This window comes from Pseudomonas sp. DWP3-1-3b3 (genome assembly GCF_049896305.1).
Lineage (GTDB): Bacteria > Pseudomonadota > Gammaproteobacteria > Pseudomonadales > Pseudomonadaceae > Aquipseudomonas > Aquipseudomonas azotoformans_A.
In genome coordinates, this window is record NZ_JAFCUA010000019.1 from 1 (window position 1) to 57,449 (window position 57,449).

Genomic DNA, 57,449 nt, shown 5'->3' on the forward strand with positions numbered 1-57,449 from the left:
GCTTATGAAAAATCAGAGCGAATACCAGCCGAATTTAAGGTTGCAGGGTTCCCCTGCAACATAGAATCTCCCACAGTTGGAACGATATACACCCAGTAAATATAAGCGGCCGTGCCCCCAAGCTCGACAAGCACCACATCTATACCCGATTATTCAACTCCGCCCGCCGCCCGTGCCATGAATCAGGAGCCCTGTACCTTGAGTTCGCAGAAAACCGTGACCGTCACCCCGCCCAACGTCCCCCTCAATGGCAAGGTCGCGCCCCCCGGCTCCAAATCCATTACCAACCGCGCCCTCCTGCTCGCCGCCCTGGCCAAGGGCACCAGCCGCCTCAGCGGCGCGCTCAAGAGCGACGACACCCGTCACATGTCCGTGGCCCTGCGCCAGATGGGCGTGACCATCGACGAACCCGACGACACCACCTTCGTCGTCACCGGCCAAGGCAAACTGCAACTGCCGCCACAGCCACTGTTCCTCGGCAACGCCGGCACCGCCATGCGTTTCCTCACCGCTGCCGTCGCCACCGTCGAAGGCACCGTGGTGCTGGACGGCGACGACTACATGCAAAAACGCCCAATCGGCCCGCTGCTGGCAACCCTCGGCCAGAATGGCATCCCGGTCGACAGCCCCACCGGTTGCCCACCCGTGACCGTACACGGCGTCGGCAAGATCAAGGCCAAGCGTTTCGAAATCGACGGCGGCCTGTCCAGCCAATACGTATCGGCCCTGTTGATGCTCGCCGCCTGCGGCGAAGCGCCGATTGAAGTGGCGCTGACCGGCAAGGACATCGGTGCCCGTGGCTACGTGGACCTGACCCTGGACTGCATGCGCGCCTTCGGTGCCCAGGTTGAAGCGGTCGACGACACCACCTGGCGCGTGGCCCCCACCGGCTACACCGCCCACGACTACCTGATCGAACCCGACGCCTCCGCCGCCACCTACCTGTGGGCCGCGGAGGTGTTGACCGGTGGCCGCATCGACATCGGCGTGGCCGCGCAGGACTTCACCCAGCCGGACGCCAAGGCCCAGGCCGTGATCGCGCAATTCCCGAACATGCAGGCCACGGTGGTCGGCTCGCAGATGCAGGACGCCATCCCGACCCTGGCGGTGCTCGCGGCGTTCAACAACACCCCGGTGCGTTTCACCGAACTGGCCAACCTGCGGGTCAAGGAATGTGACCGCGTACAGGCCCTGCACGACGGCCTCAACGAGATCCGCCCTGGCCTGGCGACCATCGAAGGCGACGACCTGCTGGTGGCCAGCGACCCGGCCCTGGCCGGCACCACCTGCAACGCGCTGATCGACACCCACGCCGACCACCGCATCGCCATGTGCTTTGCCCTGGCCGGGCTGAAAGTCTCGGGGATACGCATCCAGGACCCGGACTGCGTGGCCAAGACCTATCCTGACTACTGGAAGGCCCTGGGCAGTCTTGGGGTTCAGTTGAGCTACTGAGGGCTCGGCGTCGGAATGGGGAGGCAAAGCACATGACCATCCGCCAACCCTGCCCACCCGGCGCCTGCGTCTGCGACCGCGAACAACTGCTGCAAGCGCCGGGCGCCGACCTGCGTATCCTCAACCTCACGCGGCAAGAAGAAAAGAAACTGCTCGACCGCCTTGAACACCTCAAGAGCCTGCAAGACCTGGAGCGCATGCAACAGCTGATGTACCAGCAATTGGGCATCCGCGTGCACATCGCGCCGGGTCACACCGAGGTCAAGAGCATGCGCGGCATCCAGATCGTCATCGACGAGCTGCCGGGCCTGTGTCGCAAGACCCGCCAATCGATCCCGGCCGCGATCCGTCGAGGCCTGGAGAATCAGCCGGAAATCGCTTACCGCCTGTTGGACGCCCACGATTTGTTTCGCGAAGGTTGAATCAACCGGCGACTGTTTGCGTTTCGAACAGTCCCTCGCCCAAGGCCCTGGCCTTTTCCAGATGCGCCTGCGCCCCGCCGCTTTCCGAATCCAGCAACAGCGCTGACGTGACCACCTGTGCGCCGCAGTAATCGAAGATTCCGTAGTCAATTTGCGTACGCATGGCCTTGGCATAACCGTGTCGATCAAACGCGTCGTCATCGGCAGCGCCCAGCGCCAGCAGATGGACCTGCAAGTGGCGCAATTTCTTCACCACCGGGGTATCGGGGCCGTAATCGATGGCCCAGCCGTTGATGAACACGCGGTCGATCCAGCCTTTGAGCAGGCCGGGCATGGACCACCAGTAGATCGGGAATGCCAGCACCAGCGCGTCGGCACGGTCGATACGGGCCTGTTCAGCCAGTACGTCGGCTGGCGGCGTGGCGCGCGTGCGGTGTACCCGATGGTCGGCGGCGTTGTAGCGCGGGTCGAACTCTTCGGCGGCGAGGTCGGCGATTTCGAAGGTGTGGCCCGACGCAGCGAGGCCGGCGGCGACCTGGGCGGCCACGCTGTGGGTGAGGGATTGTGGGTCGTGATGAGCAACAACGATGAGTGCGTGCATGACATTGACTCCCTGAGAGGTTACGCTGGGCTTAAGTTACGATTAGTAAGTTACTTTTGGTATATAAGCATGTCAAGCACAGCGTCCCCTGCTCCTCGTCGTCGCCTGTCCCGCGAAGACCGCCTGCGCCAACTGCTGGACGTGGCCTGGCAACTGGTGCGCGATGAAGGCACCGAAGCCCTGACCCTCGGCCGCCTGGCGGAGTTGGCGGGCGTGACCAAGCCGGTGGTGTATGACCATTTCGTCACCCGCGCCGGGTTGCTGGCCGCGTTGTATGAGGACTTCGATGCGCGTCAAGACCAGGTCTTTGCCAGCGCCATCGCGGCCAGCAGCGCAACCCTTGACGACCGGGCCTGGGTGATCGCCTCTTCCTATGTGGATTGCGTGCTGTTGCAGGGTCGGGAAATCCCGGGGGTGATTGCAGCCCTCAGCAGTTCGCCGGAGCTGGAAGCCCTCAAGCGCCAGTACGAGGCGATCTTCCTCGACAAATGCCGTGACGCGCTGTCGCCCTTTGGCCGCATATCCCAGGCGGGACTGCGCGGCATGCTGGGGGCGGCGGAGGCACTGTCCCAGGCCGCAGCCAGTGGCGAGATCAGTCGCGAAGAGGCACAGCAGGAGTTGCTGGCGACCATCCTGGCGATGGTCAATCGCGGCCGCGTTTAAATAATTTCTGACGGGTGAGGAATAAACCGGCGCGGCGGGTGTTTACCTGAGTACGGCGAGTGAATACAGCACAACGCCAGTACTCAAACCTATAAATACCAGGAGTTCGTCATGCTGAAAAAATTCTCCCTCGCGGCTGCCGTCGTCATCGCCTGCGCCTCCTCCATGGCCTTCGCCGCCCCGGCCAAAGTGGCCGACAGCGCCAAGGGTAAAGTGCTGGTGGACAGCAAAGGCATGACCCTCTACACCTTCGCCAAAGACAGCGCCGGCAAATCCGTGTGCAACGGCCAGTGCCTGGCCAACTGGCCGGCGTTCACCGCCTCGGCGGCAGCGAAGGATGCGGACGGCTACACCGTGATCACCCGCGACGACGGCAGCAAGCAATGGGCCTACAAGGGCCAGGCGCTGTACACCTGGGTCAAGGACAGCAAGCCGGGCGACATCACCGGTGACGGCGTTGGCGGTAACTGGAACCTGGCCAAGCCATAAGATCAGTGCGGGGCTGTCGTTCAGCCCCGTTTCTGTATGAACAACTGCACTTTGCGCGCCAGTTGATCAAGATGCCGATCCCGTTGCTTCTCGGCATCCACCATGGCGCGCTTGCCGTGTTTTTGCAGCAGGTAGGTATGAATCTGCCGCACCTCCAATGAGCGGTAGATCGCCGCCACATCCAGCACGCCCATCAAACCCTCCGTTCCGTAGTCCCGCGTATTCATCAGGACCTGGGTGCCGCGCGCGCCGCGCACTTGGAAGCCCATGCCTTCGAACGCCGGCACTTTCTCAATTGAACACGCCAACTCCGCATGGGGATAACGACTCAGTACGTCACCCATCATTGCGCGAGCCACACCCTGGCGCCGGTAGCCGACCTGCACCGCCATGAACGCGATACCGCAGGCTTCGGGATCGTCCTTCACCGGCAGGTACAGGCAAAAGCCGATCAGCTTGTCCTCTTCCATCGCCACCACCAACTCGACGGCAATGCCCTTGGCACCATTCAGCGCCTCCAGGTACAGGTGCACCTCAAAGCCAATGGCGTACTGATAGATGTTGTACAGCAGGTTGCTCGGCGGCAGCGCCACGCTGCTGATGTCGGTGAGGTTGTCGACCACCATCTGCAGGATCTGAGCATTGATGGGCTCGGGGCACGGCGTGGTATAGCGGGTAAGGCTGAACATGCAAATTCCTGGGTTTAGCGTCAAGGCAGCGGCGATTGTACCTGTTGCAGTGCGCACACCTCACGCAAACATCCGCGCAACCAGCGATGGGCCAGGTCGGCATCCAGCCTGGGGTGCCAGAGCATCGACACGCTGAAGGTGGGCAATGCCAACGGCAATGCAAAGCTGTGCAGGCCCGCGCGTTGGTGGGTCGTGTAGCGTTCAGGCACGCTGGCGATCAGGTCGGTATTGCGGGCCAAGGCGATGGCGGTGGCGAAACCGGCGACTACGGTATTGATCTGTCGCGTGAGGCCCTGAGCTTGAAGTAAGTCATCGATCTGGCCCCGGTCCTGGCCGCGCCGGGAAACGTAGACGTGCTGGCCTGCGGCGTAACGTTCAACGCTGACGTCACCCAGGCTGAGAGGATGGCCACTGCGCACCACGCCGACCAGGCGATCGCGAAACAGCGCCTGGGTCAGCACTTCCGGGCTGACGGCGGGGTCGACCACGCCGGTTTCCAGGTCGACGCTGCCCTCACGCAGCAAGGTGCTGTCCTTGTCGGTTTTGTTGATGAAGCGCAAGCGCACACCAGGCGCGTCCTCCGCGATGCGGGCCAGCAGCGCCGGGCCAAAGTTTTCGACGAACTCTTCGCTGGTGCGCAGGGTGAAGGTACGCGCCACCTGGGCCATGTCCAACGATTGCACTGGGCGCAGCACCGCATTGGCCTCCTGCACCAATCGGCTGACCTGCTCACGCAACGCCACCGCCCTGGGCGTGGGCACCAGGCCGCGACCGGCGCGCACCAGCAAGGGATCGCCGGTGGTTTCGCGCAAGCGGGCCAGGGCACGGCTCATGGCCGAAGGGCTCAGGCGCAGGCGTTTGGCCGCCGCCGCGACACTGCCTTCGGCGAGCAGCACATCCAGGGTGATCAGCAGGTTGAGATCGGGCATCCGCGCTCCTTATAAGGCGTTGCATGCATCTATTAATTGCAACTCATGCGTCTTCCGCCATGTTAGGCGACGCCGTAGATTTGTGACAGTTGCCTTTACTCAAGGATTTTCCATGTCGACCTCTTCACGCGGCAGCCTCATCAGCCTGTCCCTGTCCACGCTGCTCGCCTCGCTGGGCACCAGCATCGCCAATGTCAGCCTGCCCAGCCTGGCGCAGGCGTTTGATGCCTCATTCCACGCCGTGCAGTGGGTGGTACTGGCTTACCTGTTGGCGATCACGGCAGTGATTGTGAATGCAGGACGCCTGGGCGACCGGTTCGGACGGCGGCGGTTGTTGCTCGCCGGGTTGCTGTTGTTCGCCGTGGCGTGCGGACTGTGCGGCATCGCGCCGTCTCTGGCATGGCTGGTTGCAGCACGCGTCCTGCAAGGATTGGGTGCGGCCGTGATGATGGCGATGGCCCTGGGCATGGTCGGTGACACCGTCACTAAAGAGCGTACCGGCCGCGTGATGGGTTTGCTGGGCACGATGTCGGCCGTCGGTACCGCGATGGGCCCCAGTGTCGGCGGTGTATTGCTGAGTGTGTGGGGCTGGCGCGCGATTTTCCTGATTGGCGTGCCGTTGGGAGGGATGGCCATCGCCCTTGCCTACCGCTATTTGCCGGCAGATCGGCCCCACGTAGCATCCCCCGCCGACTCGAGTTCCTGGACATCACTAAACGATGCGTCATTGCGCACCGGCCTGATCATGAGTGCCCTGGTGGCCGCCGTGATCATGGCCACTTTTGTGGTGGGGCCGTTCTATTTGTCCCGAGGCCTGGGGCTCGATCCCGAGTGGATGGGCCTGGCCATGGCGGTCGGGCCCTGCGTCGCGGCCATCAGCGGTGTTCCGGCCGGCAGGCTCACCGACCGCCTCGGCAGCCAACGCATGACCCTGTCCGGCCTGGGCCTGATGGCCTGTGGCGCGCTGCTGCTGACCTTCGCTTCAGGCCTGTTCGCCTATCTGGGCGCACTGGTGATCCTGACCACCGGCTACAGCCTGTTCCAGGCCGCCAACAACACCGCCGTGATGACTGATGTAGAGCCCGCGCGGCGCGGCACGGTCTCGGGCCTGCTGAACCTGTCACGCAACCTCGGGCTGATTGTCGGCGCCTGGGCATTGGGGGCGGTATTTGCCTGGACCAGCCCGGATGTCACCCGTGCCCTCCCCCAATCCATTGCCTTTGGCCTGCATGCAACGTTCGGCGTCGCACTGGCCATGATCCTGCTGGCATGCGTGATGGCATGGCGCCGCTTTAACGCCTTCAACCCTCTGCAGAACACCCATTGAGGCAAAAAAACAAAAAAGGCGTTGCACCAGACCGGGTTACATCGCGCATCATGGGCACTTTCAAGCTCAAGGGTAACGTCCATGCGCGTTCTGTCATTGATGATGGGTCTTACGACGCTGGCCGCCACTACGGTGTTCTGCGCCAGCGCGATGGCGAATGAAGAAAGTCAGTTGGTACAACAGATCAACCAATACCGCAGCCAGGTGCAACGCTGCGGCGACCAGGGTTCCCAGGAACTGCCGCCATTGGCCAGCGATACGCGGCTGGTGCTGCCAGCCACCAACGTTGGCGACCTGCAGCAGGCGCTGGCGCGGGCTGCGTACCCGATGGTCAACGTGCAGGCCATCAGCCTGTCCGGGCCCAAGGATGCCCAGGCGGCCATGAAGGCCGTGCGCGAAAGTTTCTGCCGCGTGGTGCTGGACCCGCAATTTGTCGATATCGGCGTGAGTAACAGCGGCCAGGACTGGCGCATCGTGCTCGCTCGACCACTGCTCACCAGTGGCCTGGGCGATTGGCAGACCGAAGGCAAGCAACTGCTCAACCTGATCAACACCGCGCGTTCACAACCGCGCCAGTGCGGCACCCAGGCGTTCACGGCCACCACGCCCTTGTCCTGGAATGACGACCTGGCCGGCGCCGCCAACAGCCACACGCGCAACATGGCCAACGGCAACTTCTTTGATCACCTCGACCACGACGGCCGCACCCCTGGGGATCGCGCCGAACTGGCCGGGTATATCGCGAAGAACATCGGCGAAAACATCGCCGCCGGGCTGGATACGCCACGCAAGGTTGTCGACGGTTGGCTCGCCAGTCCCGGCCATTGCGCCAACCTGATGAACCCGCAATTTCGTGAGTTGGGCGCGGCGTATGCCATGGACCCGAAGAGCGATGCAGGGATTTACTGGACGGGGGTTTTCGGCGCGCAATAAGGCTCTTTGCAGTTCTATCCAAACGGATGATGCATCAAATTGCTATCACCGCGATAATCCCGCTGAACTGCCAGCGGGCATTCCGGTCTGTTGCTTGTTGGGCCGTCCCTTCCAGGCAGTGAAAAGACCGTGGCAAACAAGGTGTTATCGCAATGATGAATTGGCTGCAAAGCAGCAGCGACATGGCTGAGCAGGTTCGCCAGCATGATTGGGCGAGTACGCCGCTGGGGCCGCTGGAACAGTGGCCGGATGTGCTCAAGACCACCGTCGCATTGTGCTTTGCCTCAAGCTTCCCTCAGTCCATTGCCTGGGGGCCGCAACTGACCATGCTGTACAACGATGCCTTTATCCCTATTCTCGGGGACAAACCCTATGCGCTGGGCCGTCCGTTCAATGAGGTGTGGCGCGAGGTCTGGGCCGAAGTCAGCCCGATTGCCCAGGCCGCCTTTGAAGGGCACGCCACCTATATCGAGAACTACCCGCTGTTGATCGAGCGCGGCGCCGGTCTCGAACAGGCGTACTTCACCTTTTGCTACAGCCCCATCCGCGACCCTCTGGGCAAGGTGGTGGGGATGCTGGATACCGTCACCGAAACCACCGCCACCGTGTTCCTCAACCGCCGCCTGGCGGTGTTGGACGCGGTGGGCAGCGCCGTGGCCAATGCCACCGACGCCGAAAGCATCATGTCCACCACCACACGCTTGCTGGCCGAGCATCTGCAAGTGTCCAATTGCGCCTACGCCGACATGGACGCCGACGAAGACGGCTTTACCATTCGCGGCAACTGGGCGGCGCCGGGCTCACCGAGCATCGTCGGGCGCTACAGCCTGGCGTCGTTCGGCGCGCGGGCCGTGCAGCAGCTGCGTGCCGGAGAACCGCTGGTGGTGCAGGACAACCGCGCCGAGTTCGCGCCGGAGGATGCCGCCAGTTACCAAGCCCTGGGCGCGCTGGCGACCGTGTGCTTCCCGCTGATCAAGGACGGCCGCTTGACCGCGTTGATGGCGGTGCACCACAAGACGGCGCGAGTCTGGTCGCCCTATGACCTGGCGCTGGTGAAGGAAGTCACCGAACGCTCCTGGGCGCACATCGAGCGAGTCCGCGCTGACGCTGCCGTACGCGAGGGCCTGGCGGCGTTCACCGAGCTGAATGCCACCCTGGAACAACGGGTGCAGGAGCGCACTCTTGCCCTCACCCAGACGGAAGCGGCGTTGCGCCAGTCCCAGAAGCTCGAAGCCATCGGCCAACTGACCGGCGGCGTGGCCCATGACTTCAACAACCTGTTGACCATCATCCGCTCGTCGGTGGACTTCCTGCGCCAACCGGGGTTGTCCGAGGAGCGGCGCCAACGCTATATGAGCGCCGTTTCCGACACCGTCGAGCGCGCCAGCAAACTCACCAGCCAACTGCTTGCTTTCGCCCGACGCCAACCGCTCAACCCGGAAGTCTTCGATGCAGGCCTGCGGGTCAAGAACATCGGCGAAATGCTCGAAAGCGTCACCGGCGCGCGCATCCATGTGCAGGTGCAATTGCCTGAGCGACCTTGCCATGTGCGCGTCGACGCCAGCCAGTTTGAAACCGCGTTGATCAATATCGCCCTGAACGCTCGGGACGCCATGGACGGGCAAGGCACCCTCACCTTGCGCGTGGCCACGGTGGACACCCTGCCGCGCATCCGGGGCGATGAAGAGAGCCGCCAGCCCTTTGTGAGCATCGCCCTGGCCGACACCGGCAGCGGCATTCCCGGCGACACAGTCGAACGCATTTTCGAACCGTTCTTTACCACCAAGGCCGTGGGCAAAGGGACTGGGCTGGGGCTGTCCCAGGTGTTCGGCTTTGCCAAGCAGTCCGGTGGCAACGTCGATGTGGCGAGCGAACTGGGACAAGGAACTGTATTTACCTTGTACCTGCCGGAGGTGGCGGCGCCGGTAATAGCCCAAGAACAAAGCTTGCAAGATCCCTTGCCAGTTCAGGACACAGCGCTGCGCCATATCCTGATCGTGGAAGACAACCTTGAAGTGGGCCGCTTCGCCAACCAGATCTTGCAGGACCTGGGTTACCGCACCACTTGGGCCACCGATGCGGAACAGGCGCTCGCATTGGCCGGCGCGGATGCCCTGGCGTTTGACGGGGTGTTTTCCGATGTGGTGATGCCCGGCATGACCGGCGTGGCCATGGCCAAGGTGCTGCGCCAACGGCGCCCGGATTTGCCGGTGGTGCTCACCTCCGGCTACAGCGAGGAACTGGCCGAGAGTGGTTATGAAGGGTTCGAGTTCCTGCCCAAGCCCTACTCCGCCGACCAGGTCGCACGGGCACTCGCCAGAGCGATGCCCTGAGTCCTACTCCGCCACCGCCACCTGATTACGCCCCTGGGCCTTGGCGCGATACAGCGCTTCGTCAGCGGTGTTCATCAGGCCGTGCAGGTCTTGGTCCTGAGTATGGGTGGACGCCACGCCGAGGCTGGCGGTCAAGCCATGCACCGGCTCGGAGGCCAGGCCCGAGATGGCTTTGATCAACTGCTCGGCAATGTCCCGTGCGGTTTCCAGTGACGTATTGGGCAACAACACCGCAAATTCCTCGCCGCCCAGGCGCCCATACACGTCGGCCTGACGGAACGAGGCACTGATCACCCCACCAATCTGGCGCAGCACCTGGTCACCGGCCTGGTGACCGTAGGTGTCGTTGATTTCCTTGAAGTGGTCCATGTCCATCATCAACGCACACAACGGCTGATGATTGTGACGGCATTGTGCGTACAACACCTGGGCATGTTCGAAGAAGGCGCGGCGGTTCATCAGGCCGGTGAGTTCGTCGGTCTGTGCGGCACGGGTGGAAATGTTGTGGGCACGCTCCATCTGGCGAGTCAGGCGGAAGGCCTTTTCCAAGGCATCCGACAGCTTGCGCGTGGCACTCACCACAAAAGTGGAAAACACCAGGACCGCAATGGCCACGCCCACTTGCATCGAAGACGGCTGGAACAGCAGCCACAGCGTGCACGGCAACAGCACCACGGCCATGGAGGCCAGCGTCATATAGCGATAAGCCGAGTAACAGGAGACTGCGCTGACTGACATGCCCACGGTAAACAGCATCACCAGCACCTGGGAAAGCCGGTCATCGGTGGGCATGACCGCCAACGCGCCGATTCCCCAGGTTCCGGCAGACAGCATCAATGTGACCCAGTAGCGGCGCTCCCAACGATCCGGCGTGCGCTCGGCATTGGGACAGCGAAACCATTCCATGAACATTTTGATGCGAAACAGGGAAGTCGCCGCCAATACCACCAGCCAGACCAGGATGACCTGATGGTCAAACCGCTCCCAGCACAGCCAGCAGAGCATCACCGCAGCCAGATAACTGCCAAAAATCGCGGCAAATGACTGCCGGAACAGCTGGTGCAAACGGTCGGTTCGCACCTGCTCCTCTATAAAGCAATCCTGGTCCTGCCCACGCCCAAGGCCATTCATGAAATTCGCCTGATTCGACTGCCACGACAAAGGCGCCATTGTGGCACCCTGCCAGTAGTGCGGACAACAGAATCCAGCACGGTAGAGCCTTTAAAACGGTTCCGGGCGCAGAATCAGCACGCCCAGCGGCGGCAGATTCAACGACAGCGACACCGCCTGCCCATGGTGCGGCTCATCCTGGGTAAATACCTCGCCTCCATTACCGTAATTGGAGCCTGCGTACATCTCGGCGTCACTGTTGATCACCTCGCTCCAGCGCCCGCTGAACGGCACGCCGACTTTATAGCCCTCGCGCGGCACCGGGGTGAAGTTGGCCACCACCAGCACCGGCTTGCCGTCCTTGCTCCAGCGCAGCCAGGCGTAGACGCTGTTGATCGCATCGTCGCCGATCAACCACTGGAAGCCTTGGGGCGCGTCATCCTGTTCGTGCAGGGCCGGTTCTTCGCGATACAAGCGATTGAGGTCGCCCACCAGCTTCTGCACGCCTTTGTGCTCAGCGTACTGCAGCAGGTACCAATCCAGTTGCTGGTCATGGTTCCACTCGCGCCATTGGCCGAATTCGCAGCCCATGAACAACAGTTTTTTGCCGGGGTGCATCCACATGAACGCCAGGTAAGCCCGCAGGTTGGCGAACTTCTGCCAACGGTCTCCGGGCATCTTGTCGATCAGAGAATGCTTGCCGTGCACCACTTCATCGTGGGAGATCGGCAGGATGAATCGCTCGGACCAGGCGTAGACCAGGCCAAAACTCAGCTCGTTGTGGTGATGGGCGCGATACACCGGGTCCTGCTGGATGTAATGCAGGGAATCGTGCATCCAGCCCATGTTCCATTTGTAGTTGAACCCCAGGCCGCCCTGTTGGGTCGGCTGGCTGACGCCGGGCCAGGCGGTGGATTCTTCGGCGATCACCAAGGCGCCAGGCGCCTCGATGGCGACCACATCGTTGAGGTGACGCAGGAAATCGATGGCTTCGAGGTTTTCCCGGCCGCCATGGCGATTCGGCACCCATTCGCCGGCCTTGCGTGAATAGTCGCGGTAGAGCATCGAGGCCACGGCATCCACGCGCAGACCGTCGATGTGGAAGTGTTTGAGCCAGTGCAAGGCCGAGGCCAGCATGAAGCCATGCACTTCGGTGCGGCCCAGGTTGTAGATCAGCGTGTCCCAATCCTGATGGAAACCTTCCAACGGGTTGGCGTACTCGTACAGCGCCGTGCCGTCGAATTGCGCCAGGCCGTGGGTGTCGGTGGGGAAATGCGCCGGCACCCAGTCGAGGATCACGCCGATATCCGCCTGGTGCAGCGCGTTGACGAAATAGGCAAAATCCTGCGGCGAACCGAAGCGTACCGTGGGTGCGAATTGTGACAAGGCCTGATAGCCCCACGAGCCGCCGAACGGGTGTTCCATGATCGGCATCAGTTCAATGTGGGTGAAACCCAGCTGCTGCACGTAAGGAATCAGACGCTCGGCCAGTTCGCGCCAATTGTACTGACGCGCCACTTCGCCCGCCTCGTCCAGCTCGGCCTGCCAGGAACCCACGTGCAGTTCATAGATCGACAGCGGCGCGGTGGTCTTCTGCTTCTCGACCCGCGACTGCATCCATTCGTGGTCCTGCCAGTCTACCTGCAAGGGTTCGGCAACCTTCGAAGCCGTGTCGGGCGGCAATTGAGTGGCCAGCGCCACGGGGTCGGCCTTGAGCGGCAGGATCCCATTGGCGCCGAGCACTTCGTACTTGTAGGCCGCACCCGGCTGCAGGCGTGGGATAAAGATCTCCCACACGCCGGAAGGATGGCGCAGGCGCATCGGATGCCGGCGCCCGTCCCAGATATTGAAATCGCCCACCACCGACACGCGTCGCGCATTCGGTGCCCATACGGCAAAGCGCACACCTTGCACGCCGTCGACGCTGGTCACCTGGGCGCCCAAGCAGCTGCCGAGGTCGCGGTGATTGCCTTCGGCGAACAGGTACAGGTCCATTTCACCCAGCAACAGTTGCTGGAAGCTGTAGGGGTCTTCGGTGATCTGCTCGCCCCCGGCCCACTGGATTTTCAGCAGGTACGCCTGGCGCGTCTGGAAGTGCCCGACAAACAGGCCCGGCACCTGGGTCGCGTCGAGGCTGCCGATCTGTTCTCCGCTGTCGCGCGCCAGCACCTGGACGCTCAAGGCTTCGGGCAGGAACGCACGGATAAACTGGCCGCCGTGTTCATCATCGTGTGGTCCGAGAATCGAGAACGGGTCGTGGTGTTCGGCGCGTACCAGCGCTTCGACGTCCTTGGACGCCGGCAATGCAGTCAATTTCGGTTGCAGCGGTTCTTTATGTGTAAAGCTCATGACGTCTCCCCACCGCGTGCAGTTTTAGATATGGGTGCTTCCTTGATAGAAGCAGTCCCGCTCAGTAAACCGTGCAACCCTTGCAAGGGCACCGGCAACCAAGTCGGACGGTTCTCTGCTTCGTAGGCCACTTCGTACGCGGCCTTCTCCAGGCTGAACAACGCCAGCGCAGCGTCCTGGCCTTTGGCATCCTGCCAGTCATGCGCCAGTGTAGACGTAGCTGACTGATAAGCCTGGATAAATGCCTGGCGTGCTTCTTTCAGATAACGATCGGTTACACGTTTACGGGATGCCGCCGCTTCGGGCGAGTGATCCACCCCTTGCACATTCAAGGCCATGGCCGCCGCGTAATCGAACGAGCGCAACACGCCGCTCACATCTTTATACGGGCTGTGCTTGCCCCGTCGTTCGTGCAAGGGCCGCGCCGGTTCGCCTTCAAAATCGATCAAGTAGGCATCGCCTTTCACCACCAGCACCTGGCCCAAATGCAAGTCACCATGCACCCGAATGCGCAACCCGCCCGCCGTGGCTTTTGCCAAGGCCTGTACATGACTGGCGATGGCTTTTTTCTGCGCCAGCAAATCACTGACCAGCGCTTGATCGGCCGGGTTCAATTGGCTTTGATGAAGTTTGAGCAACTGCAATGCGCGGTCCAGCTGCGCGCCGACGTCCTTGGCCCAGGCCTGGGTGTCCTTGGCGCTGGTAACCTCCGGCTTGAAGTCTTTGTTGGTGGTCTTGGCGCCGAGCACCAAGTGCATTTCGCCCAAGCGCTGGCCGAGCAGACCGGCAAAGTCCGCCAGCTCGCCAAGGGCGTTGTAATGCTGCTCCTGCTCGGAGATGGCTTCAGCCAGCTCGTCGCGGATCGCCCGTTCCAGGTTGTTCTGGGTCCAGCTCCAGGCGTCACCCTGATTGCTCAGATAGCCCTGGGCAATCATCAGCAGGTTGTCCTGCCCTTCGGCGTCGTGGCGCACCATCGAGCCCAGCAGTGGCGAGATGTTGGGGTAGCCGGCTTCAGTCAGGTAGGCGCTCATTTCCAGTTCCGGGTGCACGCCGGAAGCGACTTTGCGGATCAGTTTGAGCACCAGGCTTTCACCCACCACCACCGAGCTGTTGGACTGCTCGGCGGACAGGTAGCGCACCTCAGCCTCATCCGTCAGTTGCAGCTTGACCAAGTGCGGTGTGGCCGCAAAGCGCAGCTCGCCCTCGTTGGTGTTGAGCACGGTGCCCGCCTGCAAACCCTGGATGACGGCGCGGATAAAGTGTTCGAGGCTGAAGGCATCGGTCACCAAGCCTACCTGACGCACCCGTCTGACGCGGGCCAACGCCAGCTGTTGCGGCAAGGCACTGGTGAACTGGTCTTCACCGAGAAAACCCAACGGCAGCTGATACCGGCTGACCTGACCACCCGCTGTCACTTCAAGCTCGCTGAGCAACACCGGATGCTGGGGATCGCCAAAGCGTGCGCCGTAGGCAATGCGCACGCTGTCGATGGCAGTGTCCTTGCCGGCAAACCAGCGACGCTTGGGCAGCCAGGCTGGAAGCACCGTCTGCTCCAGGGAACCGCGGCACGGCTCGTCCAGCAATTCTTCCATGCGCTTTTTCAATACCAACGTGGTGAAGTCCGGCATGCTCTGGGCCGGTTCCACGTGCCAGCTCGGCATCTGATTTTCCGGCGCCAACACAAACCAATAAAAGCCATAAGGCGCCAGGGTCAGCAGGAAATTAAGCTGGCCGATGGGCGGGAAGGCATTACCGCCGAGCATCTCCACCGGCACCATGCCCGCAAACGCCGACAGGTCCAGCTCGGCCGCCTGGGCGCTGCGCGACACGTTGGCCACGCAGAGGATGATTTCGTTGCGCCCATCTTCGCCGGTGAATTCACGGGTATAAGCCAGGATGCGGCGGTTGCTCGGCGAGAGCATTTTCAAGCTGCCACGGCCGAACGCCTTGGATTGCTTACGCACCGCCAGCATGCGCCGGGTCCAGTTCAGCAGCGAATGCGGGTCTTGGGCCTGAGTCTCGACATTCACCGACTGGTAGCCGTATTGCGGGTCCATGATCGGCGGCAGTACCAGGCTGGCCGGGTCGGCGCGGGAAAAACCGCCGTTGCGGTCGATGGACCATTGCATCGGCGTACGCACGCCATCGCGGTCGCCGAGGTAGATGTTATCGCCCATGCCAATCTCATCGCCGTAGTACAGGGTCGGCGTGCCCGGCATCGACAGCAACAGGCTGTTGAGCAACTCCACACGACGACGATCACGCTCCATCAACGGCGCAAGACGGCGACGAATGCCCAGGTTGATCCGCGCGCGACGGTCAGCGGCGTAGTAGTTCCACAGGTAGTCGCGCTCCTTGTCGGTGACCATTTCCAGGGTCAGTTCATCGTGGTTGCGCAGGAAGATCGCCCATTGGCAGTTGGCCGGAATCTCCGGGGTCTGCCGTAGGATATCGGTGATCGGGAAGCGGTCTTCCTGGGCCAGGGCCATGTACATGCGCGGCATCAGCGGGAAGTGAAAGGCCATGTGGCACTCATCGCCGTCGTCGCCCTTTTTGTCACCAAAGTAGAGTTGGGTGTCTTCCGGCCACTGGTTGGCTTCGGCCAACAGCATGCGGTCCGGGTAATGCGCGTCGATCTCGGCGCGGATCTGCTTGAGCACGTCGTGGGTTTCAGGCAGGTTTTCGTTGTGGGTGCCGTCGCGCTCGATCAGGTATGGGATGGCGTCGAGGCGCAGGCCGTCGATGCCCATGTCCAGCCAGTAGCGCATCACCGACAACACGGCTTTCATCACCTGGGGGTTGTCGAAGTTGAGGTCGGGCTGGTGGGAATAGAAACGGTGCCAGAAGTATTGGCCGGCGACCGGGTCCCAGGTCCAGTTGGACTTCTCGGTATCGAGGAAGATGATGCGCGTGCCGTCGTATTTCTGGTCGTCATCCGACCATACGTAGAAGTCCCGCGCCGCCGAGCCGGGCTTGGCCTTGCGGGCGCGCTGGAACCACGGGTGCTGGTCGGAGGTGTGGTTGATCACCAACTCGGTGATCACCCGCAGCCCGCGCTTGTGCGCCTCGGCAATAAAGCGCTTGGCGTCGGCCAGGGTCCCGTAGTCGCTGTGCACACCACGGTATTCGGCAATGTCATAGCCGTCGTCGCGACGTGGCGAGGGGTAGAACGGCAATAGCCAGATGGTGTTCACGCCCAGGTCCGCGATGTAGTCGAGCTTGGCGATCAGGCCGGGAAAATCACCGATACCGTCGTTGTTGGAGTCGAAATAGGATTTGACGTGAACCTGGTAGATCACCGCGTCCTTGTACCAGAGCGGGTCCTTGATGAAGGTGGCAGCGTTGGGTTTCTTCGCCATTGGAAACTCCTGGAAAATGCATCGCAAGGTTCAAGACGATGGGGTGATGCGCCAGATGCCAAACGGCATCTGCGGCTCCAGCCGTGTCCACTGGGTCTTGCCGTACCAGGTCCAGCGGTGGCCGTTCATCAGGTCTTCACCTTGGGTCTGGGCATCGTCCGGCAGTCCCAATTCCCACAGTGGCAACTCAAAGTTGGCTTCCTGGGCGTTATAAGGATCCAGGTTCACCGCCACAAGAATGAAGTTGCTGCCATCCTCGCTGCGCTTGCCGAAATACAGGATGTTGTCGTTCCAGGCGTTGTACAGCTTGAGCCCTAGATGTGTTTGCAGTGCCGGGTTCTGCCGGCGGATGCGGTTGAGCTGGGCGATCTCGGCAATGATGTTGCCGGGGGCGGTGAAGTCCCGTGGGCGGATCTCGTATTTCTCCGAGTCCAGGTATTCCTCTTTGCCCGGCACCGGCGCCGACTCGCAGAGTTCGAAGCCGGAATACATGCCCCACAGGCCCGAGCCCATGGTGGCCAGCGCGGCACGGATCAAGAAGCCAGGGCGGCCGGAGTCGTGCAGGAAGGCCGGGTTGATGTCCGGTGTATTGACGAAGAAATTCGGCCGGTAGCATTCGCGCCACGGCGACTCGTTCAGCTGGGTCAGGTATTCGCTCAACTCAGCCTTGGTATTGCGCCAGGTGAAATAGGTGTAGCTCTGGGAATAGCCGACCTTGCCCAGGCGCGCCATCATTGCCGGTGTGGTGAAGGCCTCAGCCAGGAAGATCACGTCCGGGTACTTGGACCGCACGTCGCTGATCAGCCATTGCCAGAACGGCAGCGGCTTGGTGTGGGGGTTGTCGACGCGAAAGGTCTTCACGCCCTCTTCCACCCAACCCACGACGATGTCGCGCAACTCGGTCCACAGGCTGGGGATGGCGTCCGCCGCATAGAAGTCCACGTTGACGATGTCCTGGTACTTCTTCGGCGGGTTCTCCGCGTATTTGATCGTGCCGTCCGGGCGCCAGTTGAACCAGCCCGGATGCTCCTTGAGCCATGGATGGTCCTGGGAACATTGGATGGCGAAGTCCAGGGCGATTTCCAGGCCATGCTCGGCAGCCGCCTGGACCAGGCGGCGGAAATCATCGCGGCTGCCCAGTTGCGGGTGGATGGCCTCATGGCCGCCGTCTTCGCTGCCGATGGCATAGGGGCTGCCCGGATCATCGGGGCCGGCGCTCAGGGAGTTGTTCTTGCCTTTGCGGTGGCTGCGGCCGATGGGATGGATCGGCGGGAAGTACAGCACGTCAAAACCCATGTCATGGATCATCGACAGGCGTGAATGCACGTCATTAAAGGTGCCGTGACGCGCCGGATCGTCAGTGATCGAGCGCGGGAACAGCTCATACCAACTGGCAAACAGCGCCGCCTCGCGCTCCACATCAATCGGGTAGACGGTGCTGATGCTCAGGTAGGCGCGGTGATCGGCCTGGGTCATCAGGTGTGCACTGTCTTCGTGCAAAAACAGCGCAACCTGCTCGGTTTCCAGCAGGCCGGAGAGTTCGTGGTGCAACAGCATCAGGCGGTCACGCAGCTCATTGTCACTGCGTTCGGCGGCCTGCAGCACCAGGCTGCGGCCTTCCTGCAGTTCCAGGCTGACCGGCACACCCGCCTCATGCTTCTTGCGCAGCTCATAGCAAAAGCTGGCGAAGGTATCGATCCAGGCTTCGATGCAGTATTCGTGAGGGCCTTGCTGGGCCACGCTAAACGCGCCTTCCCAGCCGTTGTTGCCCACGTCGGTCATGACCACGCTGTGCCAGCTTTCGTCTTGCAGCGGGCGCCAGCGGATCAGCACGGCGAGCTTGTCATGGCCGTCGGCAAACACTTTGCTGGTGACATTGACCCGTTGGCCGACCACGGCCTTGACGGCAAATTCGCCGCCATCAATCACGGGGGTGGTGCTTTCGATTGCGATCCTGGGCAGCAACAGTGCCTGGGACAGTGGTAACAAGGAGTCTGTTTCAGCAGTCATCGAGCATCTTCCCCTTACGCCCTGTGGACGCTCTTTGCTTGATCCGAATTCTGAGGCGACCGGGCTCTCCCTGAGCGAGGCCGTAATAGGTCCGAGCCTGGGCCCCCGTTAAAAGTTCAGCTGGATGTGCCGCCATCGGGCGGGGAATCAATTCGCCTCGGCGGCTGTCCACCGATAGAGCAAAGCACAAAGGAGGCCACACCGATGAATATCCCGATCCCGGCGGAAACGCCGGACCCGAATATCGACAAACCCACCCTGCCGCCGACCGAACCGGAACCGATTCCGGAAAAAGAACCACCTGAAAACGAGCCGCCACCGGTGGAAGAACCGCCGACGACCATGCCGCCCGTGATCGTCAGTCCTTCTCAAAACGCTTGACGATCTTTGGCATCACGCTGAACACCGCCAGCGCCAGCAAGGTACTCAGCACCGCTGTCGATTCCCGGCCCAACCCGGCCGAGACCCCAATCGCAGCGGTCATCCACAAGCCGGCGGCGGTGGTCAGGCCTTTGACGTGACCCTCTTCATCATCCTTGCCCTTGATAATCGTACCGGCGCCCAAGAAGCCGATCCCGGCAATCACGCCCTGCACCACCCGGCTCATGGCGTCCGCCTGATTACCGGACATTTGCGGCACCATCACAAACAAGGCAGCGCCCAGCGCCACCAGCATATGGGTGCGCACCCCGGCGGCCTTGCCCTTACTCTCTCGCTCAAAGCCGAGAATGCCGCCCAGGATCGCGGCGATCAGCAGGCGCACGGTGATCTGGGTGAGCTGCTTGGCGTCGCCAATGTCGGCGAATTCAGCTTGCAGGGTTTGCCACACTTCATGCCACCACGCGTCCATGGATGCTGTCCTTTGTCATTATTGGTAATGGATGGACAGCAGCGACCGCCAGTCAGTTGCCTGGAACCCCCACACATCGCTGGGCCCTAACCTTACATCGCCCACAGATAAGGAGAACCGCATGCCCATTCGTATCGAAAACCAACTGTGCTACTTCATGCTCGATGACAACGGACAGGAACAGAGCGTGCCAGCGACCCGGGTCAATATTGTTACCGACCTCGACAAGTCGATGTCCTACGTGGAGTTGGCCGCCGAGCGGATCTATATCACCGAGGCCGAGGCCGACGCCCTGACGGTGGCCGGTGCCCACGATGGGCGCCAGCATGTGAAGGCCGAAGAACCTGGTTCGCTGATTTAATTGATCTGTGTCAGCGTCCTTGAAATAACGCTGCACCCCTGGCGCCATGGGGTGCAGCACATTGTCGCAGCGGGCATTCACCGGCCCATCTGATCCGCTTTTTATCGCCATACCTGAGTCTGTTATGCAAACAGCGCCACGCGCATAGTTCATCCGCCTGATGGAGGCTGATGAGCGAACGACCATGAGCGAACACATCCCAACCGTGGAAATTTTTGAGCCCACACACCCAAAGAAGGTGAAGGCCAAATCCAGCGACAACTTGATTCATACCCGCAGTTTCACCGGCCTGTTCCGTACCTTGCGCGTGAGCGGTGCAGCCTTCCTGTTCCTGGCGTTTTTCGGCACGGTGTGGCTGAACTGGGATGATCGGCAGGCCGTGCTGTGGGACCTGGCTGAAAGCAAATTCCATATCTTTGGCGCGACCTTCTGGCCGCAGGATTTCATCCTGTTGTCGGCGCTGTTGATCATCTGCGCCTTCGGCCTGTTTGCGATCACGGTGTTTGCCGGCCGCGTGTGGTGCGGCTACACCTGTCCGCAAAGCTCGTATACCTGGCTGTTCATGTGGTGTGAAAAAGTCACCGAAGGCGAGCGCAACCAGCGTATCAAGCTGCAAGCGGCGCCCTGGAGCCTGAACAAACTGGCGCGACGCTCGGCCAAGCACACCTTGTGGCTGGGCATCAGTGTGCTGACAGGACTGACCTTTGTCGGCTATTTCACGCCGATCCGCCCCTTGGCGGCTGAACTGCTGACCTGGCAGATGGGCGGCGTCAGTTTGTTCTGGGTGCTGTTTTTTACCGGCGCCACCTACATCAACGCCGGCTGGCTGCGCGAAGCGGTGTGCATGCACATGTGCCCGTATGCGCGGTTCCAGAGCGTGATGTTCGACAAGGACACCCTGACCATTTCCTACGACGTGGCCCGCGGCGAAAACCGTGGCCCGCGCAAACGTGACGTCAAACCCGCCGACGTCGGCCTGGGCGACTGCATCGACTGCCAGCTGTGCGTGCAGGTCTGCCCCACCGGGATCGACATCCGCAACGGCCTGCAAATGGAGTGCATCGGCTGCGCAGCGTGCATCGACGCCTGCGATTCGATCATGGACAAAATGGGCTATCCGCGTGGCCTGGTGAGCTACACCAGCGAACATCAACTGCAAGGCGGCAAGACGCACCTGCTAAGGCCGCGCCTGATCGGCTACAGTGCCGTGCTGCTGGTGATGATTGCTGCGCTGGTAGTGGCGCTGGTGGAACGGCCGATGGTGTCGCTGGATGTGACCAAGGATCGTGGCATGTTCCGTGAAAACGCCCAGGGTCTGATCGAAAACATCTACAGCCTCAAGGTGATCAACAAGACCCAGCAACGCCAGGACTATCGCCTGGAACTGGTGGACGCCGACGGCTTCCAGTTGCAAGGCAAGACCGAGATCAGCCTTGCGCCGGGGGAAATCAGCGATGTGCCGGTGTCGGTGGCATTGCTGGCGGATAAACCGGCGAGCAGTTCGCAGACCTTGCGTTTCAAAGTCTCGGACGTGGATGAGCCGGGGATCTACAGCATTGCCGACAGCCGCTTTGTGGCGCCGTTGAATCGATAAAAACACTCACACTGACTGAGCCCCCATGAAACGCTACGAAAAATTCGCCGACGACATTGCAGAACTGATCCGCTCCGGCGTCCTCGGCCCCGGCCAGCGGGTGCCCTCGGTGCGCTATGCCAGCCAGACCTACGGCGTCAGCCCGTCCACGGTATTCCAGGCCTACTACCTGCTGGAGCGCCGTGGCCTGATCCGCGCGCGGCCGCGTTCGGGTTACTTCGTCAACACCCATGCGCCCAGTCCGTTTTCCGAGCCGGTGGTGAGCGAGCAGGTGCACGAGTCCACCGAAGTGGACGTGAGCGAACTGGTGTTCTCGGTACTCGACTCGATCAAAGACCCGAACACCGTACCGTTCGGCTCGGCGTTCCCCAGCCCCATGCTGTTCCCGCTGCCACGCCTGGCCCGCTCCCTGGCCAGCGCCAGCCGCGAAATGGACCCGCGCCTGGTGGTCACCGACATGTCGCCGGGCAACCCGCAACTGCGCCGGCAGATCGCCCTGCGCTACATGGTCGGCGGCCTGATGCTGCCCATGGAAGAACTGCTGATCACCAACGGCGCCTTGGAGGCCTTGAACCTGTGCCTGCAAGCCGTCACCGAACCGGGTGACCTGGTGGCCATCGAAGCCCCGGCGTTCTACGCCTGCCTGCAAGTGCTGGAGCGCTTGAAACTCAAGGCCGTGGAAATCCCCGTGCACCCACGCGACGGCATCGACCTCAACGCCCTCGCGCAAACCCTGGAGCGCTACCCGATCAAGGCCTGCTGGACCATGACCAGCTTCCAGAACCCCATGGGCGCGACCCTGCCGGAAGCCAAGAAACAGGCGCTGGTGGAGCTGTTGCGCGGCCATCAGGTGCCGCTGATCGAAGACGATGTGTACGCCGAACTGTATTACGGCCAACAGGCACCGAAACCCGCCAAGGCGTTCGATACCGAAGGCCTGGTGATGCATTGCGGCTCCTTCGCCAAAAGCCTGGCCCCCGGCTATCGCGTGGGTTGGGTGGCGGCCGGACGTTTTGCGCAGAAGGTTGAACGCCTGAAGCTGATGACCTCGCTCTGCCCGTCAATGCCGGCCCAGGCGGCGATTGCCGATTACTTGCAGCACGGCGGCTATGACCGGCACCTGCGCAAATTGCGCTATGCCCTGGAAGAGCAGCAAAGCGCCATGCTGGCCGCTATCGCCCGCTATTTCCCGGCACAGACGCGGGTCAGCCAACCGGCCGGTGGGTATTTCCTGTGGCTGGAACTGCCGGAGCAGACGGATTCGTTGAAGTTGTTCCAGATGGCGTTAGCGCAAGGCATCAGCATCGCGCCGGGGCCGATCTTCTCGGCCACCCAGCGCTTTCGGAACTGCATTCGCTTGAACTACGGCAGCCCGTGGACCGAGGCATCGGAAAAGGCCATGGAAACATTGGGGCGCATTGTTCGGTCGTTTTGAGCCGGAACCCCACTCCACCAGGCACCACACAAGAAAGCGCATGCACCACGCCTGGACATGCGCCTTGCCGAATTCCGCCTGGAGGTTCTCATGCACATGCCCGCCGTCTCTATTCCTACACAGCTACCTGTTCCACCCCACTACATGCGTGTGGCCGAACAGCAACAGGTGCGCGAGATGACACGCCCCATGGGCCGTCCCGCTGGCGATCATCGATCGGCAGACAGGATCATCGAGCAAAGCCCTGTTCTGCAGCACTTCCTCGATAACCGCGATCATGACCACTTACTGGATGAGCTGAAGATGCAGGTCGGTGACTGGACCACCGCCAACCCGGAACCGGATGCCAGGGCCAATGCGGCCTACGACCTGAACAAGGTGTTACGTTTTCTGGACAACCTGGACGACCGCCACTTGAATGCCAGCCATAGCCGTAACGGACAGGTCGACGGGGTCGCCAGTGATGGGTACAGCATCCTCGATAATTCGGAAGCCAGCCTGCTCCATGCATTTTCCCGCAAAGGGTACGACGTGCTGCGCCATCTACGGACCTGAAAAGCGAGTGCTTAACGCCCACCGCCCAGATCGAGGAACGTCCCGGTCGCGTACGACGCCTTATCCGACAGCAGCCAGACAATCGCCTCTGCCACCTCATCCGGGCGCCCGCCACGGGCCATGGGAATACCGGATTCGAGCTTACTGACGCGATCCGGATCGCCACTCAAGGCATGGAAGTCAGTGAAAATATAGCCAGGGCGCACCGCATTGACGCGAATGCCTTCACCCGCCACCTCCTTCGACAACCCAATGGTGAAGGTGTCGAGTGCGCCTTTGGACGCGGCATAGTCGACATACTCACCCGGCGACCCCAGGCGCGCGGCCACTGACGACACATTGACGATACTGCCGCCCTGCCCGCCATGCTTGGGCGACATGCGCAGCACCGCATGCTTGGCACACAGGATCGGGCCGAGCACGTTGGTCTTGATGATTTTCAGGATGCGGAATTCGGACATCTCGTCAACGCGGGATTTGTGCCCCACCGTGCCCGCATTGTTGACCAGTGCGGTGACACGACCCAGTTCGGCGTCCACCCGGTGGAACAGCGCGATCACTTCGTCCTCGATACTCACATCCGCCCGCACGGCAATGGCCTGGGCGCCCAGTGCACGCACCTGTTCGAGCACACGGTGGGCCGCCTCTTCGTCGGACTGGTAGTTGATGCAGATGCGATAGCCCTGGCGAGCAGCCAGCAAGGCCGTCTCGGCGCCAATCCCACGACTGCCCCCGGTGATGATGACGACTTTGTCCATGCGTGCGGTCTCCTGATTCAACCTGATGTTTAGGGTTGGATCCAAGAATACCTGTCACGCACGGCTTTTGTCAGGCGCAACGGCCTCTTCGGCGCGTTGGATATCCGCCATGAAGCCCTCCGCCGGCAACGGGTGGCCCAGCAGGTAACCCTGGAGGGAATTGCACCCAAGCCGTGTCAGGAAATTCTGCTGCACATCCGTCTCGACACCTTCGGCAACGATCCGTAATCCCAAGGCCTGGCCAAGGGCGACGATGGCCGAGACGATGGCTGCGTCGTCGCTGTCGTGTTCCAGATCGCGCACAAAGCCCCGGTCGATCTTCAGCTCGTTGGCCGGCAGGCGCTTGAGGTACATCAGGCTGGAGTAGCCGGTGCCGAAGTCGTCGATGGACAAGTCGACGCCCATGTCCGACAGCTGCTGCAACACCGTCATGCTCGCGTCGGCGTCGCTCATGGCCGTGGTTTCGGTGATTTCCAGGGTCAGGCTGTTGGCCGGCAATTGGTGCCGCTCCAGCGCCGCCGCCACACTCTTGACCAGCCCGGCGTGGCAGAACTGCAAGGCCGACAGGTTCACGGCAATGCGCCAGTCTTCATAACCCTGAACGTACCACAGGCTCATCTGGCGGCAGGCTTCGTTGAGTACCCATTCGCCGATGGGAATGATCAACCCGGTTTTTTCCGCCAGTTCGATAAACGTCGCCGGCAGCAACAGCCCCTGTTGGGGGTGCTCCCAGCGCAGCAGGGCTTCGGCCCCGACCGGAATACCGCTGACCGCGTCGAACTTGGGTTGGTAGTAGAGCCGGAATTGCTCCTGCTCCACCGCATTGCGCAAGTCTTGCAGCAGCTGCAATTGCTTGCGCGCATTGGTGTTCATCGACACATCGAAGAAGCTGTAGCCGTTCTTGCCCATGCCCTTGGCGTGGTACATCGCGGCGTCGGCGTTCATCAACAGTTCCTGAGGGTTGTTGCCATTCCCCGGGAACATTGCAATGCCGACACTGGCGGAGATCTTCAGCTCATGCTCGGCCACCTGGAAGGCGCGGTTGATCAGGATCACCTGGCGTTCGGCAAGGCCCAGGGCATCGTCCGGCTGGGTCAGTTGCACCAGCAACACAAACTCGTCGCCGCCGATGCGCGCCAAGGTGTCCTGGCTGCGCAAGTCTTCGCGCAGGCGCAGGCCGACTTCGCGCAGCAATTGGTCACCCATATGGTGACCAAACGCATCGTTGACGGGCTTGAAGCCATCGAGGTCGATAAACATCAGCGCGAAACAGCCGCCCTGCTCTTTTACGGCCTGCATGGCTTGCTGAATGCGGTCCGCAAGCAACGTACGGTTGGGCAGGCCGGTGAGCATGTCATGCAGGGCCAGATGGGTCAGTTCCTGGTTGGCTTGGGTGAGGGAGTCGGCCAGCACCGCCGTACGTGCTTCCAGGCGTGCGTCGAGCAACGAGGTGAGCAAGGCGATAGCAAGTACCGCCAGGGTCGTGACCAATACCAGGTTATCCAGGCCCTTGCCGCTCAAGCCGTTCAGTGCGGCGCCGCAGAAACTCTCATCGGCAAAACGTGCTGCGGCCATGCCGGTGTAATGCATGCCGACGATGGCAAAGCCCATCACCACCGCCGCGCCACCCCGTAAAAGGCGTACGTACGGTGTGTTACGGCGCAGATTGTGGGCGATCCACAGCGCAGCGCCAGACGCGACCACCGCGATCAGCAGCGACGCGCCAAACAAGGTGGGGTCATAGTCGATGCCTGGGGTCATACGCATGGCGGCCATGCCGGTGTAATGCATGCACGCGATGCCAGTGCCCATGACCAGCGCGCCAAACCCCAGTTGCCAGGCGGGCAAACGCGGCTGGCTGATCAGCCACAAGGCAAAGCCGCTGGACAACACCGCGATCAATAACGAAAACGCCGTGATGCCCAGATCGAAGCCCAGGGCAAACGGCAAGCGCAGCGCCAGCATGCCGATGAAGTGCATCGACCACACCCCCACGCCCATCGCCATGGCGCCGCCGGCGATCCATAAATAAACGGCGCGGCCTTTGGCGGTAGCGATGCGACCGGACAGATCCAGTGCAGTGTAGGAAGCCAGGATCGCGACAAACAGCGAGATCACGACCAGCGAGGGTGAATAACTACCGATGAGCATGGGACTTCTCGTGCGCAGCGGGCCTGAGAAGCCCGTGCCAGGTGGCAAAGCGGGCGATTGTAGCGAGAATAATTCTTGAGCAGTTGATTAATTATCAGAGGGCCATTAGTGGCATTTTGACGTCAATCAACTGGCTGCACACCCCGCCAAAATCAGTCCTTCTCGGCAATCGGTGTCTGCCCGTCCCAACCACCGCCCAATGCCGCGATCAATTGCACACTGGCCACCAGGCGCGTCTGCAAAAGGGTCAACACCGTGCGCTCGTTGCTCAGTGCGGTCGCTTGCGTGGTGACCACATCCAGGTAGGCGATCAGACCCGCCTTGTACTGGTTCTGGGTCAGGCGCAACGACTCACGGGCGGCGTCGAGTGCTTCATTGCTGACCACCGCCTCGTCTTCCAGCACTTTGAGCTGCACCATGTAGTTTTCCACTTCACGGAACCCATCCAGCACGGTCTGGCGGTACTTGGCGACGGTCTCGTCGTAGCTGGCCACGGTGCGGTCGACTTCCGCCGAACGCTGGCCGCCGTCAAACAGGGTCATGGCCAGTTTTGGCCCCACCGACCAGAATCGGTTCGGCAGGCTGATCCAGTCGGCATAGGTGCTGCTGGAGTAACCACCGGCCAGGCTCAGGCTCAGGTCCGGGTAGTAGGCGGCCTTGGCCACGCCGATATTGGCGTTGGCGGCGATCACTGAGCGTTCGGCCGAGGCGATGTCCGGGCGGCGCTCCAGCAGTTGCGACGGCAGGCTCACGGGAATCTGCGGCAATGCCGGGATGTCCTTGCTCACCGCCAGGTTGAAGTTGGCCGGCGCCTCGCCGATCAACACGGCAATCGCGTTTTCCAGCTGGGCGCGCTGCCAGATGAGGTCGATCAGGCTGGCCTGGGTGGTCTTGAGCTGGGTTTGTGCCTGGGCTACCGCGTCCTTGCCGGAAACCCCGGCGCGGTACTGGTTTTCGGTCATTTGCAGGGAGCGCTGATAGGTCTCCAGCGTGGCTTGCAGCAAGCGCGTCTGTTCATCCATGACGCGCAGCTGGAGGTAACTTTGCACCAGTTCGGACTGCTGGCTCAGACGCATCGCCGCCAGGTCCGCCGAGCTGGCTTCAGCGCTGGCTTCGTTGGCTTCGAGGCCCCGGCGCAATTTGCCCCAGATATCCGCTTCCCAACTCACGCCCAACTGGGCATTGAGGGTGTCGCGAATACCGCTGCTGGAACTGCTCAGGCTGGCGTTACTGCTACCGGTGCCCTGGCTCGCGCGGGTTTTTCCGGCGCTCAGGTCAACGGTGGGGTAAAACGCGCCACGGGAGCTGCGCACCAGCGCCTGGGCCTGGCGAAAGCGCGCTTCGGCCTGGGCCACGGTTTGGTTGGACGTGTTCAGGCGCACCACCAGGTCATTGAGCTGGCGGTCGCCGTACAGCTCCCACCAGGCGCCACGGGCCAGGGAATCGCTGGGGGTGGCCTGGCGCCAGCCCTGGGCTTCCTTGAATTGCGCCGGTTCGATGACTTCAGGGCGCTTGTAGTCGGGGCCGACGGCGCAGGCGCTGAGCAGCACGCCGCACAGCACCAGGCTCGCCACACGGGAGCCGCGAAACAGGGCCAGTCGGGCAAAGGTTGAATCGGTCATAGCGCAGTGTCCAGGGCAGCATCGGTACGCACGCCGCGCCATTTGTTGAAGCGATGGCGCGCGCGGTCGAGATAGAGGTAGACCACCGGGGTGGTGTAAAGGGTCAGGACCTGGCTGAACACCAGGCCGCCGATAATCGTCAAGCCCAAGGGACGGCGCATTTCCGCACCATCGCCCGCGCCCAGCAGCAACGGCAAGGCGCCGAGAATGGCGGCCAGGGTGGTCATCAGGATCGGGCGCAAACGCAACAGGCAGGCGCTGCGGATCGATTCCAACGGGCCCAGGCCATCGTGGCGTTCCAGCTGCAAGGCCAGGTCGATCATCAGGATCGCGTTTTTCTTCACCACGCCGATCAGCAGGAACAGCCCCAGCAAGGAAATCAGGCTGAACTCGCCCCCGGTCAGGTAGATCGCGAGCATCGCGCCGACACCGGCCGACGGCAAGGTCGAGAGGATAGTCAGCGGGTGAATGTAGCTCTCATACAGAATGCCCAGCACCAAGTAAACCGCCACCAGCGCGCCGAGGATCATGAACGGCTGTCCCTTCTGCGTGGCGGCGAAGGCATCCGCAGTACCGGCCATCTTGGCGATCACGTCTTCCGGCAAGCCAACCTTGGCAATCGCCCGTTCGATGGCGGCCGTGCCCTGCTCCACCGTCACGCCGGGCGCCATGTCGAAGGCGATGTTTTCCGAGGCGAACTGGCCTTCGTGGCTGACGCGGTCGTCGGCCAGGCTGTTTTCATAATGGGCAATGGTCGACAACGGCACTCGCGCACCATCGGCCGTGATCACCTGCATCTGGTTGAGGGTGATCGGGTCCTGGGCGTATTTGGGATTGACCTCCATCACCACCTGGTACTGGTTAAGGCTGTCGTAGATGGTGGAAATCTGCCGCTGGCTGTAGGCGTTGTTGAGTACCGCCGTGACCATGTCCATGTCGATACCCAGGCGCTTGGCCTGGTCGCGGTCGACAATCAGCGTGACCTGCGCCGCGCCCCGACCTTCGCGGGCGTCGATGGCGGTGAGTTCCGGCAGCTCGCGCAAGGCCGCCACCACTTTCGGGTACCACAGGCGCAAGGCCGCCAGGTCGCCGCTTTGCAGGATGTAGGAATACTGCGCGCTGGTCTGGTCGCGGCTGCCGCCGAATTGCAGGTCCTGGTCAGCCATCAGGAACAACCGCCCGCCGGGCACCAGCGGCACGTCCTTGCGCAGGCGCTCGATCACCGCCTGGGCGGAAATCTTGCGCTCGCTGATGGGTTTAAGGCGCACCAGCATCACCGCATTGTTGGTGCCGTTGTTGCCGCCGATAAAGCCGGCCACGCTGAGTACCGCAGGGTCCTTGAGTACTGCCTTGCGGAAGGTTTCCATTTTCGGCTGCATCACGCTGAACGACAGGCCGTCATCACCGCGTACAAAACCGATCAACTGGCCGGTGTCTTGCTGGGGCATGAAGGTCTTCGGCACCACCACGTACAGCGCGACGTTCATGCCGATGGTCAGCAACAGGCTGAGCAAGGTCAGGCGCCGATGGCGCAGTACCCAGTCCAGGCTGGTGGCGTAGCCGGCGACCATGCGGTCGTTGACCTTCTGGCTCCAGCGCTGCAACCCGGTCATCTCGCCCTTCACATGCGGCTTGAGCCAGCGCGCACAGAGCATCGGAGTCAGGGTCAGCGAAACGATCAGCGACACAATGATCGCCGCCGACAAGGTGATGGAAAACTCGCGGAACAGGTTGGTGACGATCCCGCCCATGAACAGGATCGACAGGAACACCGCCACCAGCGACACGTTCATCGACAGCAAGGTAAAGCCGACTTCCTTGGCCCCCAGGTACGCCGCCTTCATCGGCGGCACGCCTTTGTCGATATGCCGGGAAATGTTCTCCAGCACCACGATGGCATCGTCCACCACCAGGCCGGTGGCCAGGATCAACGCCATCAACGAGAAGTTGTTCAGCGAGAACCCATACAGGTACATCACCGCAAAGGTGCCCACCAGCGACACCGGCACCGCCAGCGTAGGAATGAGTGAAGCGCGGAAGTTACCCAGGAACAGGTACACCACCAGGATCACCAGGCCTACGGCAATCAACAAGGTCATCTCGGCTTCATGCAACGTGGCGGTGATCACCGGCGAGCGGTCCATGGCCAGGCTCAGCTTGACGCTGGACGGCAGCACCGCCTGCAACGCCGGCAGCTGCGCCTTGATCTGCCGGACCGTCTCGATGATGTTGGCGCCAGACTGGCGGTTGATCACCAGTAGCACCGCGGGTTCGTTATTGAAGAAACCGCTGTTGTAGCGGTCTTCCACGCCGTCACTGATCTTGGCCACATCGCCCAGGCGCAGGGCCGCGCCGTTCTGATAGCGGATCAGCAGCGGCTCGTAGTCCTTGGCTTTTTCCAACTGATCGTTGGCCTGGATCTGCCAGTTGCGCTGGCTGTCTTCCAGGGAACCCTTGGGCCGACGCTGATTGGCGTTGGCGATGGTGTTGCGCACATCGTCGAGGGCCACGCCGTACTGGTCAAGGGCCTTGGGTTCGAGCTCGATGCGCACGGCGGGCAAGGAACTGCCGCCGATCTGCACTTCACCGACGCCGGGCACCTGGGACAGGCTCTGCGACAGAATGGTCGAGGCCAAATCGTACAGCTGGCCCTTCTGCAAGACGTCCGAGGTCAGCGACAGCACCATGATCGGCGCCTGGGACGGGTTGATCTTCTTGTAGGTCGGCATGCTGCGCATACCACTGGGCAGCAGGTTGCGTGAGGCATTGATCGCCGCCTGCACTTCCCGCGCCGCGCCGTTGATATCGCGGTCGGAGTCAAACGCCAGGATCACCCGCGTAGAGCCCTGGCTCGACGAGCTGCTCATGGTGGTGATGCCGGCAATCGCGCCGAACGAGCGCTCCAGCGGCGTCGCCACCGTGGATGCCATCACCTCAGGGCTGGCGCCGGGCAAGCTGGCCGACACCACGATCACCGGGAAGTCGATCTGCGGCAGCGGCGACACCGGCAACAGGTTGAAACTCACGCCGCCGAGCAACAGGATCGCCAGGCTCAGCAGCATGGTCGCGACTGGCCGACGGATGAAAGGTCCGGACAGGTTCATGACTCAACCGGCTCCAGGCTTTGCGGCTCTTTGCGCCAGCGGCGGCCCAGGCGATCGAAGTACAGGTAGATGACCGGCGTGGTGAACAGGGTCAACACCTGGCTCACCAGCAGGCCACCGACCATCACCAGGCCCAGGGGTTGGCGCAGTTCCGCGCCGGAACCGGTGGCCAGCATCAGCGGCACCGCGCCGAACAGTGCGGCCAGGGTGGTCATCAGGATCGGCCGGAAGCGCAGCAGCGCCGCCTGGTAGATCGCGGTCTGCGGGTCGAGGCCCTGGTTGCGTTCGGCGTCGAGGGCGAAGTCGATCATCATGATCGCGTTCTTCTTGACGATACCGATCAGCAAGATGATGCCGATGATCGCGATCATGCCCAGGTCATTGCCGCTGAGCAGCAACGCCAACAACGCTCCGACGGCTGCCGACGGCAAGGTCGAAAGAATGGTGATCGGGTGGATATAGCTCTCATAGAGCACACCCAGCACGATGTACATGGTGACCACCGCCGCCAGGATCAGCAGCAAGGTACTCGACAACGAGGCCTCGAAGGCCTGGGCCGCGCCCTGGAACTGAGTCTGCACGCCCACCGGCATGCCGATGTCTTTCTGGGTCTGGTTGATCAGCTCCACACCTTTGCCCAGCGCCACGCCGGGGGCCAGGTTGAACGACATCATCACCGCCGGGAACTGGCCGATGTGCGCAATCGCTAGTTGCGCCTGGCGCTGTTCCACACGGGCCAGGCTGGACAAGCGCACCTGCCCGCCGTCGGTGGTTTTCACGTGGATCTGGTTCAGCGCGTCCGGGCCGAGGGTTTCGCCGGACTGGGCCTGTAATACCACGCGGTACTGGCTGGCCTGAGTGTAGATAGTGGAAATCTGCCGCTGGCCGAAGGCGTCGTAGAGTGCGTCAGTGATGGTCGACACACTGACGCCCAGGCGCGACGCCGCGTCGCGGTCGATCACCAGGTACACCTGCAGGCCCTTGTCCTGCAGGTCGCTGGCGACATCGGTGAGTTCGGGCAATTGGCTCAACGCGTGGACCAGTTTGTCGCTCCACAGCGCCAGCAACTCGGCATCCGGCGACGACATGCTGAACTGGTACTGGGTGCGGCTCACGCGGTCTTCGATGGTCAGGTCCTGCACCGGCTGCATAAACAGGCGGATCCCCACCAGCTTGTCGATTTCCGGCTGCAAACGGGTGATCACCTGGGCCGCGCTGAGGTCACGCTGGCCGTGGGCCTTGAGGTTGATCAGCAAACGCCCGCTGTTGAGGGTGGCGTTGTCGCCGTCCACACCAATGTAGGAAGACAGGCTTTCCACCGCCGGATCGGCCAGGATGATCTTGGCCAATTCCTGCTGGCGCTGGCTCATGGCCGCGAAGGAGATCGACTGCGGCGCTTCGGAAATACCCTGGATCACACCGGTGTCCTGCACCGGGAAGAAGCCCTTGGGTACGATCAGGTACAGGAACACGGTGAGGCCCAAGGTGGCGATGGCCACCAGCAGGGTCAGCGGCTGGTGCTTGAGTACCCACTGCAGCATGCTGCCGTAACGCGCGATCAACCAATCGATCCAGGCGCCGCTGGCCTTGTAAAAGCGGCTTTGTTCCTCTTCCTTCGGCTCACGCTTGAGCAAACGCGCGCACATCATGGGCGTGAGGGTCAGGGACACCACCAGGGAAATCAGGATCGCCACCGCCAGGGTGATGGCGAACTCCCGGAACAGGCGCCCGACCACGTCGGCCATGAACAGCAGCGGAATCAGTACCGCGATCAGCGACAGCGTCAGGGAAATCAGGGTGAAGCCGATCTGCTTGGCGCCCTTGAGCGCGGCGGCCAGCGGGGTTTCGCCTTCTTCGATATAACGGGAAATGTTCTCCAGCATCACGATGGCATCGTCCACCACGAACCCGGTGGCGATGGTCAGGGCCATCAGCGTCAGATTGTTGATGGAGAACCCCGCCAGGTACATCACGCCGAACGTGCCCACCAGGGACAGCGGCACGGCGATGGACGGAATGATCGTGGCGCTGACCCGACGCAGGAACAGGAACGTCACCATCACCACCAGGGCAATGGCGATGAGCAATTCGTGCTGCACGTCCTTGACCGAGGCGCGGATGGTCTGGGTGCGGTCGGTGAGTACCGTCACGTCGAGGCCGGCTGGCAGGTTGTCGGTAATGCTTGGCAGCAAGGCCTTGATGCGGTCCACCACCTCGATCACGTTGGCGCCTGGCTGGCGCTGGATGTTCAGCAGCACGGCCTGGTTTTCGTTGGCCCAGGCGGCAAGGCGTTCGTTTTCGGCGCCGTCGACGATCTGGGCCACGTCTTTGAGGCGCAGCGGTGCGCCATTGTTGTAGGCGAGGATCAGTTCGGCGTATTGCTGGGGCGAGACCAACTGGTCGTTGGCGTCGAGCATCGACACGCGGGTGGGGCCGTCGAAGTTGCCCTTGGGCTGGTTGACGTTGGACGCGGCGATCAGGGTACGTACGTCCGACAGGTTCAAGCCGTTGGCCGCCAGGGCCTCGGGGTTGACCTTGATGCGCACGGCCTGGCGCTGGCCGCCCGCGATGCTGACCATGCCGACACCGCCGATCTGCGCGATTTTCTGCGCCATGCGCGTGTCGACCAGGTCATTGAGCTTGGGCAGCAGCATGGTCTTGGACGTGATTGCCAGGGTCAGCACCGGGGTATCCGCCGGGTTGACCTTGTTGTACACCGGCGGCGCCGGCAAATCCTTGGGCAACAGGTTGGTCGCGGCGTTGATCGCGGCCTGCACCTGCTGCTCGGCGACATCCATATTGATGTCGAGATTGAAACGCAAGGTCAGCACCGACGCACCGCCGGAACTGGTGGAGGCCATCTGCGTAAGGCCGGGCATTTGCCCGAATTGGCGCTCCAGCGGCGCGGTGACCGCACTGGTCATTACATCCGGGCTGGCGCCGGGGTACAGGGTCATCACGCGGATGGTCGGGTAATCCACCTGGGGCAACGCCGACACCGGCAACAGGCGGTACGCGATGATGCCGGCCAACACAATGGCCAGCATGCTCAGCGTGGTGGCGACCGGGCGAAGGATAAACAGCCGCGACAGGTTCATGAACCGACCTTTTGCGCCTTGCCGGCGGTGGTGCCGGTCTCCCCTTTCGCCGCTGGCTTGCCTTGCAGGTGTTCGGTCGGCGTGGTCGGCACTTCGCTGCTGTCATTGACCACTTCGATTTCGCTGCCGTCCTTCAAGCGGTCGGTGCCTTCCAGCACCACGCGGTCGCCGGCCTTGAGGCCTTCCTTGATCACGGTGTTGTCGCCATCGGTATCACCGACCACCAGCGGCTGCACCTTGACCTTCTTGTCGCCGTCGAGCACGTAGACAAAGGTGCCGGTGTTGCCGAACTGGATCGCCGCCGACGGCGCCAGCACCACGTTATGCAGGGTGTCGGCCAGCAGGTGCACATTGACGAACTGGTTGGGGAACAGCGCCTGGTCCTTGTTATCGAAACGCGCCTTGAACTTCAGGGTGCCGGTGGTGACGTCGATCTGGTTGTCCAGGCTCTGCAGCACGCCGACGGCCTGTTGCTTCACATCGCCACGGTCCCAGGCTTCCACGGGCAGTTTGTTGCCGGCGTGGTAGCGGGTGAGCACGGTTTCCAGGGTGTTTTCCGACAGGGTGAAGGCCACGCTGATCGGCTGGGTCTGGGTGATCACGGCCAGGAAAGTGGTGTCATTGGCGGCCACCAGGTTGCCCACGTCCACCTGACGCAGGCCGACACGGCCGCTGATAGGCGCACGGATCTTGGTGAATTCGAGGTTGAGCTTGGCGTCATCCACCGCGCCCTGGTTGGTCTTGACCGTGCCCTGGTATTGCAGGACCAGCGCTTCAGCGGTGTCCAGGGTCTGCTTGGCGATACTGTCCTGGGCGTACAGGTCGCGGTAACGCTGCACGTCGACCTGGGCATTTTTAAGCTGGGCCTGGTTTTGCATCAGCGTGCCCTGCGCCTGGAGCAAGGAGTTCTGATAGCTGCGCGGGTCGATTTCCGCGAGCAGGTCGCCAGCCTTGACCATCTGGCCTTCTTCGAAGGCGATCTTCACCAGTTCGCCGCCCACCCGGCTGCGCACATTGATGGTGTTGAGCGCGGTCACCGTGCCCAGCGCCTTGTAGTACACCGGGAACTCACCCAGCACCGCAGGCGCCACCCGCACTGGCACCGGCCCGGTGGAGCCACCGAAGCCCGGGCGCATCATCCCCGACTTGCCGGCGCGTCCGGCTGGCGCCTGCGCAGCATCCTTGTGGCTGCCGGGCCAGAATTTCCAGCACAGGCCGGCGACAACCACCAGCACAAGCAGGGCGAACAGCCAGCGGCGGGACTTACGGGGGGAGGATTGCATGGAGTGATCAACCATTGGGCGCGAGAGCTTCTTCTTTGGGAGGCTGAAAGATAAGCACTGGGGCGCATTTAGAAAAGCGCCTTTACCGGCTATTTACCTTGGGCTTACAACTTTTAACTTCTGACCTTAGTTCATCGACCGTTTCGCTAAGCATCTGAACCACAAATAAAAACGGCCTGGACTAGGCCAGGCCGCAATCATGCATCAAGCGTGTTACTGCAAAACGACAGTAACGTACCGAAACAGTTACTTCAAAACAGCCAGGGCTGCTTCGTAGTTCGGCTCTTGGCCGATTTCTGGCACCAGTTCGCTGTGCAGCACGTTGTTGTTCTCGTCCAGCACCACTACGGCGCGGGCGGTCAGGCCTTGCAGAGGGCCGTCGGCCAGCGAAACACCGTAGTCCACTGCGAAGTCGGCGTTGCGGAAGTCCGACAGGCTCAGCACGTTGTCCAGGCCTTCGGTGCCGCAGAAACGCTTCTGGGCAAACGGCAGGTCAGAGGAGATGCACAGCACCACGGTGTTGCTCAGGTCGTTGGCCTGGGCGTTGAACTTGCGTACCGAAGTGGCGCAGGTCGGGGTGTCAACGCTTGGGAAGATGTTCAGAACCTTGCGCTTGCCAGCGAAGGTTTCCAGGGACGCTTCCGAGAGGTCGACAGCCACAAGGCTGAACTCAGGAGCGGTGGAGCCGGTTTTCGGCAATTCGCCTTCAACCTGGACAGGGTTACCACGAAGGGTGACTTGAGCCATGAACGGAATCCTTATGCTGATTTGGGTTTAACGAATTCGAGAGGCCGAAGTTAACCACAAAGTACGTTGGCGACCTACCGCCAAACATAAATTGTCATGCCGTGGGTTATGGTTTAATTGTGCGCTTTGCGCCCTGCTCCTCAAGGAAAACGATGTCGATGAATGCCCCCGCCACCAAAGTCCTGGTCATTGGATACGTCTGGCCGGAACCCCGTTCCTCGGCCGCAGGCGGGCACATGATGCAAATCCTTGAGAGTTTTCTTACGCAAGGTTGGGACATCACCTTCAGCAGCCCCGCCACTATTGGCGAACACAAGGCCGACTTGCCTGCGCTGGGCATCGCCGAATGCGCCATCGAACTCAATAACAGCAGCTTCGACGACTTTATCCGCGAACTGGCCCCGGACATCGTGCTGTTCGACCGTTTCATGATGGAGGAACAGTTCGGCTGGCGCGTCGAGAAATGCTGCCCCAACGCCCTGCGCGTGCTGGAAACCTCCGACCTGCAAAGCCTGCGTGACGCCCGTCACCAACGGTTGAAGGATCACCTGAAGGCGCACCCCGACAGCGACGATTTCAGCGCACTGTTCTCCCCTGCGCTGCAGGCAGAGTTCCAGCTGATGGCCGAGACCGACCTGGCCAAACGCGAGATCGCGGCGATCTACCGCTGCGATATCAGCCTGATGATCTCGGATGTAGAAATCCGCCTGCTCACCGAACACTTCAAGGTGCCGGCCGCCCTGCTGCACTGGTGCCCGCTGATGCTGGAGCCACCGACCGAACCGTTCGCACCGTTTGAAGACCGCGCGCACTTCCTCAGCATCGGCAACTTCCGGCACGCACCCAATTGGGATGCGGTGTTATGGATGAAAAACAGCCTGTGGCCCTTGATTCGCCAGCAATTGCCCGGCGCTCAGTTGCACATCTATGGCGCCTATACGCCGCCCAAAGCCACCGCCTTGCACAACCCGGCCCAGGGCTTTCATGTGATGAACTGGGCCGAAGATGCCCTGCAAGTCATGACCGCCGCGCGTATCTGCCTGGCGCCCTTGCGGTTCGGCGCCGGCATCAAGGGCAAGCTGGCGGACGCGATGCTCTGTGGCACACCGAATATCACCACGCCCATCGGCGCCGAGGCCATGGGCGACGAGCAAACTTGGCCGGGCGTGATCGAACACAGCGCCCCGGCCCTGGCCGCCGCTGCGGTGGCGCTCTACCAGGACCGCGAACGCTGGACCCAGGCCCAGGAAAACGGTCGCCAACTGTTGGCCCGCCGCTATGCCCAGAACGTCCATGGCCCTGCGCTGGTGGCTTGCCTGGAACAGTGCCGCAGCACGCTAAATGCCCACCGACGCGATAACTTCACCGGCAGCATGCTGCGCCATCACGCGCATAAAAGTACGCAGTACATGTCGCAGTGGATCGAGGCGAAAAACCGCATCATATAAACACCCGTGCTGGCGAGGTCGCGCGCGACGGGGCATTATCCTACGCAGCAACCACAATAAAGCGACGGCAGCATGACCCGAGCAACGCGTATCACCGACCCTTCCTACGAGTTGATGGACGACCACAACGGCCTGTCCATCATCTATCGCCAGCACGGTTTTCCCTGCCCGCTGGTGCGCTGGCACTTCCACAAGGAATACGAGCTGCACCTGATCGTCGCCAGTTCCGGCAAGGTGTTTATCGGCGACTACATCGGCAACTTCTACCCGGAAAGCCTGTTCCTCACCGGCCCCAACCTGCCCCACAACTGGATCAGCCAGGTGGAGGAAGACGAGGTGGTGCCCAAGCGCGACATGCTGGTGAACTTCACCGATGAGTTGTTCGAGCACGGCAGCCACATTTTCGCTGAACTCAAGAGCCTGGCGCCGTTGTTGGAGCGTGCACACTACGGCATCGAATTTCGCTGCAAAAAAACCATCGCCCAGGCCATGACTTTGATGCAGCGCATCGAGGACGCCCAGGGCATGGCGCGCCTGGGGCATTTCTTTATCCTGCTGGAGGTACTGAGTGCCTGCGAGGATTACCAACTGCTGTCCGGGGTAACCACGCCACAGTTGGCGGACGAGCACAGCATCGACCGCACCAACCGCGCGGTGGACTACATTTTTGCGCATTACGCGCGGGAACTGTCCCTGGAAGAAGTGGCGGACTACTTGGGCATGAAGCCGACCTATTTCTCCCGCGTGTTCAAACAGGCCACCGGGCGCACTTTTATCGAGTTCGTCAATCGCCTGCGCATCAGTAAATCCTGCGAACTGCTGGCCGATGGCGACAAGGCCGTGACCGATGTGTGCTTTGAGTCAGGCTTCAACAATATTTCCAACTTCAATCGGCGCTTTCAGCAACTCAAGGGCATGACCCCTTCTCACTACCGACGCCTCGCCGTGCAACGCCTGACGGAGCAGAACCTGGCTTAAAGGTTTCAGCCGCAGTGTGACAGAGTGCAAAAAAGTATCAGTCCCAGTGTTCCCAAGGATTTGTCACATCACCATTTCAAGGCTGTAATCAACCGCACACTCTTCCAGCTGTCGTGGAAGACACAACAACAATAACTGTCCTTCTGTAGCCCTCTGGGCGCGGAAATGGAGTGCGCGATGAAGTTCACAGCAAAAGCACTGCTTGCTTGTACCTGCATGACCCTCAGCGCCGTCAGCCTTGGCGCGCAAACCCTGACCATTGCCACCGTCAATAACAGCGACATGATCCGCATGCAAAAGCTCTCGAAAACCTTCGAGTCCGAGCATCCGGAGATCAAGCTGAACTGGGTGGTGCTCGAAGAAAACGTCCTCCGCCAACGCCTGACCACCGACATCGCCACCCAGGGTGGGCAGTTCGACGTGTTGACCATCGGCATGTACGAAGCTGCACTGTGGGGCGCCAAGGGCTGGCTGGAGCCGATGAAGGACCTGCCGGCGTCCTACGACCTCGATGATGTGTTCCCTTCGGTGCGTGACGGTTTGTCCGTCAAGGGCTCGCTGTACGCCCTGCCGTTCTACGCTGAAAGCTCGATCACTTACTACCGCACCGACCTGTTCAAGGACGCCGGGCTGACCATGCCCGAGCATCCGACCTGGACCCAGATCGGCGAATTCGCCAGCAAACTCACCGACAAGACCAAAGAGCAATACGGCCTGTGCCTGCGCGGCAAAGCCGGTTGGGGCGAGAACATGGCGCTGATCACCACCCTTGCCAATGGCTATGGTGCGCGCTGGTTCGACGAAAAGTGGCAACCGGAATTCAACGGGCCTGAGTGGAAAGACGCGCTGAATTTCTACGTCGATAACATGAAGAAATCCGGCCCGCCGGGTGCTTCCAGCAACGGTTTCAACGAAAACCTGGCGCTGTTCAACAGCGGCAAGTGCGCGATTTGGGTCGATGCCAGCGTGGCCGGCTCGTTCGTCACCGACAAGACCCAGAGCAAAGTGGCTGACCATGTGGGCTTCACCTTTGCCCCGCACGAGAAGACCGATAAGGGTACTTCGTGGCTGTACTCCTGGAGCCTGGCGATCCCCACCAGTTCCAAGGCCAAGGACGCTGCCAAGGTGTTCACCAGCTGGGCGACTTCCAAGGAATACGGCGCATTGGTCGCCAAGACCGACGGCATCGCCAACGTACCGCCAGGCACGCGCAAGTCGACCTACAGCGACGAGTACATGAAGGCCGCGCCGTTTGCCAAGGTGACCCTGGAGTCGCTGAAAGTCGCGGACCCGACCAAGCCGACGCTCAAGCCGGTGCCGTATGTCGGTATCCAGTTGGTGACCATCCCTGAGTTCCAGGCGATTGGCACCCAGGTCGGCAAGTTCTTCTCGGGTGCGTTGACCGGTCAGCAGGCGGTAGATGCCGCACTGACTGCCGCGCAGACCACCACCGAGCGTGAAATGAAGCGGGCCGGGTATCCCAAATAACCCTGACTCACCCCCGTAATTGTGGGAACCCGCTTTAGGTGGGAGCCGGGCTTGCCCGCGATGTCGGACTGTCAGTTGATGAATCTGTGTACTGACACACCGTTATCGCAGGCAAGCCAGCTCCCACATGGACTGCACTCCGATTCTCGCTCTGTACTGGCCTTGAATACCATGAATACGACACCCAAAAACCGCCTGGCCAACCCCGGCTGGTTCCTTGTCAGCCCCTCGGTGGCCTTGCTGCTGCTGTGGATGATCGTGCCGCTGGGCATGACCCTGTACTTTTCGCTGATCCGCTACAACTTGCTCTACCCCGGCGAAAATCAATTCGTCGGGCTGGAAAACTTCACCTATTTCATCACCGATTCGGGCTTCCTGCCCGGCGCCACCAATACCTTGTTGCTGGTGGGCAGTGTGCTGCTGATCAGCGTGGTGTTCGGTGTGCTGATCAGCGCCCTGCTGGAGGCCAGTGAGTTCTTCGGCCGCGGCCTGGTGCGGGTGCTGCTGATTTCGCCGTTCTTCATCATGCCCACCGTCGGCGCGCTGATCTGGAAGAACCTGATTTTCCACCCGGTGTCAGGAATCCTGGCCGCCGTGTGGAAGTTCTTCGGCGCGGAACCCGTGGACTGGCTGGCGCACTACCCGTTGCTGTCGATCATCATCATTGTGTCGTGGCAGTGGCTGCCGTTCGCGATCCTGCTGCTGATGACCGCCATGCAGTCCCTCGACCAGGAACAAAAGGAAGCCGCGCGCCTGGACGGTGCCGGCGCCATCGCGATCTTCTGGCACCTGACCCTGCCGCACCTGGCCCGCCCGATTGCCGTGGTGGTGATGATCGAGACGATCTTTTTGCTCTCGGTGTTCGCCGAGATCTTCACCACCACCAACGGTGGCCCCGGCTACGCCTCGACCAACCTCGCCTACCTGATCTACAACCAGGCGCTGGTGCAGTTCGATGTGGGCATGGCCTCGGCCGGCGGCTTGATTGCCGTGGTCATCGCCAATATCGCGGCGATCATCCTGGTGCGGATGATCGGCAAAAACCTGACTGACAAGCCTTGAGGGCCGCGCCATGACGCTTCAACAATCCCGCCGCCTGCAAAGCCTGTTGCTCGGCACGTTGGCCTGGGCCATCGCGATCCTGATCTTCTTCCCGATCTTCTGGATGGTGCTGACCAGCTTCAAGACCGAAATCGATGCGTTCGCCACGCCGCCGCAGTTCATCTTCACGCCGACGCTGGAGAACTACCTGCACATCAACGAGCGCAGCAATTACTTCAGCTATGCGTGGAACTCGGTGCTGATTTCCTTCAGCGCAACGGCACTGTGCCTACTGATTTCGGTGCCGGCCGCCTACTCCATGGCCTTCTACGAAACCCAGCGCACCAAAGGCACGCTGCTGTGGATGCTGTCCACCAAGATGCTGCCGCCCGTGGGCGTGCTGATGCCGATCTACCTGTTGGCCAAGAGCTTTGGCCTGCTGGATACGCGCATTGCGTTGATCATCATCTACACCCTGATCAACCTGCCGATTGTGGTGTGGATGGTTTACACCTACTTCAAGGACATCCCCAAGGACATCCTCGAAGCCGCGCGCCTGGATGGCGCCACCCTCTGGCAGGAAATGGTCCGCGTGCTGCTGCCGATTGCCAAGGGCGGCCTGGCCTCCACCGTGTTGCTGTCGCTGATCCTGTGCTGGAACGAGGCGTTCTGGTCGCTGAACCTGACCTCGTCCGCCGCTGCGCCGTTGACTGCGCTGATCGCCTCCTACTCCAGCCCCGAAGGCTTGTTCTGGGCCAAATTGTCCGCCGTGTCGACCCTGGCCTGCGCGCCGATCCTGATCTTTGGCTGGATCAGCCAGAAACAGCTGGTGCGCGGTTTGTCCTTCGGCGCCGTCAAATAATAATTCCTAGCGGAGGCCCATCATGGCCAACCTGAAAATCAAGAATCTGCAAAAAGGCTTCGAAGGCTTTTCCATCATCAAGGGCATCGACCTGGAAGTGAACGACAAGGAATTCGTGGTCTTCGTCGGCCCGTCGGGCTGCGGTAAATCCACGCTGCTGCGCCTGATCGCGGGCCTGGAAGAAGTCAGCGAAGGCACTATCGAACTGGACGGTCGCGACATCACCGAAGTGACCCCGGCCAAGCGTGACCTGGCGATGGTGTTCCAGACCTACGCGCTGTACCCACACATGAGCGTGCGCAAGAACATGTCGTTTGCCCTGGACCTGGCCGGTGTCGACAAGAAGCTGGTGGAGAGCAAGGTCAGCGAAGCGGCGCGCATCCTGGAGCTGGGCCCGTTGCTGGAGCGCAAGCCCAAGCAGCTGTCCGGCGGCCAGCGCCAGCGTGTGGCCATCGGCCGCGCGATAGTGCGTAACCCGAAGATCTTCCTGTTCGACGAACCGCTGTCCAACCTCGACGCCGCCCTGCGTGTGCAGATGCGCCTGGAACTGGCGCGCCTGCATAAAGAGCTGCAAGCGACCATGATCTACGTGACCCACGACCAGGTGGAGGCGATGACCCTGGCCGACAAGGTCGTGGTGCTGAACAGCGGCCGTATCGAGCAAGTCGGCTCGCCGCTGGAGCTGTACCACCAGCCGGCCAACCTGTTCGTGGCAGGCTTCCTCGGCACGCCGAAGATGGGTTTCCTCAAGGGCAACGTTACCCGTGTTGAAAGCCAAAGCTGCGAAGTGCAGTTGGATGCAGGCACGCTGATCACCCTGCCACTGAGCGGTGCCACCTTGAGCGTGGGCAGCGCGGTGACCCTGGGCATTCGTCCGGAACACCTGGAAATCGCAGCGCCCGGCCAAACCACCCTGACCGTCACCGCCGACGTCGGCGAGCGCCTGGGCAGCGATACCTTCTGCCACGTCAACACCGCCAACGGCGAGCCGCTGACCATGCGGATCCGTGGCGACATGGCCAGCCAGTACGGCGAAACACTGCACCTGCACCTGGACCCGGCGCACTGCCATCTGTTCGACACCGACGGTGTTGCCGTGGCCCGCCCACTGCGCGCTGCCGCCTGATTTCGCGAGACTTTGCTGATGAAACTGAATAAACAGAACCTCACCCAGTTGGCGCCGCACGTGAAACTGCCCGCCTACGCGATTGCCAGCACCACGCAAGGCATCGCCCATATCGGCGTCGGCGGTTTCCATCGCGCGCATCAGGCCTATTACACCGACGCGCTGATGAACACCGGCGTTGGCCTGGACTGGAGCATCTGCGGTGTCGGCCTCCGTGCCGAAGACCGCAAGGCCCGCGACGACCTGGCCGGCCAGGACTACCTGTTCACCCTGTATGAGCTGGGCGATACCGACGACACCGAAGTGCGCGTGATCGGCTCGATCAGTGACATGCTGCTGGCCGAAGACGGCGCCCAGGCGCTGATCGACAAACTGGCCGACCCGGCGATCCGTATCGTCTCGCTGACCATCACCGAAGGCGGCTACTGCATCGACGACAGCAACGGCGAGTTCATGGCCCACCTGCCGCAGATCCAGCATGATCTGGCACACCCGAGCGCACCGAAGACCGTGTTCGGCTTCATCTGCGCCGCGCTGACCCAACGCCGCGCCGCCGGCACCCCGGCGTTTACCGTGATGTCCTGCGATAACCTGCCGCACAACGGCGCCGTGACGCGTAAAGCCCTGTTGGCGTTTGCCGCGTTGCACAACGCCGAGCTGCACGATTGGATCAAGGCCAATGTGAGCTTTCCAAATGCCATGGTCGACCGCATCACGCCGATGACCAGCACCGCGCACCGCCTGCAACTGCATGATGACCACGGCATCGACGATGCCTGGCCGGTGGTGTGCGAACCTTTTGTGCAGTGGGTGCTGGAAGACAAGTTCGTCAACGGTCGCCCGGCCTGGGAACAGGTCGGCGTGCAGTTCACCGACGACGTCACGCCCTATGAAGAAATGAAGATCGGCCTGCTCAACGGCAGCCACCTGGCGCTGACCTACCTGGGGTTTCTCAAGGGTTATCGGTTTGTGCACGAGACCATGAACGACCCGGTGTTTGTCGCCTACATGCGCGCCTACATGGACCTGGACGTCACGCCAAACCTGGCGCCGGTGCCGGGCATCGACCTGACGGACTACAAGCAGACGCTGGTGGACCGCTTCTCCAACCAGGCAATTGCCGACCAGCTGGAACGCGTGTGCTCGGATGGCTCGTCGAAGTTTCCCAAGTTCACCGTGCCGACCATCAACCGCCTGATCGCCGATGGGCGCGAGACCGAGCGCGCGGCGTTGGTCGTGGCGGCGTGGGCGCTGTACTTGAAGGGGGTGGACGAGAATGGGGTGAGCTACACCCTCCCGGATCCGCGTGCAGCGTTTTGCCAGGGGCTGGTGAGTGATGATGCGTTGATCAGCCAACGTTTGCTGGGGGTGGAAGAGATTTTTGGCAAGGCTATTCCCAATTCGCCCGAGTTTGTGTCAGCGTTCGAGCGGTGCTACAGGAGCCTGCAGGAAGTGGGTGTCAGCAGGACCCTGGAACGGTTACTCGCCAACATCCATTGAAGGCCCTCCCCATGACCCAGCAAAACCTGTTTCTCGGCATCGACTGCGGCACCCAAGGCACCAAGGCCATCGTCCTCGACGCCACGAGCGGCAAGGTGCTGGGCCTGGGCGCTGCGGCGCACACGCTGATCAGCGGCGCCAATGGCCGGCGCGAGCAGCACACCCAGGAATGGCTGGACGCCTTTACCGAAGCCACCCACCGCGCCCTGCAACAGGCCGGCGTGGACGGCCAGGACATCCTCGGCATCGGCGTGTCCGGCCAGCAACATGGTTTGGTGCTGCTGGATGACCAGGGCCAGGTACTGCGCCCGGCCAAACTGTGGTGCGACACCGAGACCACGCCCGAGAACGACCGACTCTTGCAGCGCCTGGGTGGCGAAAGCGGCTCCCTGGAACGCCTCGGCGTGGCCATTGCACCGGGCTACACCGTGTCCAAGCTGCTGTGGACCCGCGAACAGCACCCGGACATCTTTATGCGCATCGCGCATATCCTGCTGCCCCACGACTACCTCAACTACTGGCTCACCGGCCGCGCCGTCGCGGAATACGGCGATGCGTCGGGCACCGGCTACTTCAACGTGCGCAGCCGTGAGTGGGATGTGGCGCTGCTCAGGCACATTGATCCGAGCGGTCGTCTTGAAAAGGCCCTGCCACAGCTGATTGAGGCCGATCAGAGCGTCGGCACCGTTCTTCCGGCGATTGCCGAACGGCTGGGCATCAACCCTAACGCCATCGTCTCCAGTGGCGGTGGCGACAACATGATGGGCGCCATCGGCACCGGCAACATTGCCCCTGGCGTGATCACCATGAGCCTGGGCTCGTCGGGCACTGTGTATGCGTTTGCCGACCAGCCCAATGTGAGCCCGCAGGCGTCGGTCGCGACGTTTTGCTCGTCCAGCGGTGGCTGGTTGCCGTTGATCTGCACCATGAACCTGACCAACGCCACCGGGGTGATCCGCGAGTTGTTCGACCTCGACCTGGCCGCATTCAACGCCCTGGTCGAACAAGCGCCGATTGGCGCGGACGGCGTGAGCATGTTGCCGTTCCTCAACGGCGAACGTGTGCCCGCCCTGCCCCACGCTACCGGCAGCCTGCACGGCCTGACCATGACCAACCTGACCCGCGCCAACCTGTGCCGCGCGGTGGTCGAAGGCACCACCTTCGGCCTGCGCTACGGCCTCGACCTGCTGCGCCAGACCGGCCTGCAAAGCCAGAGCATCCGCTTGATCGGCGGCGGTTCGAAAAGCCCGGTCTGGCGGCAGATGGTCGCCGATATCATGAACACCGAAGTGGTCTGCACCGAACAAAGTGAAGCCGCCGCCCTGGGCGCGGCGATCCAGGCGGCGTGGAGCCAGTCCGGCGAGTCGCTGGCCAGCCTGTGCGACAAATGTGTGAGCGTCGACCCGGCCAGCCGTACGCTGCCGGTGGCGGCCAGCGTCAGCGCGTATCAACACGCCTACGAGCGCTATCAGCAACTTGTGGCAACCCTTTAAGAGCGAACGACTATGTATCTGGTGTGTGGTGAAGCGCTGTTTGATTTTTTCAGCGAGGAAGATGCCAGCGGGCAGGCGTCCAAGGTCAATTACAAGGCGATTGCCGGTGGTTCGCCGTTCAACGTCGCGGTCGGCTTGCGCCGCCTGGGTGTCGAGGCGGGCTTGTTCGGTGGGCTGTCCACCGACTTCCTCGGCCGCCGCTTGTTGCAGGTGCTCAAGGATGAAGGCGTGAGCGAGCAGTTCCTGGTGGAATTCGCCGCGCCGACCACCTTGTCGATGGTCGCCGTGGGCGCCAATGGCTCACCGCAGTACAACTTCCGGGGTGAAGGCTGCGCCGACCGACTGCTGGATGTCGCTCACCTGCCCGAGCTGAGTGATGATATCCGTGGCCTGCATATCGGCTCGTTCTCCCTGGTGGTGCAACCCATCGGCGACACCCTGCTGAACCTGGTCAAGCGCGAAAGCGGCAAGCGCCTGATCAGCCTGGACCCCAACGTGCGGCTCAACCCGCAGCCGGATATCCAGCGGTGGCGCGACCGTGTGGCAGAACTGGTCAAGCATGCCGACCTGATCAAGGTCAGCGACGAAGACCTGCACCTGCTCTATCCCGAGCAGTCGCCGGAAAGCGTGCTGCAGGGCTGGCTGCAACACCGTTGCCAATTGGTGTTCCTCACCCGTGGCGGCGACGGCGCCAGTGTATTCAGCCGCCAACATGGCCACTGGTCTGCACCGGCAGTCAAGGTGGTGATGGCCGATACCGTGGGGGCTGGCGACACCTTCCAGGCGGCGTTGATTGCCTGGTTGACCGAGCAGCAGTTGGACTCAGTGGACGGCCTGCAACAACTCACCCGTGCGCAGATCGACACCATGCTCGGCTTCGCCATCCGCGCCGCCGCACTGACCTGCACCAAGACCGGCCCCGACCTGCCCTATCGCGAGCAGCTTGGATGAAGGTTTTGTCAGCCAGCTAAAAATTAATCGATGGTTAATCCCGCACGCCGACAGTGAAGTTGTACCCACTTGTTGCGGAGAACCACCATGAAACTGCGCACTCTCGTACTCGGCAGCGCCTTGGCGCTGGCCGCAGTATCAGGCCTGGCCCAGGCCGACGACCAAGGCGCCGCTGTCAAACCCGTGCCTTACCAATACGGCATGCCGATGAACATCGACAAGGTCCTGGCCATGAACGAAACGCCCACCGATGAATGCAAAGTCATCAAGGCGGATATCAAGTTCCTGGATAAGGCAGGCAAGGTTGAGGACGTGAGCTATCGGAAAATGTCGGAAGCCTGCGACTTTCAGAACTGAGCCGTAAGCCGTCAGACGATACAGCGGGAATCAACCCCGTAAACATGTAGGACTTTTCTCAAAAACCCCAATTTAATCAATGGTTAAGCTTGGGAGCCAACAGTGGCTTCGACCGCACCTTCATGGCCATCGCTGAAGGTGCGGCCGCCGACTCATCACGCTGATGAACCGGACCACTGACGGAGAAACCTCATGAAAATGCGCAACGTATTCTTGCTCGGCTGCACCCTCGCCCTCACCACCGTATCGGCCATGGCCCAGGCTGAATCCAAGCCGGTGCCCTATCGGTACGGCATGCCCATGGACATCCAGAAAGTGATTGCCATGACCGAACCTGATACCCGTGAATGCAAGGTCATCAAGGCCGAGATCAAGTTTTTGGACAAGGCCGGTGAAGTGCAGCACGTGAGCTACAAGAAGTTATCCGAGGCCTGTTTGTTCCAGAACTGAACATGATGTTGATTAAGGGCGGCGTAACGCGTCAGCACGCGGTATCCTTTTGCACCTGTTAACCGTGCCGAAAGGATTCGCCATGCCGCTGCGCTTTCATACGCTCGCCCTCTTTACCGCCGTGCTCTGTTTTGCCCTGGCGCTGATATGGGGCCTGCGCCCCGAATGGATGCTATGGCTGTGGAGCGTGGAATATTCAAATGCCACGGGCCTGGTGGCTCGGCGTAACGCCGCACTGTTCCTGGCTATCGGCGTGATGTTCTTCCGCGCACGCCACGCCCCACCTTCCGACACACGACGCGCCATGACCAGCGGTTTTGCCATTGGCTGTTGGGTGCTGGCGGTACTGGGGTTCAGTGAGTGGATAAACGGCAATGCCGGACCCGGCATCCTGCTGGCAGTGGCAACGGAAACCGTATTGGGCCTGGCGTTTATCCAGGCCCACAGATCTTCGGTCATCCAACCCCAGGCATCTACCTAGTAGTAGCCGCGCCCTCCCACTCTTTGCAGGGCGGGTGCATGGCTGTGCTTGAGGTCTTCACGCAACCCGGTGATCAGGTTGCAAATGGCTCGACTGCTGTCGAGTTTGTCCGCGTTGATTCCTTTGACTTCCAAATCCACCCGGTCACGGTCACGGTCGTCGTAGACCTTGATCGTCAACGAAGCATCTTCGGCTTTGGTGCATTCGCACCGTTTGGGCAGGAAACTTCCTTCAATAATGCTGCGAAGTTCTAATTCCGAAAGCATGGTCAACCTCTCCTTTCTTGAGACTGCCAACAGATTTTTATGTGTCCGACGAGCGCTCGCTCGTCGCGCCTTGCCGACCCTGGAAGACGCTTACAACACCCAAGCCTACTCGGCAAAATCAACCTTCGTTGTAACTTTTCCTCATAAGGCGAAGGCTGGGTTATATATGTAAATTAGCCTTGTTTAAATCGTCGTCGAACCGCTGCGATGAAACGTTTAACTCTAGGCCTCAACGGCAACGGCGCCTTGCGCAGCCACCCTTTCAGCAACATGTCGCAAACTATCAAAGTTGATGTTCGCGCCTGAATTGATCGCCACCAGCGTCTTGCCGCGCAACTGATGACAGGCGACATACTTGCGAACCCCCGCCACCGCCAAGGCACCGGAAGGTTCGGTGATCGAGCGGGTATCGTCGTAGATCAGCTTGATCGCGCTGCACAATTCATCGTTGCTGACAGTGATGACGTCATCCACCCAGTCCCGGCAGATTTCAAACCCGTAGGCGCCGACTTGCGCCACCGCCGTGCCGTCGGCAAACCCGTCCACGCTGGGCAGCACCACGCGTTCACCGGCCCGCAGCGCCGCCAGTAGACAACTGGAGCCCTCAGGCTCGACGCCAATGATGCGCACCTCGGGCCGCAGGTATTTGACGTAGGCAGCGATCCCGGCGATCAGGCCACCCCCACCCACCGGCACGAAGATCGCGTCCAGGGGCCCTTGTTGCTGGCGCAGGATTTCCATGGCCACGGTGCCTTGTCCGGCGATCACCTCCGGATCGTCGAAGGGCGAGACAAAGGTGCAACCTGAGGTTTCGGCCAGTTGCAACGCGTGGGCCAAGGCAAAGGGGAAGCTCGCGCCGTGCAGGACCGCTTCAGCGCCACGGGAGCGTACGCCGAGCACTTTCAACTCGGGCGTGGTGCTGGGCATGACGATCCGCGCCTGGATCCCCAACTCCCGCGCCGCCAACGCCACGCCCTGGGCATGATTGCCCGCCGATGCGGTGACCACGCCGCGCGCCTTTTGCTCGTCGCTCAACTGCACCAGTTTGTTGTAGGCGCCACGGATCTTGAAAGAGAACGTCGGTTGCAGGTCTTCGCGCTTGAGCAGCAGTTGATTGCCCAACAATGCCGACAGCGCCGGTGCCGCCTGCAACGGCGTGCGCACTGCCAGGTCGTAGACCGGCGCGGCGAGGATCTTCTTTACATAGTGCTCAAGCAAGCCTGTGTCAGCGGTAGGGGGACAGGTGCTCATGGGTATCTCCTGGCTTCTTGTTCGGGGCCCGGGAGACGGAAAAACAAAACCCGCCTCTAGGGCGGGTTTGGGTACAGCCGTGCGCTATCCCGCCAAATGAGGAATGGCGGTAATAATGCTTGGCTGGCTGCGAAAGGCTTGAAAGGTCATGTCACGAAATTAACCGCCCGTGACTGGACTCGTCAACAAAAGGTTTACTCAAAGCATACGAAACGTATACGCTTTGTATATCAACCCTGCACAGTGAACCCCATGGGCATCGTCAAGATCACCGACCAACTGCACGAACAACTGCGCCTGGCCAGCGCCGCGATGGACCGTTCCATCAACGCCCAGGCCGAGTTCTGGATCAAGATCGGCCTGCTCGCCGAGCTCAATCCCCACCTGCCCTACAACGAGCTGATCAACAAGCTGTTGCTGGACAAGCCCGATCTGATCCGGGGGCGCAGTTGATGATCAAGACTGCCGCCCAACTGGCCGTGATGCGTGAAGCCGGGCGCCTGCTGGCCCAGGTGTTCACGATGCTCGACGGCTTTGTCGCCGCCGGCCGTTCCACCCTGGAGCTGGACACCGCCGTCGAAGCCTTCATCCGCAACGACCTCAAGGCCCGCCCCGCCAGCCTGGGCCAGTACGACTACCCCTTCTCCATCAACACTTCGATCAACGAGGTGGTGTGCCATGGCATGCCCAGCGCCAAGGACATCCTAAAGGACGGCGACATTATCAACATCGACATCACCCTGGAAAAAGGTGGCTTTATTGCCGACTCCAGCAAGATGTACATGATCGGCAGCGTCGCGCCCAAGGCCCAGCGCCTGGTCGAGAAAACCTTCGAAGCGATGTGGGCCGGCATCCGCCAAGTCAAGCCCGGCGCACGGTTGGGCGATATCGGCCACGCGATCCAGAGCCATGCGCAGTCCAACGGCTACAGTGTGGTCCGCGAATACTGCGGCCACGGTATCGGCCGGCAGATGCATGAAGAGCCGCAAATCCTGCACTTCGGCCGCCCCGGCACCGGCTTGGAACTGCGCGAAGGCATGGTGTTTACCGTGGAGCCGATGCTCAACCAGGGCAGTTCGAAAGTGCGCAGCCTGAAGGATGGCTGGACAGTGGTGACCAAGGACAACAGCCTGTCGGCACAGTGGGAACATACCGTGGCGGTGACGGCGGATGGGTTTGAAGTGCTGACCCTGCAACCTTCCTACAGGGTTTAAACGACATTGGCGCCGCCCGCTATCCGCTTCAGCCCCACTACCATCAAAGCAGCCCCAAGCCCCATCGCCGCCAGAAACAATGGATACGACACCCACCACGGCGTCCCCGCCGTCATCATGCTGAACTCCGACATGCCGCCGATGCTCGCAATCAGGTTGAGCGGCAGGAACACCACGTTGATCAAGGTGAGCTTGCGCAACAGGTTGTTCATGCTGTTGTTCATCAGGTTGCCGCGGGCGTCGATCAACCCGGAAAACACGTTGGAATAGATCTCCGCCTGTTTGTAGCACTGGTGGTTCTCGATGATCAGGTCGTCGATCAGCGCCAATATCTGCGAACTGAAATGCTCCTTTTCCGCGTGGTTGCGCAGCCGTGACAGCACCGCGCCGTTGCTGTGCAGCGCGTTGATGTAATAGATCAGGCTTTCGCTGAGGCTGAACATCTGCATCAGGTGGTGGTTGCTCATCGACGCATTGAACTGCTGCTGCAATTCCCGCGCGACCAGCTTGATCACCTTGAGGTGGCCCAGGTAGTGATGGATGTTATTGAGCAGCAAGTCGAGCAACACATCCAGCGGCGTGTGCAGCGGGCGGCGTTTGCCGAGGCCGGTCAGCGGAGTTTCGTCGGTGGCGATCACCAGCAGGCGGCCGGGTGAAAACAGCAGGCCGCAGGACGACACCTCGAACACCAGGTTGCCGCCACCGGAGTAGTTTTCCGGGCGTTTCCAGATCAGGAACAGATTGTCCGGGTGAAACTCGATGCGTGAGACTTCGTCGGGGTCCAGCGCAGAGGCCAGGGCGTGTTCGTCCAGCTTATGGTGGTCGCGCAGCCACTCGCGCTCGGCCAGGTCAGGGTTGTTGAACAACTGGATCGGGGCATCGTCACGCTCCCCACTGTGCAGCTTGCCATCGATCAGTTCGAAACGCTGGATCATCGCCGGGTCACCAGACCTGGCCCTGACGCTTCAACTCCAGGCGCCTCACGAACTCCTCCAGCACCAAACCGTATAAGTCGTCCTGCAAGTAGGCATCTTCGATACCCGCGTCCAGGTTGGGGTTGTCGTTGACTTCGATCACCACCACCTTGTCGCCGGACTGCTTGAGGTCGACGCCGTAGAGGCCATCGCCGATCAGGTTGGCGGTCTTCACGGCCAGTTCCACCACCGCCTTGGGCGCCTCGTGGACCGCCAGGGTGCGGCATTCACCGTTGATGGCCTGGCCGATGGCCTTGTGGTTGTAGATCTGCCAATGCCCTTTGGACATAAAGTACTGGCAGGCAAAGATCGGCTTGCGGTTGAGCACGCCGATGCGCCAGTCGTACTCGGTGTAGAAAAACTCCTGGGCCAGCAACAGCACCGAATGCTCGAACAACTCGGCAGTGGCCTTGAGCAAGGCTTCCTGGCTTTCGACCTTGATCACGCCACGGGAAAAACAGCCGTCGGGGATCTTCAGCACCAGCGGGAACCCCAGGCGCTCGCCGACCCGTTCAAAGTCTTCCGGTCGTTCCTTGTACAGAATCTCCGTGGCGGGCATGCCCAGTTGGTGACTGTTGAGCAGGTCGGTAAGGTAAACCTTGTTGGTGCAGCGCAGGATCGACGCCGGGTCGTCCATCACCACTAGGCCTTCGCTTTCGGCTTTCTTGGCGAATCGGTAGGTGTGGTTGTCGACGCTGGTGGTCTCGCGGATCAGCAAGGCGTCGTATTCGGCCAGGCGTGAATAATCCTTGCGTTCGATCAATTCCACATCGATGCCCAGGCCCTTGCCGACGCGGATGAAATTATCCAGGGCCTTGGCGTTGGACGGCGGCAATTGCTCTTGAGGGTCGTGCAAGATGGCCAGGTCGTAACGGGCCAGGCGACGTGAACGTGGCTGGCGCCAGATCTTGCGGCTGAAGTTATCCAGGGCGTGGGCGAATTGGTCTTCCTGATCGTCGCGTAACTTATGCAATACGCCGGATTTAACGCCTTCTATATGCCAACCGTTATTCTTCTTGAACTCCACTAACAGGATCGGACACGGAAAGGCCTCAAACAACTGACGGGCCAAATCCTGTAACGGCTCTATATTGGTCCGGCCAAAATAAAGTGTCAGGGTGAAGCCTTCGGTATTGCTGTAAAGGTGATGACTCAAGGCTTTATCGAGGGTTTTATCCAGGTCGTCCAGGGCCAGGCCGTACAACGACTTCTTCGTCAGTTCGCTGATGGTGCGCACCGACGGAATCACCTTGTGCCCACGGGCTTCAGCCAGCAGCGAGCAGTAATAACCGTGCCCCAGGTACTTGTAGCTGCGGCACAGGTTGATCACCTGTACGCGTTTGCCAGTCTCGTTTTCGCGGGTCTGCTCCAGGTATTCCTGGGCAGTGACGATGTCTTCGCTGGGGAAGTAGGAGGCCCAGTCTTCCTTGCGCTCGACAATGATCACGACTTGACTGTTGCCTTTCGGTGGTGCGGAAAAATAACCTTTATTGGTTATTGTCGCCGCGAGAGTTTGCTCGGATACTTCACGCCAATGACCTTGTACCGCCGACATAATATTTGATCCGCTTTAGAGAACTCGACCTTTTCTATTAAGCACGATCTTTTAGAGAAGTCCCGTTTCGTTACGCAACTTTTACGGCGGTCATATGGCTCTTTGCTTTCGCGTTGCAACCCTCTTGGATGTGTCTGAATTACTGGCCTTGGAACAGCACTGCTTCATCACCGACAGGCTGTCACGGCGCAGTTTCCAGTGGATGATCAGCCGCGCCCACGGCGAGTTGCTGGTGGCGGAAAATGACGGGCAATTGCTCGGTTATGCGCTGGTGCTGTTTCGCCGTGGCACTTCGTTGGCGCGTCTGTATTCCGTCGCCATTGCCGAACCTGCGCGTGGCATGGGGTTGGGTAGACAGTTGCTGAGCCGCGTTGAAGCTAGCGCCGTGGCACAGGGTTGCAATCGCCTACGCCTGGAAGTGCGCACCGACAACCCTGGCGCTCTCAGCCTCTATGAGCGCAACGGTTATCGGCGCTTTGCCCTGATCGACGCCTATTACGAAGACCACACCGCAGCACTGCGCCTGGAAAAAAAACTGCTCACGCCACCTGTTTGATCCCCGCCTTGGCTTCCAACTCTCGCACCAGCGGCAACACACGTTTGCCGAAGTACTCGACTTCTTCCTGAAAATGCAGAAAGCCCGCCAGCACCAAGTCCACCCCCACCGCCTTGAGCGCGACGATGCGCTCGGCAATCTGCTGGGGCGTACCGATCAGGTTGGTCTTGAAGCCATCGTTGTACTGCACCAAGTCTTCAAAGCTCGATTTGGCCCAGTTGCCCTCGCCTTCCGGTGACGCCTTGCCCGCTTGCCTGGCCGCATCACCAAAGGCGTTCACCGCCTCCGGATCGGCCTTGTCAATGATCTCTGCCAGCACGGCGCGGGCTTCTTCCTCGGTGTCGCGAGCGATCACAAAGGCGTTGACGCCGACTTTGACCGAATGGTTGTTCGCCGCCGCCTTGGCGCGGATGTCATCGACCTGGGCCTTGATGCCTTCCGGGGTGTTGCCGTTGGTGAAGTACCAATCCGACACGCGCGCCGCCATATCCCGCGCGGCCCGCGAGCTACCGCCCTGGAACACCTCCGGCTGGCCCAGTGGCTTGGGCTTGAGGGTGTAGTTATTGAAGCGGTAAAAGTCGCCCTTGAAGGTGAAGTCGTCCTGGGTCCAGATGCCTTTGAGGGCCCGGATGAACTCTTCGGAACGGCGATAACGCTCATCGTGCTCCAGCCAGTGTTCGCCGATGGCCTGGAACTCGCCCTTGAACCAGCCGCTGACGATATTCACTGCGATACGGCCGTTGGTGAGCTGGTCGATAGTCGCCAGTTGCTTGGCCGCCAACGCCGGTTGCCAGGGGCCTGGCAGGATCGCGGCGATCACCTTGAGCGTGGTGGTCGCGGCCAGCAGCGCATGGCTGAACGCCACGGACTCATGCTGATTTTCGGCACCGTAGCCGGCGGTGAAGCGGATCTGGGTGAGGCCGTATTCGAAGCCGGCGGCTTCCGCCAATTGCGCCAGTTTGCGGTTGTAGTCGATGCCCCAGTGGGTGCGTTGTTCGATCTTGCTGACCACCAACCCACCGCTGACGTTGGGCACCCAGTAGGCAAATTTCACGGCTTGCTGGCTCATCTCGCGTTACCTCGCACAAAAGGGATGTACTGAGGGCTTGAGCAGCAAGCGTGCCAGGCCGTGGAAACGCACGGGCCATGGGCGTTGCACGCAAGACCGTAGGTCGGCGTCGATGTCGCAGAGCATGCGGGTTTGTCGATCCGCTGTTGCCAGGGCAACAGTGGCTGAACGCTTCAGCCCATGAATACGGGTGCCGATACCCGGCACGGAGTGTGCAATCCCCCTTGCATTGATCACTGCCCAGGAACCTTGCCCATGACCGAACAACACGTCATCAACCCCCTGTCCACCGGTGTCGACTACCCGACACTGGCTGCGCGCTTCCGTCCGATTTTCCAACGCATCGCCGACGGTGCCGTAGAGCGCGAACAGTCCCGCATCCTGCCCCATGAACCGATCCAGTGGCTCAAGGAGGCCGGTTTTGGCGCGGTGCGCGTGCCGGTGGAATATCGCGGCGGTGGTGCTTCCCTGCCGCAATTGTTCGAACTGCTGATCGAACTGGCCGAAGCCGACTCCAACGTGCCCCAGGCCCTGCGCGGGCACTTCGCATTTGCCGAAGACCGCCTGAACGCGCCGCCCAGTGCTGGCCGGGATCTGTGGTTCAAGCGGTTCGTGGACGGCGATATCGTCGGCTGCGCCTGGACCGAGATTGGCAATGTGGCCATTGGCGATGTGGTCACCCAGGTCAGCCCTGACGGCGACCGCTGGAAGCTCAACGGAGAGAAGTTCTACAGCACTGGCAGCATCTTCGCCGACTGGATCGACGTGTATGCCCAGCGCAGTGACACCGGTGGCGATGTGATCGCCGCGACCCGCGCCCGCCAGCCGGGGGTGGTGCACAGTGATGATTGGGACGGCTTTGGCCAGCGCACTACCGGCAGTGGTACGTCGCGTTTTACCGACGCGGTGGTGGACGCGGAAAACGTCATCGACTTTGCCAGCCGGTTTAAATACCAGACGGCGTTCTATCAGTTGGTGTTGCTCGCCAGTTTGGCGGGGATTGGGCGTGCGGCCTTGCGCGATGTGGCGCATCAGGTGCGCAGCCGTAAGCGCATCTACAGTCATGGCAATGCGGCGCATGTGAGCCAGGATGCGCAGGTTCTACAGGTGGTGGGGGAAGTGGCTGCGCTGGTGTATGCCGCTGAGGCGAGTGCGTTGAAGGCGACGCTGCCGGCGCAACGGGCGTATGTGGCGCGGTTTGGGGGGGATGATGCGGTGGAGCGCGAGGCCAATGTGGCGGCCGAGATTGAGTCGGCTACGGCGCAGGTGGTGGTGTCGGGGTTGATTCAGCGGGCTACCAGTGAGTTGTTTAATGCGCTGGGGGCTTCGGATGTGCGGCAGGGGAAGGCGCTGGATCGGCATTGGCGGAATGCGCGGACGGTGTCGTCGCATAATCCGGTGATTTATAAGGCGCGGATTGTGGGGGATTGGGTGGTTAATGGGGTGGAGCCGCCGTTTGTTTGGCAGATTGGGAATGGGCGGGGTTGAGATTGGGTTTTTGAGGGCATATCCGTTGCTGCGGTAACGGCTGAGATTGGTTCCGCCCTTACGGCGGGTCACTTTGGAAAAGAGCCCCAAAGTAACCAAAGGGCTCTTGCCCCAACACTCGGCACCTCGCTTAGGCTCGGTGTGCCCGTAATCCGACAGTGATTTGGGGGGCCGCCGCCACGCGCCATCCATGGCGCGGGGCGGCTAAACCGGCATCCCTGCCGGTTTACCCCCCAAATCCCTGTCGAATTCCGGCCAGCGTGTTTAACGGGGCGCCTAAGATCAAAATCAAAAGCACAGCGGCCTGACAGCCGGCTTGAGTGGTGTGAAGCAAAGGCAAAAGCAAACGCGGTCTCTGTAGGAGCTGGGGGGACGCCTAGTCCTTGCCTGCGATGGTCTTCAACGATGACGCGGGGAATCAGACAAAACGCGGCGGTCTCACGTTTTTCGCCGGCAAGCCGGCTCCTACAGCGGACTGCGTATCCACGATGCGAAGCGAGTCGCTCTTGCTTTTGATCTGAGGCGCCCCGTCAAACACGCTGGCCGAACGCAGGCTTGAATCCGTGGGTAACCCGGCAGGACGCCGGGTTAGCCGCGCTGGGCCAAGGATGGCCCATCGCGGCGGCCCACGGACTCAAGCCGGAGTGAGGGCATGCCGAGCCTAGGCGAGGCAC

General features: G+C 61.5%; 46 protein-coding genes and 2 pseudogenes. 28 read left to right on the forward strand and 20 right to left on the reverse strand.

All coding sequences use genetic code 11. The features are described 5' to 3' along the window. Positions 1 to 198 precede the first annotated feature (198 nt). Both aroA and ACP7BX_RS30255 read left to right on the forward strand, forming a co-directional pair. On the forward strand, positions 199 to 1,455 hold the full coding sequence (gene aroA / locus ACP7BX_RS30250; protein ID WP_269133978.1) for a 3-phosphoshikimate 1-carboxyvinyltransferase: 1,257 nt from the start codon (positions 199 to 201) through the stop codon (positions 1,453 to 1,455). Between the two features lie 32 nt (positions 1,456 to 1,487). Next, positions 1,488 to 1,877, forward strand: coding sequence for a hypothetical protein (locus ACP7BX_RS30255; RefSeq protein ID WP_016980323.1), 390 nt, complete (start codon positions 1,488 to 1,490; stop codon positions 1,875 to 1,877). Between the two features lies 1 nt (position 1,878). On the opposite strand, the gene ACP7BX_RS30260 is transcribed toward ACP7BX_RS30255, so the two are convergent. Then, complete coding sequence (locus ACP7BX_RS30260; protein ID WP_426130310.1) at positions 1,879 to 2,478, reverse strand: NAD(P)H-dependent oxidoreductase; 600 nt, start codon at positions 2,476 to 2,478, stop codon at positions 1,879 to 1,881. Between the two features lie 69 nt (positions 2,479 to 2,547). Between ACP7BX_RS30260 and ACP7BX_RS30265 the strand changes: the two genes are divergently transcribed. Both ACP7BX_RS30265 and ACP7BX_RS30270 read left to right on the forward strand, forming a co-directional pair. Next, positions 2,548 to 3,141, forward strand: coding sequence for a TetR/AcrR family transcriptional regulator (locus ACP7BX_RS30265; RefSeq protein WP_177111907.1), 594 nt, complete (start codon positions 2,548 to 2,550; stop codon positions 3,139 to 3,141). A gap of 111 nt (positions 3,142 to 3,252) precedes the next feature. Beyond that, the gene (locus ACP7BX_RS30270; protein ID WP_016980326.1) at positions 3,253 to 3,630 is read left to right on the forward strand and encodes a COG4315 family predicted lipoprotein; all 378 of its coding nucleotides are present in this window, start codon (positions 3,253 to 3,255) and stop codon (positions 3,628 to 3,630) included. A gap of 20 nt (positions 3,631 to 3,650) precedes the next feature. Here the strand turns inward: ACP7BX_RS30270 and ACP7BX_RS30275 are convergent, their stop codons facing one another. Both ACP7BX_RS30275 and ACP7BX_RS30280 read right to left on the reverse strand, forming a co-directional pair. Beyond that, a complete protein-coding gene (locus tag ACP7BX_RS30275) occupies positions 3,651 to 4,319 on the reverse strand; it encodes a GNAT family N-acetyltransferase (protein WP_314532220.1) in 669 nt (222 codons plus the stop codon). A gap of 20 nt (positions 4,320 to 4,339) precedes the next feature. Then, the gene (locus ACP7BX_RS30280; protein WP_426130307.1) at positions 4,340 to 5,248 is read right to left on the reverse strand and encodes a LysR family transcriptional regulator; all 909 of its coding nucleotides are present in this window, start codon (positions 5,246 to 5,248) and stop codon (positions 4,340 to 4,342) included. 112 nt (positions 5,249 to 5,360) lie between these two features. Here ACP7BX_RS30280 and ACP7BX_RS30285 point away from each other — a divergent pair, with 112 nt between their 5' ends. From ACP7BX_RS30285 to ACP7BX_RS30295, 3 genes are all read left to right on the forward strand, one after another. Beyond that, on the forward strand, positions 5,361 to 6,575 hold the full coding sequence (locus ACP7BX_RS30285) for an MFS transporter (RefSeq protein ID WP_426130305.1): 1,215 nt from the start codon (positions 5,361 to 5,363) through the stop codon (positions 6,573 to 6,575). A gap of 81 nt (positions 6,576 to 6,656) precedes the next feature. After that, a complete protein-coding gene (locus tag ACP7BX_RS30290; RefSeq protein ID WP_028615957.1) occupies positions 6,657 to 7,508 on the forward strand; it encodes a CAP domain-containing protein in 852 nt (283 codons plus the stop codon). A 152-nt stretch (positions 7,509 to 7,660) separates the two neighbouring features. Beyond that, positions 7,661 to 9,841: a GAF domain-containing protein gene (locus ACP7BX_RS30295; RefSeq protein WP_426130303.1), complete on the forward strand. Its 2,181-nt coding sequence runs from the start codon at positions 7,661 to 7,663 to the stop codon at positions 9,839 to 9,841. 3 nt (positions 9,842 to 9,844) lie between these two features. On the opposite strand, the gene ACP7BX_RS30300 is transcribed toward ACP7BX_RS30295, so the two are convergent. From ACP7BX_RS30300 to ACP7BX_RS30315, 4 genes are read right to left on the reverse strand one after another with little or no spacing between them, the layout of a single operon-like run. Then, a complete protein-coding gene (locus ACP7BX_RS30300; RefSeq protein ID WP_426130301.1) occupies positions 9,845 to 11,011 on the reverse strand; it encodes a diguanylate cyclase in 1,167 nt (388 codons plus the stop codon). Positions 11,012 to 11,062: 51 nt separating this feature from the next. Then, positions 11,063 to 13,300: a 1,4-alpha-glucan branching protein GlgB gene (gene glgB / locus ACP7BX_RS30305; RefSeq protein WP_426130299.1), complete on the reverse strand. Its 2,238-nt coding sequence runs from the start codon at positions 13,298 to 13,300 to the stop codon at positions 11,063 to 11,065. Beyond that, on the reverse strand, positions 13,297 to 16,659 hold the full coding sequence (gene treS, locus ACP7BX_RS30310) for a maltose alpha-D-glucosyltransferase (RefSeq protein ID WP_426130297.1): 3,363 nt from the start codon (positions 16,657 to 16,659) through the stop codon (positions 13,297 to 13,299). Before treS ends, glgB begins: the two co-directional genes overlap by 4 nt. Positions 16,660 to 16,689: 30 nt before the next feature. After that, entirely contained in the window at positions 16,690 to 18,669 is a 1,980-nt protein-coding gene (locus ACP7BX_RS30315) for an alpha-1,4-glucan--maltose-1-phosphate maltosyltransferase (protein WP_426130295.1), read from the reverse strand. A 204-nt stretch (positions 18,670 to 18,873) separates the two neighbouring features. Here ACP7BX_RS30315 and ACP7BX_RS30320 point away from each other — a divergent pair, with 204 nt between their 5' ends. After that, a complete protein-coding gene (locus tag ACP7BX_RS30320) occupies positions 18,874 to 19,050 on the forward strand; it encodes a hypothetical protein (RefSeq protein ID WP_177075939.1) in 177 nt (58 codons plus the stop codon). Here the strand turns inward: ACP7BX_RS30320 and ACP7BX_RS30325 are convergent. After that, on the reverse strand, positions 19,028 to 19,519 hold the full coding sequence (locus tag ACP7BX_RS30325) for an MgtC/SapB family protein (protein WP_012723945.1): 492 nt from the start codon (positions 19,517 to 19,519) through the stop codon (positions 19,028 to 19,030). The genes ACP7BX_RS30320 and ACP7BX_RS30325 overlap by 23 nt on opposite strands. Positions 19,520 to 19,640: 121 nt before the next feature. Here ACP7BX_RS30325 and ACP7BX_RS30330 point away from each other — a divergent pair, with 121 nt between their 5' ends. From ACP7BX_RS30330 to ACP7BX_RS30345, 4 genes are all read left to right on the forward strand, one after another. Further along, complete coding sequence (locus ACP7BX_RS30330) at positions 19,641 to 19,880, forward strand: DUF3203 family protein (RefSeq protein WP_033901481.1); 240 nt, start codon at positions 19,641 to 19,643, stop codon at positions 19,878 to 19,880. Between the two features lie 184 nt (positions 19,881 to 20,064). Continuing rightward, a complete protein-coding gene (ccoG, locus tag ACP7BX_RS30335) occupies positions 20,065 to 21,474 on the forward strand; it encodes a cytochrome c oxidase accessory protein CcoG (protein WP_426130292.1) in 1,410 nt (469 codons plus the stop codon). A gap of 25 nt (positions 21,475 to 21,499) precedes the next feature. Beyond that, positions 21,500 to 22,909, forward strand: a complete 1,410-nt coding sequence (gene mapR, locus ACP7BX_RS30340; protein ID WP_025855266.1) for a GntR family transcriptional regulator MpaR — start codon at positions 21,500 to 21,502, stop codon at positions 22,907 to 22,909. A 90-nt stretch (positions 22,910 to 22,999) separates the two neighbouring features. Continuing rightward, positions 23,000 to 23,464, forward strand: a complete 465-nt coding sequence (locus ACP7BX_RS30345) for a hypothetical protein (protein ID WP_426160582.1) — start codon at positions 23,000 to 23,002, stop codon at positions 23,462 to 23,464. Positions 23,465 to 23,475: 11 nt separating this feature from the next. Here the strand turns inward: ACP7BX_RS30345 and ACP7BX_RS30350 are convergent, their stop codons facing one another. The 7 genes from ACP7BX_RS30350 to tpx all read right to left on the reverse strand — a co-directional run bounded on the left by ACP7BX_RS30350 (position 23,476) and on the right by tpx (position 36,227). After that, positions 23,476 to 24,222, reverse strand: coding sequence for an SDR family oxidoreductase (locus ACP7BX_RS30350; RefSeq protein WP_426130288.1), 747 nt, complete (start codon positions 24,220 to 24,222; stop codon positions 23,476 to 23,478). A 54-nt stretch (positions 24,223 to 24,276) separates the two neighbouring features. Beyond that, a complete protein-coding gene (locus ACP7BX_RS30355; protein ID WP_426130286.1) occupies positions 24,277 to 26,373 on the reverse strand; it encodes a putative bifunctional diguanylate cyclase/phosphodiesterase in 2,097 nt (698 codons plus the stop codon). Positions 26,374 to 26,525: 152 nt separating this feature from the next. Beyond that, complete coding sequence (locus ACP7BX_RS30360) at positions 26,526 to 27,995, reverse strand: efflux transporter outer membrane subunit (protein WP_038850191.1); 1,470 nt, start codon at positions 27,993 to 27,995, stop codon at positions 26,526 to 26,528. Continuing rightward, on the reverse strand, positions 27,992 to 31,099 hold the full coding sequence (locus tag ACP7BX_RS30365) for an efflux RND transporter permease subunit (protein ID WP_426130284.1): 3,108 nt from the start codon (positions 31,097 to 31,099) through the stop codon (positions 27,992 to 27,994). Before ACP7BX_RS30365 ends, ACP7BX_RS30360 begins: the two co-directional genes overlap by 4 nt. Further along, positions 31,096 to 34,197, reverse strand: a complete 3,102-nt coding sequence (locus tag ACP7BX_RS30370) for an MdtB/MuxB family multidrug efflux RND transporter permease subunit (protein ID WP_426130282.1) — start codon at positions 34,195 to 34,197, stop codon at positions 31,096 to 31,098. Before ACP7BX_RS30370 ends, ACP7BX_RS30365 begins: the two co-directional genes overlap by 4 nt. Continuing rightward, positions 34,194 to 35,495 (reverse strand): MdtA/MuxA family multidrug efflux RND transporter periplasmic adaptor subunit, encoded by a 1,302-nt coding sequence (locus ACP7BX_RS30375; RefSeq protein WP_426130280.1) that lies wholly within the window; start codon positions 35,493 to 35,495, stop codon positions 34,194 to 34,196. The genes ACP7BX_RS30370 and ACP7BX_RS30375 overlap by 4 nt, the downstream gene beginning before the upstream one ends. Before the next feature lie 231 nt (positions 35,496 to 35,726). Then, the gene (gene tpx, locus ACP7BX_RS30380) at positions 35,727 to 36,227 is read right to left on the reverse strand and encodes a thiol peroxidase (RefSeq protein WP_016980349.1); all 501 of its coding nucleotides are present in this window, start codon (positions 36,225 to 36,227) and stop codon (positions 35,727 to 35,729) included. Between the two features lie 158 nt (positions 36,228 to 36,385). Between tpx and ACP7BX_RS30385 the strand changes: the two genes are divergently transcribed. The 12 genes from ACP7BX_RS30385 (at position 36,386) to ACP7BX_RS30440 (ending at position 48,402) form a co-directional block, all read left to right on the forward strand. Further along, on the forward strand, positions 36,386 to 37,675 hold the full coding sequence (locus ACP7BX_RS30385) for a glycosyltransferase (RefSeq protein WP_426130277.1): 1,290 nt from the start codon (positions 36,386 to 36,388) through the stop codon (positions 37,673 to 37,675). A gap of 72 nt (positions 37,676 to 37,747) precedes the next feature. Beyond that, a complete protein-coding gene (locus tag ACP7BX_RS30390; protein ID WP_314532178.1) occupies positions 37,748 to 38,653 on the forward strand; it encodes an AraC family transcriptional regulator in 906 nt (301 codons plus the stop codon). A gap of 177 nt (positions 38,654 to 38,830) precedes the next feature. Further along, on the forward strand, positions 38,831 to 40,141 hold the full coding sequence (locus tag ACP7BX_RS30395; RefSeq protein WP_426130275.1) for an ABC transporter substrate-binding protein: 1,311 nt from the start codon (positions 38,831 to 38,833) through the stop codon (positions 40,139 to 40,141). Positions 40,142 to 40,312: 171 nt separating this feature from the next. Next, complete coding sequence (locus tag ACP7BX_RS30400) at positions 40,313 to 41,203, forward strand: carbohydrate ABC transporter permease (RefSeq protein WP_065946404.1); 891 nt, start codon at positions 40,313 to 40,315, stop codon at positions 41,201 to 41,203. Positions 41,204 to 41,213: 10 nt separating this feature from the next. After that, positions 41,214 to 42,044 carry a carbohydrate ABC transporter permease gene (locus ACP7BX_RS30405; protein WP_003173672.1) on the forward strand — a complete coding sequence of 277 codons (831 nt, stop codon included), beginning with the start codon at positions 41,214 to 41,216 and terminating at the stop codon, positions 42,042 to 42,044. Between the two features lie 22 nt (positions 42,045 to 42,066). Then, the gene (locus ACP7BX_RS30410; protein WP_038850202.1) at positions 42,067 to 43,170 is read left to right on the forward strand and encodes an ABC transporter ATP-binding protein; all 1,104 of its coding nucleotides are present in this window, start codon (positions 42,067 to 42,069) and stop codon (positions 43,168 to 43,170) included. A gap of 18 nt (positions 43,171 to 43,188) precedes the next feature. Beyond that, on the forward strand, positions 43,189 to 44,670 hold the full coding sequence (locus ACP7BX_RS30415; protein ID WP_177111887.1) for a mannitol dehydrogenase family protein: 1,482 nt from the start codon (positions 43,189 to 43,191) through the stop codon (positions 44,668 to 44,670). An 11-nt stretch (positions 44,671 to 44,681) separates the two neighbouring features. Next, entirely contained in the window at positions 44,682 to 46,163 is a 1,482-nt protein-coding gene (gene xylB / locus ACP7BX_RS30420) for a xylulokinase (RefSeq protein ID WP_426130272.1), read from the forward strand. A gap of 12 nt (positions 46,164 to 46,175) precedes the next feature. Beyond that, positions 46,176 to 47,114, forward strand: a complete 939-nt coding sequence (locus tag ACP7BX_RS30425) for a carbohydrate kinase family protein (protein ID WP_426130270.1) — start codon at positions 46,176 to 46,178, stop codon at positions 47,112 to 47,114. Between the two features lie 87 nt (positions 47,115 to 47,201). Further along, positions 47,202 to 47,471 carry a DUF2790 domain-containing protein gene (locus ACP7BX_RS30430; RefSeq protein ID WP_061436689.1) on the forward strand — a complete coding sequence of 90 codons (270 nt, stop codon included), beginning with the start codon at positions 47,202 to 47,204 and terminating at the stop codon, positions 47,469 to 47,471. Between the two features lie 192 nt (positions 47,472 to 47,663). Further along, complete coding sequence (locus ACP7BX_RS30435) at positions 47,664 to 47,921, forward strand: DUF2790 domain-containing protein (RefSeq protein ID WP_426130268.1); 258 nt, start codon at positions 47,664 to 47,666, stop codon at positions 47,919 to 47,921. An 82-nt stretch (positions 47,922 to 48,003) separates the two neighbouring features. Then, positions 48,004 to 48,402 (forward strand): hypothetical protein, encoded by a 399-nt coding sequence (locus tag ACP7BX_RS30440; protein WP_314532158.1) that lies wholly within the window; start codon positions 48,004 to 48,006, stop codon positions 48,400 to 48,402. On the opposite strand, the gene ACP7BX_RS30445 is transcribed toward ACP7BX_RS30440, so the two are convergent. Beyond that, positions 48,399 to 48,668 carry a DUF1652 domain-containing protein gene (locus ACP7BX_RS30445; RefSeq protein ID WP_033901501.1) on the reverse strand — a complete coding sequence of 90 codons (270 nt, stop codon included), beginning with the start codon at positions 48,666 to 48,668 and terminating at the stop codon, positions 48,399 to 48,401. The genes ACP7BX_RS30440 and ACP7BX_RS30445 overlap by 4 nt on opposite strands. Positions 48,669 to 48,926: 258 nt before the next feature. Next, positions 48,927 to 49,919: pseudogene (gene ilvA, locus ACP7BX_RS30450) on the reverse strand (threonine ammonia-lyase, biosynthetic); the annotation flags it as partial. 252 nt (positions 49,920 to 50,171) lie between these two features. On the opposite strand from ilvA, the gene ACP7BX_RS30455 reads away from it, so the two are divergent. Further along, complete coding sequence (locus ACP7BX_RS30455; RefSeq protein ID WP_003190946.1) at positions 50,172 to 50,372, forward strand: ParD-like family protein; 201 nt, start codon at positions 50,172 to 50,174, stop codon at positions 50,370 to 50,372. Next, a complete protein-coding gene (gene map / locus ACP7BX_RS30460; RefSeq protein WP_178954392.1) occupies positions 50,372 to 51,133 on the forward strand; it encodes a type I methionyl aminopeptidase in 762 nt (253 codons plus the stop codon). The genes ACP7BX_RS30455 and map overlap by 1 nt, the downstream gene beginning before the upstream one ends. Here the strand turns inward: map and ACP7BX_RS30465 are convergent. Then, positions 51,130 to 52,068: a magnesium transporter CorA family protein gene (locus ACP7BX_RS30465; protein ID WP_426130265.1), complete on the reverse strand. Its 939-nt coding sequence runs from the start codon at positions 52,066 to 52,068 to the stop codon at positions 51,130 to 51,132. The two genes, map and ACP7BX_RS30465, sit on opposite strands and share 4 nt — an antisense overlap. Positions 52,069 to 52,075: 7 nt before the next feature. Then, complete coding sequence (locus tag ACP7BX_RS30470; RefSeq protein ID WP_218169891.1) at positions 52,076 to 53,662, reverse strand: RimK family protein; 1,587 nt, start codon at positions 53,660 to 53,662, stop codon at positions 52,076 to 52,078. Between the two features lie 94 nt (positions 53,663 to 53,756). Here ACP7BX_RS30470 and ACP7BX_RS30475 point away from each other — a divergent pair. Beyond that, a pseudogene (locus ACP7BX_RS30475) lies at positions 53,757 to 54,203 on the forward strand (GNAT family N-acetyltransferase); the annotation flags it as partial. On the opposite strand, the gene sfnG reads toward ACP7BX_RS30475, so the two are convergent. Then, positions 54,202 to 55,287, reverse strand: a complete 1,086-nt coding sequence (gene sfnG / locus ACP7BX_RS30480; protein WP_033901506.1) for a dimethylsulfone monooxygenase SfnG — start codon at positions 55,285 to 55,287, stop codon at positions 54,202 to 54,204. The pseudogene ACP7BX_RS30475 and the gene sfnG overlap by 2 nt on opposite strands. A gap of 255 nt (positions 55,288 to 55,542) precedes the next feature. Here sfnG and ACP7BX_RS30485 point away from each other — a divergent pair, with 255 nt between their 5' ends. Next, positions 55,543 to 56,775, forward strand: a complete 1,233-nt coding sequence (locus tag ACP7BX_RS30485; RefSeq protein ID WP_426130262.1) for an acyl-CoA dehydrogenase family protein — start codon at positions 55,543 to 55,545, stop codon at positions 56,773 to 56,775. Positions 56,776 to 57,449: the final 674 nt, after the last annotated feature.

Coding starts and splice junctions, on each gene's coding strand:
- ACP7BX_RS30355 (WP_426130286.1), bottom strand. CDS start 26,373: ATGCTCATCGGTAGTTATTCACCCTCGCTGGTCGTGATCTCGCTGTTT.
- ACP7BX_RS30350 (WP_426130288.1), bottom strand. CDS start 24,222: ATGGACAAAGTCGTCATCATCACCGGGGGCAGTCGTGGGATTGGCGCC.
- ACP7BX_RS30320 (WP_177075939.1), top strand. CDS start 18,874: ATGAATATCCCGATCCCGGCGGAAACGCCGGACCCGAATATCGACAAA.
- ACP7BX_RS30295 (WP_426130303.1), top strand. CDS start 7,661: ATGATGAATTGGCTGCAAAGCAGCAGCGACATGGCTGAGCAGGTTCGC.
- ACP7BX_RS30410 (WP_038850202.1), top strand. CDS start 42,067: ATGGCCAACCTGAAAATCAAGAATCTGCAAAAAGGCTTCGAAGGCTTT.
- treS (WP_426130297.1), bottom strand. CDS start 16,659: ATGGCGAAGAAACCCAACGCTGCCACCTTCATCAAGGACCCGCTCTGG.
- ACP7BX_RS30435 (WP_426130268.1), top strand. CDS start 47,664: ATGAAAATGCGCAACGTATTCTTGCTCGGCTGCACCCTCGCCCTCACC.
- ACP7BX_RS30370 (WP_426130282.1), bottom strand. CDS start 34,197: ATGAACCTGTCGCGGCTGTTTATCCTTCGCCCGGTCGCCACCACGCTG.
- ACP7BX_RS30280 (WP_426130307.1), bottom strand. CDS start 5,248: ATGCCCGATCTCAACCTGCTGATCACCCTGGATGTGCTGCTCGCCGAA.
- ACP7BX_RS30345 (WP_426160582.1), top strand. CDS start 23,000: ATGCACATGCCCGCCGTCTCTATTCCTACACAGCTACCTGTTCCACCC.
- ACP7BX_RS30465 (WP_426130265.1), bottom strand. CDS start 52,068: ATGATCCAGCGTTTCGAACTGATCGATGGCAAGCTGCACAGTGGGGAG.
- ACP7BX_RS30270 (WP_016980326.1), top strand. CDS start 3,253: ATGCTGAAAAAATTCTCCCTCGCGGCTGCCGTCGTCATCGCCTGCGCC.
- ACP7BX_RS30425 (WP_426130270.1), top strand. CDS start 46,176: ATGTATCTGGTGTGTGGTGAAGCGCTGTTTGATTTTTTCAGCGAGGAA.
- ACP7BX_RS30400 (WP_065946404.1), top strand. CDS start 40,313: ATGAATACGACACCCAAAAACCGCCTGGCCAACCCCGGCTGGTTCCTT.
- ACP7BX_RS30265 (WP_177111907.1), top strand. CDS start 2,548: ATGTCAAGCACAGCGTCCCCTGCTCCTCGTCGTCGCCTGTCCCGCGAA.
- ACP7BX_RS30395 (WP_426130275.1), top strand. CDS start 38,831: ATGAAGTTCACAGCAAAAGCACTGCTTGCTTGTACCTGCATGACCCTC.
- ACP7BX_RS30485 (WP_426130262.1), top strand. CDS start 55,543: ATGACCGAACAACACGTCATCAACCCCCTGTCCACCGGTGTCGACTAC.
- ACP7BX_RS30360 (WP_038850191.1), bottom strand. CDS start 27,995: ATGACCGATTCAACCTTTGCCCGACTGGCCCTGTTTCGCGGCTCCCGT.
- ACP7BX_RS30440 (WP_314532158.1), top strand. CDS start 48,004: ATGCCGCTGCGCTTTCATACGCTCGCCCTCTTTACCGCCGTGCTCTGT.
- ACP7BX_RS30470 (WP_218169891.1), bottom strand. CDS start 53,662: ATGTCGGCGGTACAAGGTCATTGGCGTGAAGTATCCGAGCAAACTCTC.
- ACP7BX_RS30390 (WP_314532178.1), top strand. CDS start 37,748: ATGACCCGAGCAACGCGTATCACCGACCCTTCCTACGAGTTGATGGAC.
- tpx (WP_016980349.1), bottom strand. CDS start 36,227: ATGGCTCAAGTCACCCTTCGTGGTAACCCTGTCCAGGTTGAAGGCGAA.
- ACP7BX_RS30455 (WP_003190946.1), top strand. CDS start 50,172: ATGGGCATCGTCAAGATCACCGACCAACTGCACGAACAACTGCGCCTG.
- ACP7BX_RS30255 (WP_016980323.1), top strand. CDS start 1,488: ATGACCATCCGCCAACCCTGCCCACCCGGCGCCTGCGTCTGCGACCGC.
- ACP7BX_RS30330 (WP_033901481.1), top strand. CDS start 19,641: ATGCCCATTCGTATCGAAAACCAACTGTGCTACTTCATGCTCGATGAC.
- ACP7BX_RS30405 (WP_003173672.1), top strand. CDS start 41,214: ATGACGCTTCAACAATCCCGCCGCCTGCAAAGCCTGTTGCTCGGCACG.
- ACP7BX_RS30275 (WP_314532220.1), bottom strand. CDS start 4,319: ATGTTCAGCCTTACCCGCTATACCACGCCGTGCCCCGAGCCCATCAAT.
- ACP7BX_RS30260 (WP_426130310.1), bottom strand. CDS start 2,478: ATGCACGCACTCATCGTTGTTGCTCATCACGACCCACAATCCCTCACC.
- mapR (WP_025855266.1), top strand. CDS start 21,500: ATGAAACGCTACGAAAAATTCGCCGACGACATTGCAGAACTGATCCGC.
- xylB (WP_426130272.1), top strand. CDS start 44,682: ATGACCCAGCAAAACCTGTTTCTCGGCATCGACTGCGGCACCCAAGGC.
- ACP7BX_RS30285 (WP_426130305.1), top strand. CDS start 5,361: ATGTCGACCTCTTCACGCGGCAGCCTCATCAGCCTGTCCCTGTCCACG.
- glgB (WP_426130299.1), bottom strand. CDS start 13,300: ATGAGCTTTACACATAAAGAACCGCTGCAACCGAAATTGACTGCATTG.
- ACP7BX_RS30375 (WP_426130280.1), bottom strand. CDS start 35,495: ATGGTTGATCACTCCATGCAATCCTCCCCCCGTAAGTCCCGCCGCTGG.
- ACP7BX_RS30430 (WP_061436689.1), top strand. CDS start 47,202: ATGAAACTGCGCACTCTCGTACTCGGCAGCGCCTTGGCGCTGGCCGCA.
- ACP7BX_RS30300 (WP_426130301.1), bottom strand. CDS start 11,011: ATGGCGCCTTTGTCGTGGCAGTCGAATCAGGCGAATTTCATGAATGGC.
- ACP7BX_RS30325 (WP_012723945.1), bottom strand. CDS start 19,519: ATGGACGCGTGGTGGCATGAAGTGTGGCAAACCCTGCAAGCTGAATTC.
- ACP7BX_RS30315 (WP_426130295.1), bottom strand. CDS start 18,669: ATGACTGCTGAAACAGACTCCTTGTTACCACTGTCCCAGGCACTGTTG.
- sfnG (WP_033901506.1), bottom strand. CDS start 55,287: ATGAGCCAGCAAGCCGTGAAATTTGCCTACTGGGTGCCCAACGTCAGC.
- ccoG (WP_426130292.1), top strand. CDS start 20,065: ATGAGCGAACACATCCCAACCGTGGAAATTTTTGAGCCCACACACCCA.
- ACP7BX_RS30415 (WP_177111887.1), top strand. CDS start 43,189: ATGAAACTGAATAAACAGAACCTCACCCAGTTGGCGCCGCACGTGAAA.
- ACP7BX_RS30365 (WP_426130284.1), bottom strand. CDS start 31,099: ATGAACCTGTCCGGACCTTTCATCCGTCGGCCAGTCGCGACCATGCTG.
- map (WP_178954392.1), top strand. CDS start 50,372: ATGATCAAGACTGCCGCCCAACTGGCCGTGATGCGTGAAGCCGGGCGC.
- ACP7BX_RS30290 (WP_028615957.1), top strand. CDS start 6,657: ATGCGCGTTCTGTCATTGATGATGGGTCTTACGACGCTGGCCGCCACT.
- ACP7BX_RS30445 (WP_033901501.1), bottom strand. CDS start 48,668: ATGCTTTCGGAATTAGAACTTCGCAGCATTATTGAAGGAAGTTTCCTG.
- ACP7BX_RS30385 (WP_426130277.1), top strand. CDS start 36,386: ATGAATGCCCCCGCCACCAAAGTCCTGGTCATTGGATACGTCTGGCCG.